Here is a 49,836-nt window from a genome sequence, read left to right as displayed (position 1 = left end):
CTTCGCCTCCTCGGCGCGCAACACCGCCCGCCCCTCCGACACCGGCGCGCCGTAACTGCGAAGCAACGCCTTCGCCTGATACTCATGGATATTCATGGAACTGTCCCGTTTTGCTGCGATCAGGACCGGTATAGACATAAAAGCCTGCCCTCCTTAAACGCTTTTTTGCGGTTTCGGGCCAATTCGGGTGAAATTCGGCGATTTGTGATCACACGGGTAAATCGTGTGATCACAAATGGTATTGCATGATAAATTGTCGGTCCGAAAAGAATCGGGGCTGGACAATATCCAGCCCCGAACCAAGTGTAGCGATTGGCGATCAGGCGAGCGAGCCGTCGATCTCTTTGCAGGCCGCGACGAGGCCCTTGACCGCATCGACCGACTTGTCGAACATCTCCTGCTCGTCCTTGTTGAGCGAGATGTTGACGATGCGTTCGATGCCACCCGCGCCGATCACGGTGGGCACGCCCACATACATGCCCTTCACGCCCAACTCGCCATCGCAATGGGCGGCGCAGGGCAGGACGCGTTTCTGGTCCTTGAGATAGGCCTCTGCCATCTCGATGGCCGAGGTCGCGGGGGCGTAGAAGGCCGAACCGGTCTTGAGCAGGCCGACGATCTCGGCGCCGCCGTCACGGGTGCGCTGCAGGATCGCGTCGAGTTTGTCCTGCGTGGTCCAGCCCATCTTGATGAGATCCGGCAGCGGGATGCCCGCCACGGTGGAATAGCGCACGCAGGGCACCATCGTGTCGCCATGCCCGCCCAGAACGAAGGCGCTGACATCCTTCATGGAGACGTTGAATTCCAGGCTGAGGAAGTGGCGGAAGCGGGCAGAATCCAGCACACCGGCCATGCCGCAGACCTTGTTCGCGGGCAGGCCCGAGAACTTTTGCAGGGCCCAGACCATCGCGTCGAGCGGGTTGGTGATGCAGATCACGAAGGCGTCGGGCGCGTTGGCGGCGATGCCCTCGCCCACGGATTTCATGACCTTGAGGTTGATGCCCAGAAGGTCGTCGCGGCTCATGCCCGGCTTGCGCGGCACACCGGCGGTGACGATGCAGACATCCGCGCCTGCGATATCCTCGTAGGACTGGGTGCCTTTGAGGGCCGCGTCGAAGCCTTCGGAGGGGCCGGATTCCGCAATATCGAGCGCCTTGCCCTCGGGGGTGCCTTCGGCAATGTCGAACAGGATGATATCGCCCAGTTCCTTGAGCGCGGCGAGATGGGCGAGGGTGCCGCCAATCTGTCCGGCGCCGATCAGCGCAATCTTGGGTCTGGCCATTGGATAGTCTCCATCGGTTGAAAAGTTGCGCTTGGGCGTAGTCGGATTTTTGGCTTCATGCAAGGGTGCTGCGCTGCGGCAAATGCGGGCCGGGGGCTGTTGCATGCCGGGGCATGCCGGTAAAGTGCAGAGAATGGATGGATTTAAGGGTGCCGCACATGGGCTGGGACGTGTTTGCAATCGGGGTTCTGGCGGCGCTGTTCGCGGGTGTGTCAAAAGGGGGATTCGGCTCTGGCGCGGCCTTTGCGGGGGCGGCGATTCTGGCGCTGTTCGTGGAGCCGGGCATGGCCTTGGGCATCATGCTGCCGCTCTTGATGCTGATCGACGTGGCGACCTTGCGGCCCTATTGGCGGCAATGGGGGCGCGAGGAGGCGTGGTTCCTGATCCTCGGGGGGCTGCCGGGCGTGGCGTTTGGTGTGGTGTTCTACCGGGTGGCGGACGCGGATCTGTTGCGCCTGCTGATCGGGGCGATCGCGATCGGCTTCGTGCTCTGGCAGGTGTTGGTGCGAAGCGGTGTGATCCGGGGGGCGCGCCGCGCCTTGCCGGGATGGGCCGGGATGCTGGCGGGGATGGTCGCGGGATTTACCAGTTTCGTGAGCCATGCGGGCGGGCCACCCGCCGCCGTCTACCTGCTGTCGCGCGGCATCGACAAGACCCGCTATCAGGCGACCACGGTGATCATGTTCTTCGTGCTGAATATCGCCAAGGCGGTGCCCTATGCGGTGCTGGGCCTGTTCAGCGCGCAGACCCTGCTGATTGATCTGGCGCTGGCGCCCTTTGCGCTACTGGGCGCCTGGATCGGGGTGCGCGCGCACCGGGTGGTGCCGGAGCGGGCGTTTTTCGGTATCACCTATGTGTTGCTGGCGGTTACCGGGGCCAAGCTCATCTTTGATGCGCTGTGATGCGCTCAGGCGTCGCTGTCGGGTTTGGGAAGAGGGGCGGCCATCGCCTCGAACGCCTGACCGCTGGCGATGAGGCAGGTCAGCCCGTCGGGTAACGTTACCGTGATCGTCCAACTGCCGGAGGTTTGCGAGGCGAAAACCTCCATCACTGCGCCCTGGGCACCGAGGCCCATGGAGTGCCGCGTCTCGCCATAGGCGGTTGCCAGCCGGTCCACCACCACCTCGCGCGGGGCGCAATTTTCGGCTTGCGCCTGCGCGCCGCCTCCGATCAGTGCAAGCACGGCAAGCGCCGGGATCAAGCGTCTCAGCATCATCGCATCCTTTCTGAAGCTCTGTCCCTGCCATCCGCGGACAAGCTTGGCAAAGGAGAGGTGAACAACCGGTTAACGCGCCGCGACAGGGGCGGATGCTGCATCGCGGCAGAAAGGGGCTTGAAGTTTTGCGTTCAAAAGTGCCATTCCTGCGCAAGATTGTTGCATGCAGCAGAATACGAGAGAGGGCAGACCCATGGACAGCAACGCGCATCCCTATCGTTCGGTGCTCTATATTCCCGGCTCCAAGGAGCGGGCGCTGGAGAAGGCGCGCGAGTTGCCGACCGATGCGATCATCTTCGATCTGGAGGATGCTGTCGCGCCCGATGTCAAGGCCGAGGCGCGTACCACCCTCGCCGAGGCGCTGCGGCAGGGTGGCTATGGCAAGCGGTTCAAGGTCGTACGGATCAATGCGCTGACCACCGAATGGGGGCTGGAGGATGCCCGCGCCCTGCGCGATGCGGGGGCCGATGCGATCCTGCTGCCAAAGGTCAACACCCCCTCGGATATCGACAATCTGTCGGAAGTGATCGGCACTGATCTGCCGGTGTGGACGATGATGGAGACCCCGGGCTGCGTGTTCAACGCGCGCGAGATCGCGGCGCACCGGCAGGTGACGGGGCTGGTTGCGGGCACCAATGACCTGATCAAGGATCTGGGCTGCCGGGTGCGGGCCGACCGCCTGCCGCTGATGACGGCGCTGCAACGCATCGTGATGGCGGCGCGTGCCGCCCGGATCGTGGCGGTGGACGGGGTCTATAACCGGTTCCGCGATGGTGACGGGCTCAAGGCCGAATGCGAACAGGGGCGTGACCTGGGCTTTGATGGCAAGACGCTGATCCATCCGGCGCAGATCGAGATCGCCAACACCGCCTTTGCCCCGACCAATTCCGAGTTAGAGCTAGCCGAACGGCAGATCGCGGCCTATGAAGAAAGCCGGGCCTCGGGGCAGGGGATTGCGGTGGTCGATGGGCAGATCGTGGAGAATCTGCATGTCGTCGCGGCGCAGCGCACCCTTGCCCGCGCGCAGGCGATACGGGACATGGCAGCGGAGTAGCAACCAATGACGTACCTCATCCTCGGGCTGATCCTCTGGGTCGCGGCGCATCTCTTCAAACGGGTCGCCCCCGAACTGCGGGCGCGTATGGGAAATGCGGGCAAGGGCCTTGTCGCGGTCGGCGTTCTGGCCGGTCTGGTCCTGATGATCTATGGCTACCGGCAGGCGGAGGTCTTCAATGTCTGGTTCCCGCCCGCCTGGGCCGTGCATCTCAACAACCTGATGATGCTGGCCGCCGTGTTCGTCTACGGCATGAGTGCCACCAAGGGGCGGCTGCGCGGCGCGATGCGGCATCCGCAGCTGACTGCCGTGAAGATCTGGGCGGTGGCGCATTTGCTGGTCAATGGCGATCTGGCCTCGCTCGTTCTATTTGGCGGGCTGCTGGCCTGGGCGGTGCTGGAAGTGGTGGTGATCAACCTCTCGGAGGAATGGGACCGCCCGCAGCCGGGCGAGGCCAAGAAGGACGTGATCCTCGTGGTCATCACGGTGGTGATGTTCCTTGTCATCACCCTCATTCACAACTGGCTGGGCGTCTGGCCTTTCCCGGGGTAAGCCTATGAAACTCTATCGTTTTCTCTCTGCCGACGACACGTCGGAGTTTTGTCACAAGGTGACGGCGGCGCTGAATCAGGGTTGGGAGCTCTACGGCGATCCCACCTATGCCTTTGACGGGGCCAATGGCGTGATGCGCTGCGGGCAGGCCGTGGTGAAGGAGAAAGAGGGCGCGTATGCGCCCGGGATGAAGCTGGGAGAGCAGTGACAATGAAGACCAATCCGGGGCGGTTTTTCGAGGATTATACCCTCGGCGAGGTGATCCGCCACGCGGTGCCGCGCAGCGTGTCGGGGGGCGAGCGCGCGCTTTATCATGCGCTTTATCCGGCGCGCCATGCGCTCTATTCCTCGAACGAGTTCGCCCGCGCGAGCGGTCTGCCCGACAGCCCGATCGACGACATGGCGGCGTTTCACATCGTGTTCGGCAAGTCGGTGCCGGATATCTCGCTCAATGCCGTGGCCAATCTGGGCTATGCCGAGGCGCGCTGGCTGCGCCCGGTTTATCCCGGTGACACGCTGCGCAGCCAATCCGAGGTGATCGGGCTCAAGCAGAACTCATCCGGCAAGACCGGGGTGGTCTATGTACGCACCACGGGGTTCAATCAGCATGACCTGCCGGTGATGGAATTCGTGCGGTGGGTGATGGTGCGCAAGAACAACCTCGATGCGCCCGCGCCCGAGGCGGTGGTGCCGCAGACGGCGGCGGTGGTGGACCCGAGCGATCTGGTGATCCCGGCGGGGCTCGATTTCAGCCATTACGATTTCGGTCTGGCCGGCGAGCCGCACCGGGTGGGCGATTACGAGGTGGGCGAACAGATCGACCATGTCGACGGCGTGACCATCGAGGAAGCCGAGCACATGATGGCGACGCGGCTGTGGCAGAACACCTCGAAGACGCATTTCGATGCGACGCCGCGCGCGGACGGCAAGCGGCTGATTTATGGCGGGCACGTCATCTCGATGGCGCGGGCGCTGTCGTTCAATGGCCTCGCCAATGCGCAGATGATCGCCGCGATCAATGCAGGCAGCCACGCCAACCCCTGTTTCGCGGGCGACACCGTGCGCGCGTGGTCAGAGGTGCTGGACCGCGCCGAGGTGGATGCGCCGGGGGTGGGCGCGCTGCGCCTGCGGCTGGTGGCGACCAAGGGCGGCGCGCCCTTCACGCTCAGGGGCGAGGACGGCAAATACCTGCCGGATGTGCTGCTCGATCTGGATTACTGGGTGCTGATGCCGGTCTGAGCGGTCAGAACCGGCGCAGAATTTCCTGCAATTCGGGTTCATCGACCAGCTTTGCGGCCTTTTTCGGGCGGAGCCAGAGGCGCTCGCGTTCCTCGACCTCGGGAAAGCGGTCGGCCAGGTCGCGCTTGCGCACGCGCAGCTTGTAAACCAGCGCGATCAGCGGGCGGCTTGTCCCGTTATCCAGTCGTTTGTCGTAGGAAAACGTGCCCACCAGCTTGGCCTTCCTGGCGGTGCCGCGCACGCCTGCCTCTTCCCAGGCTTCCTGCAATGCGGATTCGGCGGCATTCATCCCGTCGATGGGCCAGCCCTTGGGCACGATCCAGCGACCGGTATCGCGGCTGGTGACCAGCAGCACCTTTTTCCTGCCCTTGACCTTGCGCCAGCACAGCGCCGCCACCTGCATGTCAGGCGGGTAAGGCGGGCGCACCGCGACGGCGGACGCATCAAAGGCAAAGCTGCGGGTCATATCCTGGTCCTGCTCGACCATATTGTTCTAAGGTAACATGTATACTACGCCTTGAATTTCAATGCAAATCATTGTGGTTTTCGCGATTTGGCGCGCAGGGTGGGATCGGCGGCGCGCGGGTCTTCGGGCCAGGGGTGTTTCGGATAGCGCCCGCGCATCTCCTTGCGCACCTCGGCATAGGAACTGTCCCAGAAGCCGGGAATGTCCGTCGTCGTCTGCACCGGCTTGTGCCCGGGCGACAAGAGCGTGACGCGCAGGCGCGTGCCGCCCACGGTGGGATGCGTGGTCTGGCCGAACATCTCTTGCAGGCGCAGGGTGATCTCGGGCGGGTCCGAGGCGTAATCGATCGGGATCTTGCGCCCGAGCGGCGTGGTGAAATGCGCCGGGGTCGCGCGGTCGAGCGCCTGCATCTGCTCCCATGAAAGCTGCGCGCGCAGTGCCTCCAGCATGTCGAAGCGTTTCCAGTCCTGCGCGGTCTTCACCCCCTTGAGCCAGGGCAGGAGCCATGTCTCCACGGTGTCCAGCAGCGCAGGCTCGGACAGGTCGGGCAGATCCGGCATGGTGTCGCGGCAGAGCATCTCGCGCGCCTTGAATCGGCGCGCCGCGTCAGACCAGTTCAGCCCCAGATCGCGCACCCCGTCGAGCATGGCGCGCGCCACGGTCTCGGCCGGGGCATCCTTCCAGTGCCGGTCGTCGAGGGTCAGCGCGCCAAGGCGTTCCTGCCGCCGCATCAGCACGCGCCGCTCGCGCCGGTCCCACAGGCAGACATCCTGCCAGGCGATCTGATCGGCGAACAGCGCGCGGATCTCGGCCTCGCTGATCTGCATCGCCTGCCGGATACGGGCCTCGCGCGGGTCGCCATCGAGGTCTGTCGCCACGATCAGCCGCGCGCCCGCCATCGGGTCGGCCTCGGGCATCACCGCGCCCTTGCCGCCCGAGAGCACGTAGCGCGGTGCCTCGCCCTTGCGGCGCAGCCCGATCCGGTCGGGATAGGCCAGCGCGGCGCATTCGGCATCGCTCAGCGCGGTCTTCGCGGGCTTGGTCTGCCGCGAAAGGCGTTTGGCCTCGGTGCGGATGCGCGCCACCGCGCCGCGACCCGCCGGGTGGGGGTGACGCTCGGCATAGGCGCGCGGATCGCGCAGGGCGGCGAGGCGGAGCGACAGATCGACCGGCGCGCCGCGCCCAAAAGGATCGCGATCCGCCAGCAGCGCCGCCATGGGGGCGGCGTCCGGCCCTGCGACGGTCAGCATATGCGCCAGGCGCGGGTGCAGCGGCAGCGCGGCCAGCGCGCGACCGTGATCGGTGATCAGGCCCCGCGCATCCAGCGCACCCAGCATGTGCAGCAGCGCCTGCGCCTCTGCAAAGCTGCCGGGATTGGGCGGGGTGAGGAAGGGCAGCTCGTCGGGCGCGGCCCCCCAGAGCGCGAGTTCCAGCGCCAGCCCGGCCAGGTCCGCCGCCTCGATCTCGGCGGGCGGAAAGAGCTGGAGCGCGCCGTCTTCCCCCTTGGTCCAGAGCCGGTAGCAAATGCCCTCGGCCACGCGGCCCGCGCGGCCCGCGCGCTGCGTGGCCTCGGCGCGGGTCACAGGCTCGGTCACCAGCCGCGACATGCCGGAACCGGGATCGAACCGCGCGCGCCGCGATCGACCGCCATCGACCACGACGCGAATATCCTCGATCGTCAGCGATGTTTCGGCGATGGCGGTGGCCAGCACGATCTTGCGGCCCTGCGTCACCGGCGCGATGGCGGCGCGCTGCGCGGCAAAGTCCATCGCACCAAAAAGCGGACGGATCTGACAGTCGGGCGGCAAGCGGCCCTTGAGCAAGGCCTCCACCCGCCGGATCTCGCCCTCGCCGGGCAGAAAGACCAGCACGCCGCCCTGTGTTTCGGAAACCGCCTGCGCCACCAGATCGGCGACACCCTCCTCGAATCGCTGCGCCTTGCGGCGGGGCTTGTCGAGCCAGCGGGTCTCGACCGGATAGCTGCGCCCCTCCGAGGTGATCATCGGCACATCGCCCATCAGCCGCGCCACCGGCCCGGCATCGAGCGTGGCCGACATCGCCAGCAGGATCAGGTCCTCGCGCAGCGCGCCGGCCACCTCGAGGCAGAGCGCCAGACCGAGATCGGCATTGAGCGAGCGTTCGTGAAACTCGTCGAAGATCACCGCGCCGATGCCGGGCAGGTCCGGGTCCGATTGGAGCATGCGGGTCAGAATGCCCTCGGTCACCACCTCGATCTGCGTCGCGCGGCCCACCTTCGCCTCGCCCCGGATGCGGTAGCCCACCGTCTCGCCAACGCCCTCGCGCAGGGTCTGCGCCATCCGCTCGGCGGCGGCGCGGGCCGCCAGACGACGCGGCTCCAGCATCAGGATGCGGCCCGTCACCAGACCCGCGCTCAGCATCTCCAGCGGCACCACGGTGGTCTTGCCCGCGCCCGGCGGGGCCTGCAACACCGCACGGCCCCGCCCGCGCAGTGCGTCGATCAGGTCGGGGATCGCGTCATGAATGGGCAGGGTTCGGGTCATCCCCCGCTTATCCGACAGGTACGCGCGATTGGCCAGAGGCCGGTGTCGGGGTTTCTTTACGGCAAAAATACTCAAGAACCATCATCTGCGGCCCGCGTCGCATTCGAGTATTTGGTCCATAAAGAAACCGGGGAGAGCGTGCCCCGGTCTGGACATTCGCGCCCCGGGCAAGGCATGAAGGCGGCATCTCATTCACTTCTCTGGCCGGGCGCATGGATATCACCGAATTGAGCGACAAGATCATCGCGGGCGACCGGCGTGCGCTGGCGCGGGCGATCACCCTGATCGAGAGCGGCCGCGCCGATCACCGCGCGCAGGCCGCCGACCTGATGGAGGCGCTGAAAGACACCGGGCGCGAGGCAATGCGCATCGGGCTTTCCGGCACGCCCGGCGTGGGCAAATCGACCTTCATCGAGAGTTTCGGGATGATGCTGACGGCGCAGGGGCTGCGGGTGGCGGTTTTGGCGGTCGACCCCTCCTCGGCGCGCTCGGGCGGCTCGATTCTCGGCGACAAGACCCGGATGGAACGGCTGAGCCGCGATCCCAATGCCTTTATCCGCCCCTCTCCCAGCCGCAGCCATCTGGGTGGCGTGGCCCGGCGCACCCGCGAGACCGTGGCGCTTTGCGAGGCGGCGGGATTCGACGTGGTGCTGATCGAGACCGTGGGCGTGGGCCAATCCGAGACGGTGGTGGCCGAGATGTCGGATCTTTTCATCCTGCTGCTCGCCCCCGGCGGCGGCGACGAGTTGCAGGGCGTCAAGCGCGGCATCATGGAAATGGCCGATATCATCCTCGTCAACAAGGCTGACGGCGATCTGAAACCGGCGGCGATGCGGACCTGTTCGGATTACGCGGGCGCGCTGCGGTTGCTGCGCAAGCGGGTGCAGGACCCGGAGGGCTTTCCCAAGGCGATGACCGTTTCGGCCTTGCAGGAGGACGGGTTGCAAACGGCCTGGGCCGAGATGCAGGCATTGGTCGACTGGCGCCGCGCCGAGGGGCATTTCGCCGCCCGCCGCGCCGCGCAGGCGCGCTACTGGTTCGGCGAGGAGGTGCGCCAGGCACTGCTCGCCCGGCTGGAGACCGCCGAGGCGCGCGCGGTGATGGAGGACTATGCCGCCCGAGTGGCGCGGGGCGACCTGACGCCAGCGGTTGCGGCGGCGCAGGTGCTGGAGCGGGTCTAGCCCTTGTCCGCGCCCCGGATATAGACCCCTTCGGGCAGGTCGAGCGCTGCACCCAGATCGCGCAGTTGGCTCATCGAGAGGGTGATCTTGTGCACCCGGTCGGTGCGCGGGTCGTATTGCTCGACCGTGACGCATTCCTCGAAGGCGTTGACGATGACGTCCTCGCCCAGGGGGGCGGGCCCCTCGTCGACAAGGGTGATCACGGTGGCGTCGAAATCGTGTTCGATGGAAAACATGCGGCTACCGTAGCCGCTTGGCGGGTCTTTGCAAGGGGGGGACGTGGAGCGCGGTGGAAGGGGCTGTGCCTCGGGCCATTCCCTGTTAGAAGGGACGCATGACACGTTCTTGTGATGACAGGGGTATATGATGCGTTGGATTTCCGTCCTGAGCCTTGTGGTGCTGATTGCTTGCGTGCCCACGGTCGAGCAGGGCCCGGTCACGCGGCCCGCCCCGCAACAGGCCGCGCCGCAGCCACCGTCGACGCCCACGCGCGCCAAGGTGCAGCAGTTCCTGACCGTGGTGCAGCGGGTGGAGCCGGTGGCCGAGCGCGAATGCCGGGCCCGCGCGCCGGGCATGAACTGCGATTTCCGCATCGTGGTGGATGACCGGCCCGGCCAGCCGGTCAACGCCTATCAGACGCTCGACCGCAATGGTCGACCGATTCTCGCGTTCACGCTGCCGATGATCGCCTCGGTGCGCAATGCCGATGAGCTGGCCTTTGTCATGGGGCATGAGGCGGCGCATCACATCGCCGGTCACATCCCGCGCCAGCAGCAGAGCGCGGCGGCGGGTGCGCTGATCCTGGGCGGGCTTGCGGCGCTGACCGGGGCCGGTCAGGGTGTCGTCGATCAGGCGGTGGATATCGGCGCGGGCGTGGGCGCGCGCACGTTCTCGAAGGAATTCGAGCTGGAGGCCGATGCGATGGGCACGGTGATCTCGCATCGCGCGGGCTACAACCCGCTGCGCGGGGTGGAGTTCTTTTCGCAGATCCCCGATCCGGGCAATCGCTTCCTCGGCACCCATCCGCCCAACGCGCAGCGCGTGGCGACGGTGCGGCGGGTGGCGGCCGGGCTCTGACACCCATGCGGCAATTGAAGGCGGTGCTGAGCGACCGTGGCTCGAGCTATGCGGTCTCGGGCGGGGGCGTGCGCGAGCGGGCCGGGGTCGGCGGTTTTCTCAAGACGCTCAAGCGCGACAAGAAATTCGCCCGCGCCACGCATAACAGCTGGGCGGTGATCCTGTCGGACGGCACCCCGCTCAAGGGCGATGATGGCGAGGCCGGGGCGGGGCAGGTGATCCTGCGGATGCTGGAACGCGAGGGGCTGCGCGATCACGTCATCGTTGTCACGCGCTGGTATGGCGGCAAGAAACTGGGCGGCGACCGGTTTCGCCATGTGCAGGACTGCGTGCGCGCCTATCTCGACGCGCTGGCCGTTTGACGCAGATCAAGGCGTGCGGGGCGCGCGACAGGCAGGCTGGGGCGCAGAGCATAGGAGAGATGGCATGCAAAGCACCACCACCCTCAAGCGGCACGCCGATCTGGTGGATCGGATGGCCAATACGCAAGGCATTGACCTTGAAGAGAGAATGATGGCGGGCAAGATCCGGCCCGACGATCTGAGCGATGCGGTTCTGGCCTGTACCGGCTGCGCGAATCCCGGGGCCTGCGAGCATTGGCTGGCCGAGCACGAGACCGCGACGAGCACGCCGGATTACTGCCGCAACGCCGATCTTTTCGGGTGGCTGAAGCTGGGCAAGCACGCCTGAGCGCCGGTTTTTCGGTACGGCGATGCCCCGCCGGGTCACATTCCGGCGGCGAGCGCCGTGGCAATGCCCATGAAGAAGCAGGCGCTCGCCACCGCCACGAAGAGGTGCCAGATCGCATTGGCGAAGCGCAGGTTTTCCCATGCGTAGAACACCACACCGCCTGTATAGAGCAGCCCGCCCGCCAGCAAGAGCCCGAGGCTCTGGCCCGGCAGCACCGCCGAGAGCGGGATGAACAGCGCCACACCGATCCAGCCAAGCGCCACATAGGGCAGCCAGCCGGTTGTCATCTGGCCGGGTTTGGCCCGGATCTTGGTCACCGCGCCGAAGAGGGCCAGCAGCCAGACCAGTGCCAGGATCATATAGCCGAAGGCGGTGCCCAACAGCACGCTGAGCGGGGTGAAGGTGCCCGCGATCTTGACATAGATCGCCGCGTGATCGAGGCGGCGCAGGATCGGGCGCGCGGGGGTATGGGCATAGAGGTGATAGGCCGCCGAGGCCCCCAGCATCATCAGCAGCGCGCCGGAATAGACAATGGTCGAGGCCAGCGTCACCCCGTCCATCCTAAGCGCCCACATGGCGAAGAGCACCGCCACCCCGGTGATCGCGGTGAGAACCCCCGCGATATGCACCGCGCCATCGGCCACCCGTTCGGCCCGGGAATAATTGGGATAGGACATGTCGATCATGGCTCCAGTCTGACGCGAAATTGTTAACGCTTCAACACTATCCGAAAATTCGGGCGGCAATCCGGTGGCATTGTGGCGCATCCCCGCCTATCGCACGGCCCGCTCCAGCGCCGGGTAGCGCAGGGCGAGGGTGACGCCGCGCGCGACAAAGCTGATCAGAAGCGCCAGCCACAGCCCGTGATTGCCGAGCGACGGCACCAGCGCCGCCGCTGCCGCGACATAGACCACGAGGCTGAGCGCCATCATGTTGCGCATGTCGCGCGAGCGGGTCGCGCCGATGAAGACCCCGTCGAGCATATAGGCGGCAAGCCCGAGGATCGGGGCGGCGGCCATGTAGATCAGATAGGTGCGCGCCTCGGCCTGTACCTCGGGCACCTTGGCCATGAGATCAATGATCGCGCCGCCGAATGTGGCGAAGCCGACCGCCAGCGCGATGCAGACCACCAGCCCCCAGAAGCTGGTCATCAGAGCCCCGCGTCGCAACAGCGCCACCGCCCGCGCGCCGTAAGCCTGCCCCACCAGCGCCTCGGCGGCGAAGGCGAACCCGTCGAGCGCGTGCGCCGTGATGTTGAGGAATTGCAAAAGCACCTGATTGGCCGCCAGCGTGACATCGCCGAAATCGGCACCCAGAAACAGGAACGAGATGAAGATGATCTGGAGCATGAGTGAGCGCAGCAGGATATCGGTATTCACCATGGCCATGTTGCGCAGGCGCGCGCGGTCAAAGACGCGCGGCCAGTCGCGCCATGTGGGCACGCCAAAGGCATCGCGGCAGAACCAGAAGCCGAGTGCGAGCCCGCCCCATTCGGCGATCACCGTGGCCTGCGCCACGCCGGTCACGCCCATATCGAGCCACAGCACGAACCACAGGTCGAGCCCGATGTTGACGCCGTTCATCAGCACCTGGATCATCAGCACCGCGCGGGTGCGTTCCTGCGCGATGAGCCAGCCGGTCATGCCGAAGAGCGCGATCATCGCAGGCGCGGACCAGACGCGAATCGCCATGTAATCGCGCGCGAGGGCCTCGACCTCGGCACTGGCGGGCGAGATCTGGAAGGCGGCCCAGAAGATCGGCACTTGCAGGGCGATGACGAACAATCCCCCGGCAAAGCCGATCATCAGCGCGCGGGTGAGCAGGGCCGCGACCTCGCCGGTCTGCCCCGCCCCATGCGCCTGACTGGTGAGCCCCGTGGTGCCCATCCGCAGAAAGCCGAAGATCCAGTAGATCCCGGTCAGGATCACCGCGCCGATGCCGACCGCGCCGATGGGCGCGGCAAGCCCGATCTGCCCCACCACGCCGGTATCCACCGCGCCCAGAATGGGCACGGTCGCGTTGGAAATCACGATCGGCAGGGCGATCCTGAGGACGCGGGCATGGGTGACCGCACGGGCGACGTCACTCATCGCGGCGCGGCATCAGGAAATGGCCGGTGGCCTGCGCGAAGGGGCGCGAGCGGTTGTCCTGCCACGCCTCGACATGCACCGAGGCATAGCGCCGCCCCGAGCGGTTGACCTGCGCGCGCGCATAGGCGTCGCGCGGCAGGCCGGAGCGCAGGTAATCGACGGTGAAATCAATCGTCTTGGGAAGCCGCGGCAGGCGGCCCTCGGTCAGGGTCTCGACATCGGTCTTGCCGCTCTCGATCTCTTCCCACAAGTGGCCCCAGCTGAGCCCGATGATCGAGGTGATTTCCAGAAACGCCGCTGTCGCCCCGCCATGCAGCGCGGGCAGCAGGGGATTGCCGATGAGTTTTTCATCGAACGGCATCACGGCGGTCAGCTCGTCGCCGCGCCGCTCGAACTGCACGCCGAGAAAGCGGATATAGGGCACGCCCTCGACCAGCGCCTTCAATGCGGCGTCGCGGCGTTGCTTGACCACCTGCACGGGTTCGGGACGGGCGCGCGCCATCAGCCGCCCTCCACGGTGAAGGTGCCGGTGGCGGTGGCGACGGGGCGCGCGCTGTCATCGTCCATGGCGCGGGCGCGCACGAAGGCGACAGACCGGGTGATATGGTAGCATTCGGCATGGGCGCGGATGGTCTGGCCGGGTGTGGCGGGGCGCATGTAGTCGATGCGCAGGTCGATGGTGGCGGTGCCGCCGGGGGCCTCGGGGTGGCTCATCGCCGCCGCCCCGCAGCAGGTATCCATCAGCGCCGACACCGCGCCACCGTGAATCACCCCAGTCTCCGGGTCGCCGATCAGGCGCTCGTCGTAGTCCATCTCGATCTCTGCGCGGCCCTCACCCATGCCGATCAGGCGCATCCCGAGCGCGCGGGCATGGGGCAGCGCCTGCATGAATTGCTGGGCGATCCGGTTCTTCTTGTCATCCATGGGCATCCCCGCTGCGATCTTGCGCCCTTTATGGGGTGCAACGGGCCGGGGCTGCAAGAGGGGCGGTTGCGCGGCGCGCGCCTTGGCCCTAACTTGCCCGGGCAGGAGGGCCGGAAGATGGCGGAGAACAGACTGTCCTTCAAGGAGATGTGCGCGAAATACGACGTCACGCCGCGCACGTTGCGGTACTACGAGTATATCGAACTCTTGCAGCCGGAGCGCGAGGGCAGGTCACGCTATTACGGACCCCGCGAATGCGCCCGGATGACGCTGATCCTGCGGGGCCGGAAATTCGGCTTTGCTTTGGAAGATATCCGGCAATGGCTGTTGATCTACGAGCATGAGGGCACCGACGCGCAGATGCGCAGTTGGATCGACCTGGCTGACCGACAGCTTGACGAACTCGCCGAACAGCGCCGCCAGATCGACGAGGCGATGGCCGAGTTGCGCCAGTTGCGCGACCAGACGGCGGCGAATCTCGACTGAAACAACCTGACGCCGGGGCAACAAAATGTCCCTGCAAGGCCGCTTACCTGACCTTATCTTACGTCAACTTAAAAGTGACGTGACGTAGTGGTTACGTAAAGCCTCGAGGCTGTTGTATCCCAAAATGACGGAGCGCAGATAGTCGTCAAATGCTCTGCGACAGAGGCACCACCATGACTGACGACATAATGACAATCCGGCAGATGTGCGAGGCGTTCGACGTCACGCCGCGCACCCTGCGATTCTACGAGGCCAAAGAGCTGCTCTCGCCCATTCGGCAGGGACAGCGGCGCCTCTTTACCCGGCGCGACCGCGCACGGTTGAAACTGATCCTGCGCGGCAAGCGCTTCGGCTTCAGCCTCGAGGAACTGCGCCAGTTGCTTGATCTCTATGACAAGGGGGATCAGCAGCACACCCAGATCGCCAGCGCCTATGAGGTGGCCAAGGCGCGTCTGGCCGAGATGGAAACGCAGCGCAACGAGTTGGAGGCCGCGATCTCCGAGTTGCGCGAACAGATGACATGGGGCGAGCGCATGCTGGCCTCGCTCAAGACCAACCGCGACGCCGCCGAGTGATACCGGCACGGCCATTCTTTTAGGGAGAGAGAACCAGATGCCAAGCTACACCGCACCGACCCGCGACATGCAATTCATCCTGCATGACGTGCTCAAAGTCTCGGAGCAGGACACGCCGGGCTATGCCGAGCTTGACCGCGATTTCACCAGCGCGGTGCTGGAAGAGGCGGGCAAGATTTCCTCTGAGGTGCTGTCGCCGCTGAACCCGGTGGGCGACAGCGAGGGCTGCGTTCTGGAAAACGGCGTGGTGCGCACGCCCACGGGCTTCAAGGCGGCGTTTGATCAGGTGCGCGAGGGCGGCTGGACCGCGCTTGACCTGCCCGAGGAATACGGCGGGCAGAACATGCCCTATGTGCTGGGGACCGCCGTGGGCGAGATGTTCTCGGGCGCCAATCAGGCGTTTACCATGTATCAGGGTCTGACCCATGGCGCGGCCTCGGCGATCCTTGCGCATGGCTCGGACCAGCAGAAAGACACCTATCTGCCCAAGATGTTCTCGTGCGAGTGGACCGGCACCATGAACCTCACGGAGCCGCATTGCGGCACCGATCTGGGCCTGATGCGGACCAAGGCCGAGCCGCAGGGTGATGGCAGCTTCAAGCTGACCGGGCAAAAGATCTTCATCTCGTCGGGCGAGCATGACATGGCCGACAACATCATCCATCTGGTGCTGGCCAAGATCCCCGGCGGGCCCGAGGGGATCAAGGGTGTGTCGCTGTTTATCGTGCCGAAATTCCTGGTGAACGAGGATGGCAGCCTTGGGGCGCGCAACGGCGTGACCTGCGGCAAGATCGAAGAAAAGATGGGCATTCACGGCAATTCCACCTGCGTGATGAACTATGACGGCGCCACGGGCTGGCTCTTGGGCGAAGAGCACAAGGGCATGCGCGCCATGTTCACCATGATGAACGAGGCGCGGATCGGCGTGGGGATGCAGGGTCTGGCACAGGCCGAGGTCGCCTATCAGAACGCGCTCGCCTATGCCAAGGACCGGCTTCAGGGCCGCGCGGTGACCGGCACGGAAAACCCCGACGGCCCCGCCGACCCGCTGATCGTGCATCCCGATATCCGCCGCTCGCTGATGGATCAGAAGTCGTTCATCGAGGGGGCGCGTGCCTTCATGCTCTGGGGCGCAGAACTCATCGACCGCTCGCATCGTGGTGATGACGCCGCCGCCGAAGGTCTGATTTCGCTGATGACGCCCGTCATCAAGGGCTTTCTCACCGACGAAGGCTACGACATGACCGTGCTGGCGCAGCAGGTCTATGGTGGGCATGGCTATATCGAGGAATGGGGCATGTCGCAGTTCACCCGCGACGCTCGTATCGCGATGATCTACGAGGGTGCCAACGGCGTGCAGGCGCTCGATCTGGTGGGGCGCAAGCTGGCGCAGGACTCTGGCCGGCATGTCATGGCTTTCTTCGAGATGGTCAAGACCTTCCTCAAGGAGAACGAGGGCGACGAGGCGCTGAAGAAAGACTTCCTCGACCCGCTCAAGGCCGCGTCGAAAGACCTGCAGGCCTCGGCGATGTTCTTCATGCAGAACGGCATGAAGAACCCCAACGCAGCACTTGCCGGGTCCTATGACTTCATGCACCTTTTCGGCCATGTCTGCCTTGGGCTGATGTGGGCGCGGATGGCCAAGGCGGCGCATGCGGCGCTGGAGGCGGGCACGTCGGATGAGGCATTCTACAAGACCAAGCTGGCGACGGGTCGTTTCTACATGAAACGCCGCCTGCCCGCGACCGCGCTGCATCTCGCGCGCATCGAGAGCGGGGCCGAGCCGGTGATGGAGCTTGACGCCGAGGCTTTTTGAAACAGGGGTGGGGTGGAACCCCACCCTACGGGAGGAGGAAACGATGCCGAAACGCTTTCGCCTGACGCGCCGCTTCAACGCGGCGATGACCGAGGACGGCTATCGCCGTTTGCGCAAATTCAGCCAGGAGGCGGGGCTCGACGAGGGCGAGGCGCTGTCTTTCCTCTTCGAGAATTTCGACAGCGTGATCGACGAGGACACGTTCGCGCATCGGCTGCGCATTTTCAATTCGGAGCTTGAGGCGCGCAAACGCTGACCATTCAGGGACGGGAGGCCCAGCCATGACATGGATGACGGACGAGCACCGGATGCTCGGCGAGATGACCGCCAAATTCATCAATGATGAATGGCGGCCGCATTACGAGCGCTGGCGCAAGGCGGGGATCATGGACCGCGACTGCTGGCTTGAGGCGGGCGAGCTGGGCCTGCTCTGCCCCTCGATCCCCGAGGAATACGGCGGCGCGGGCGGCGATTTCGGGCATGAGGCGGTGATCTGCCTGGAGCAGAGCCGTGCCAATCTCGCAAGCTGGGGCAACCCCATTCATTCCGGCATCGTCGCGCATTACATCCTCGCCTATGGCAGCGAGGAACAGAAACAGATCTGGCTGCCGAAAATGGTCTCGGGCGAGATGGTCGGCGCATTGGCCATGACCGAACCCGCCGCCGGATCGGATGTGCAGGGCATCAAGACCCGCGCGCTGCGCGACGGCAACGCCTATCGCCTGTCCGGGCAGAAGACATTCATCACCAACGGCCAGCACGCCGATCTCATCATCGTCGCCGCCAAGACCGACCCCAAGGAAGGGGCCAAGGGCATCTCGCTTGTCGTGGTCGAGACCGAAGGGGCCACGGGCTTTGCACGCGGGCGCAACCTTGAAAAGGTCGGGCTGCATGCGGGCGACACGTCGGAATTGTTCTTCGACAACGTGGAAATCCCGCCCGAGAACATCCTTGGCGGCGAAGAGGGGCGCGGCTTTTACCAGATGATGGAGCAACTGCCGCAGGAACGGCTGATCATCGCCTGTGGTGCGCAGGGGGCGATGGAGGGCGCGGTCGAGCGTACGATTTCATATGCCAAGGAGCGTCAGGCCTTTGGCGGGCCGATCCTGCAATTCCAGAACACCCGCTTCAAGCTGGCCGAATGCAAGACCAAAACCGCCGTCTGCCGCGCCTTTATGGATGAATGCATTTCCGAGCACATGCGCGGAGAGCTGAGTGTCGAAAAGGCCGCGATGGCGAAATACTGGCTGACCGATGCGCAGGGCGAGGTGCTGGATGAGTGCCTGCAACTGCATGGCGGCTATGGCTACATGCAGGAATACGACATCGCCGAAATGTGGGCCGATGCCCGCGTGCAGCGCATCTATGGCGGCACCAACGAGATCATGAAAGAGCTGATCGCGAGGGCGCTGTGAAGGTCGGGGCGGTGGCGCGTATGGCAAATGCCGGATGCCTCCGGCGGGAGTATTTCGGGCAAGATGAACAGGACAGGTCCACCCTGTCCGATGCGCGGGCCAATTGGCATCAGGCACCGGAACAGGGCTTCACCTTGCGCGGTCATCGGCTCTCCAGCCTGTACCGCGTCTTCGATCAAAGCGCATTAACGTTAATGTACGGTGAATCTCCGCAGGCTTCATCTTGCCGAAAATACTCAAATCCAACACCGCAACCGGGAGCCACGCCATGACGATCAAACTCCACTGCTTCGGCGAGAGCGGCAATGCCTACAAGGCGGCGCTGGCGCTGGAGCTTTCCGGTCTCGACTGGGAGCCGGTCTTTGTCGACTTCTTCGGCGGTGAGACGCGTGGCGACGCGTTTCGTCACCTCAACGTGATGGGCGAGGTGCCGGTGCTGGTGGATGGCGATGTCACCTTGACGCAATCGGGCGTCATGCAGATGTATATTACCGAGACGACAGGCAAATTCGGCGGCGAAACACCGCAAGAGGCGCGCGAGGTGATGCGCTGGATGTTCTGGGACAATCACAAGCTCAGCTCTCAGGCGGGAATGACGCGGTTCCTGATGAACTTCCTGCCCGAGGAGAAGCGCCCGGCGGAGGTGATCGGCTTCATGCAGGGGCGGCTCAAGGCCGCCTATGCCGCGCTCGACGCGCATCTCAAGGGCCGTGACTGGATCGTGGGCCATGCGATCACCAATGCCGATCTGAGTTGCTGCGGCTATCTCTTCTATCCCGAGCCCTTCGGTTTCGACCGCAAGGACTGGGCCAATATCGAACGGTGGCTTTCGAATATCGAGCGCCTGCCCGGCTGGAAACACCCTTATGACCTGATGCCCGGCAGCCCTGCTGACCGCGCGTGAAAAAGGAGACCGAGATGACAGATGCCTATATCTACGACGCCGTGCGCAGCCCGCGTGGCAAGGGCCGCAAGGATGGCGCGCTGCACGAGGTGACCGCAGCGCGGCTCTCGGCGGATATGCTGAACGCGCTGAAGGCGCGCAGCGGGTTTGAGGGTCACGCCGTCGAGGATGTGATCTGGGGCAATGCCACGCAGGTGATGGAACAGGGCGGCTGTCTGGCCCGGACCGCCGTGCTGGCCTCGGATCTCGATGAGCGCATTCCCGGCCTCTCGATCAACCGTTTCTGCGCCAGCGGAATGGAGGCGGTGAACCTGGCCGCCAATCAGGTGCGCGCCGGCGCCGGTGACGGCTATATCGCGGGCGGGGTCGAGATGATGGGCCGGGTCGCCATGGGCAGCGACGGGGCGGCGATTGCCGTCGATCCCAGCATTGCCATGGACAGCTATTTCGTGCCGCAGGGGATTTCGGCGGATATCATCGCCACCGAATACGGGTTCAGCCGCGACGATGCCGACGCGCTCGCCGTGGAATCGCAGCGCCGCGCCGCAGCCGCCTGGGAAGACCGCCGCTTTGACCGCTCGATCATCGAGATCAAGGACCAGAATGGCCTCTCGATCCTCGATCATGACGAATACATGCGCCCCGGCACCGACATGCAATCGCTCGGTGCCTTGAAGCCCAGCTTCAAGGATATGGGCGAGGTGATGCCGGGCTTCGATGCCGTGGCCAAGCTGAAATACCCGCACCTTGAGGCGATCAACCATATCCACCATGCCGGGAACTCCTCGGGTATCGTGGACGGGGCTGCGGGTGTGCTCGTGGGCAGTAAGGCGTTCGGCGAGAAATGGGGCCTGACGCCGCGCGCGCGCATCCGCCAGACCACCAAGATCGGCACCGATCCCACCATCATGCTGACCGGCCCGGTGCCCGCCACCGAAAAGGCGCTGAAAGACAGCGGCATGGCGATCTCGGACATTGACCTCTTCGAGGTGAACGAGGCGTTTTCCGCCGTCGTCCTGCGTTTCATGCAGGCCTTTGACGTCGATCATTCGCGCCTGAACGTCAACGGAGGGGCCATCGCCATGGGCCACCCGCTGGGGGCCTCGGGGGCGATCATCATCGGCACGCTTCTGGATGAGCTGGAGCGCAGCGGCAAGGGGGTTGGTCTTGCCACGCTCTGCGTTGCCTCCGGCATGGGTGCCGCCACCATCATCGAACGCGTGTAAGGGGAGAGAGCGACAATGACCGATTTCACAATGGAAAAAGGCGCCGATGGCGTCGCGATCATCACCTGGGACGTGCCCGGCAAGTCGATGAACGTGATGAACCAACAGGGCTTTCTCGACCTCGAGGCGCTGATCGACGACGCGCTCGCCGATGACGCCGTCAAGGGCGTGATCCTGACCTCGGGCAAGGAGGGGTCTTTCGCCGGGGGCATGGATCTCAATATCATCGCCAAGATGCGCGATGATGCGGGCGACGAGCCTGCCAAGGGGCTCTTCGAGGGCGTGATGGGCATGCACGCCATCCTGCGCAAGATCGAGCGTGCGGGCATGGACGACAAGAACAAGGGCGGCAAGCCGATCGCCGCCGCCCTGCCCGGCACCGCGCTTGGCATCGGGCTGGAAATCCCGCTCGCCTGCCACCGGATCTTTGCCGCCGACAACCCGAAGGCCAAGATCGGCCTGCCCGAAATCATGGTCGGCATCTTTCCCGGCGCGGGCGGCACCACGCGGCTGGTGCGCAAGCTGGGGGCCATGGGGGCCTCGCCGCTCTTGCTCGAAGGCAAGCTGAACGACCCCAAGAAAGCCAAATCCGCCGGGGTGGTGGATGAGGTCGTGCCCGCCGATCAATTGATCGAAAAGGCCCGCGAATGGGTGCTCTCGGGGCCGAATATCGTCAAGCCCTGGGACGAGAAGGGCTACAAGATGCCCGGTGGCGCGCCCTATCACCCGGCGGGCTTCATGACGTTCGTGGGCGCGTCGGCGATGGTCAATGGCAAGACCCAAGGCGCGTTCCCGGCGGCCAAGGCGCTGTTGTCCGCCGTCTACGAGGGGGCGCTCGTGCCGTTTGATACGGCGCTGAAGATCGAGGCGCGCTGGTTCACGAATGTGCTGATGAACCCCTCGTCAAGCGCCATGATCCGCTCGCTCTTTATCAACAAGGAGGCGCTGGAGAAAGGCGCCAACCGTCCCGATGTGCCGGATCAGAAGGTGAAAAAGGTCGGCGTCATGGGCGCGGGCATGATGGGCGCAGGCATTGCGCTCGTCTCGGCCATGGCCGGAATGGAGGTGGTCCTCATCGACCAGAAACAGGAGGCCGCCGACCGCGGCAAATCCTACACCGCCGATTACATGGACAAGGGCATCAAGCGCGGCAAGGGGACGGAAGAGAAGAAGCAGGCTGCGCTCGATCTGATCACCGCCACCACGGATTACAGCGCCTTGAAGGGCTGTGACCTGATCATCGAGGCGGTGTTCGAAGACCCCGCCGTCAAGGCCGAGGCCACCAAGAAGGCACTGGCCGAGGCGGGCGAGGACTGCTTCTTTGCCACCAACACCTCGACCCTGCCGATCACGGAACTCGCCAAGGCCTCCGACAGCCCTGAGAACTTCATCGGCATCCACTTCTTCTCGCCGGTCGAGAAGATGATGCTGGTCGAGATCATCAAGGGCGCAAAGACCGGCCCGCGTGCCGTGGCCAAGGCGCTCGACTACGTACGGCAAATCCGCAAGACGCCCATCGTGGTCAATGACGCGCGCTTCTTTTACTGCAACCGCTGCATCATTCCCTATATTAACGAGGGCATCCGCATGGTGGCCGAGGGCGTGGCGCCTGCGCTGATCGACAACGCGGCGCGGCAGTTGGGTTTCCCCGTGGGGCCGCTGCAACTGGTCGATGAGACCTCGATCGACCTCGGGGCCAAGATCGCGCGGGCGACCAAATCCGCGATGGGCGATGCCTATCCCGACGCCGCCGTCGATGAGGTGATCTTCTGGATGGAAGGCGAGGGGCGGCTGGGGCGCAAGGCCAATGCCGGGTTTTTTGAGTATGACGAGAAGGGCAAGCGTCTTGGATATTGGGAGGGCCTCGCGCAGAAATATCCCCGCGCCGAGGAACAGCCCGACCTGCACGAGGTGCAGCACCGGTTGATGTTCGCGCAGGTGCTGGAAGCGGTACGCGCGCTGGAGGAAGGCGTGCTGGAGGACATTCGTGAGGGGGATGTGGGCGCGATCCTCGCCTGGGGCTTTGCGCCCTGGTCGGGCGGGCCGTTTGCCTGGCTCGACATCATCGGTACGCCCTATGCCGCCGAGCGCTGCGATCAGCTGACCGAGAAATTCGGACCGCGCTTTGCCACGCCTGCGCTGCTGCGCGAGATGGCCGACAAGAACCAGGGCTTCTATGCCCGGTTCGGCCAGCAGTCACAGGCCGCGTAACCGAAGAACCCCGCGTGCTCCAACCGGGCGCGCGGGGTTTCTTTATGGCGAAAATACTCACAATCCCCGCTTGCCTCGATGCGCGCCGGGCAGGGCATCACAGCGGCACGAACCCGGCCTGGCTCGCGCTATACTGTTCCAGCGATCCGCTGCCGATTTCGTGCCAGAGCCCGTGCAGCGTCAATTCGCCCGAGGCCACCGCCGCCTCGACGAAGGGAAAGCTCATCAGGTTTTCCAGCGACACCATCACCGCCTGTTTTTCCAGTGCCTTGAGCTGCGCCGCCTCGTCGCCCATGTCCTTGACCCGCTCGTAGCCGGGCCGCAGGATGTCGAGCCAGCGGCCCACGAAACTGGTCTGCTCCTCGAGTTCCGGCGCATGGCCTGCGCACATCTGCTGGCAGCCCTTGACGCCGCCGCAGGCCGAATGGCCGATGACGATCAGATGCGCGACCTTGAGGGCGGTCACCGCGAATTCCACCGCCGCCGAGGTGCCGTGCTGTGCGCCGTCGGTCACGTAGGGCGGCACGAGGTTGGCGATGTTGCGGTGAATGAAGAACTCGCCTTGGTCCGCGCCGAAGATCGAGGTGACATGAACGCGGCTGTCGCAGCAGGAAATCACCATCGCACGCGGATGCTGGCCCTGCTGCGCGAGGTGCCGATACCATGCCTGATTTTCCGTATAGCTGGTGGCCTTCCATCCGTGGAAGCGGTGCACGAGATAGGTCGGCAGGGGGCGGGCGTAATCCATGGTCTCTCCGGCGCTTGGGGCGGCTCACGGCTGGATAATCGGTATTCACCTCGAATTCGAGCCATAATTTGCGGGCGCGGAAACCATTTGGGAACCGCGCAGATGCCATTCTCTGCCGCGCCGTGGGGGCCAGGGTACGACAAGCGGGTGAGAAGGTGAACAACGTGGAACAACCGACGGTGCTGCAACAGTACGAATGCGTGCGGCTCGATGCCGACCGGCTGGAGGCGCTTTATCTGGAATTGGGCGAAACAAGCGCCGAGGATGTGGTGTGCCGCGCGCTCGAGGAACTGGCGGCGCGGCTGGGTCATGCCGAGCGGTTCTACCGCGAGGGGCGGTTGGGAGAGATGCGCAAGAGCAGCCGCAGCCTGATCGCCATCGCCGATCAGATCGGCATGGCGCTGCTGGCGCGGGTGGCGGGGGACGTGACGGGCTCGATTGACGCGGGTGATTACAACGCGCTCGCCGCCACCTTCGCGCGGCTGTTGCGGATCGGTGACCGCTCGCTCTGCGAGATCTGGGAGGCGCAGGACACGCCGTTTTGAGAGGCGCGATTTGGCGGTTGCAGGCGGCGCAATCGGGGCTAGGCTGGCGGGGATCAACCGCTGGAAAAGGTCCGCCCCTATGAGCCTGACATTCGCCGCCCCCGACACGCCCGCCATCCCGCTGCATGTGGTGGAGGAGGGCGCGCTCGAAGGCTGGCTCGACGCGCAGTCCTCGAAGGTCGCGGCCTGGGTGCGGGCCATGGGCTTTACCGGTGCGCTTGGCCGGGCACTCGCCGTGCCGGACGCGGTGGGTGGCATCGCCTTGGCGCTTGCGGGTTATGGCAGCGCCACCTCGCGCGCCCGGGGCCGGTTTCATCTGGCCGCCGTCGCAGCGGCCCTGCCCGAGGGCACCTACCGGCTGGAGGGGCTGCCCGAAGAGGCGGCAGAGACCGAGGCGTTTGGCTGGCTGCTGTCGCATTACGCCTACGAGCGCTACCGCGAGCAAAGCCCGGCCAAGGCGCGGCTGGTGGCACCCGAGGGCGTCGATGCCGCGCGGCTGGAGGTGATCGCGGCGGGCGAGGCGCTGACCCGTGACCTGATCAACACTCCGGCCAATGATCTTGGCCCCGATGCGCTGGAGGCCGCCTGCCGCGCCATCGCCGATCAGCAGGGCGCGCGCCTTACCTGTACGCGCGGCGCGGATCTGCTGGAGCAGAACTTTCCGCTGATCCACACCGTCGGACGTGCCGCAGCGCAAGCCCCGCGCCTCATTGAGATGACATGGGGCGATAGCGGGCCGAACCTGACGCTTGTCGGCAAGGGTGTCTGTTTCGACACCGGCGGGCTGAACCTCAAGCCCGGGTCGTCGATGGGGCTGATGAAAAAGGATATGGGCGGCGCGGCGACGGTTCTGGGGCTGGCGCATATGATCATGGCGCTCGATCTGCCGCTGCGGCTGCGGGTGCTGATCCCGGCTGTGGAAAACGCGGTCAGCAGCAATGCGTTTCGCCCCGGCGACATCCTGACCGCGCGCAACGGCATGACCGTCGAGGTCAACAACACCGATGCCGAGGGTCGGCTGGTGCTGGCCGACGCGCTGGCCTATGGGGCCGAAGAAAGACCCGATCTGATGATTTCCATGGCCACCCTTACGGGTGCCGCGCGCGTGGCGCTCGGGCCGGATCTCGCGCCCTATTACACCAACGATGCGGGCTTTGCCGCCGCACTTGAGGCCGCCGCCGCGCGCGTCGCCGATCCGGTCTGGCGGCTGCCGTTTCATGACGCTTACGAGGCGATGATCGAGCCGGGGATCGCCGATCTCGACAATGCACCGTCGGGCGGGTTTGCAGGCTCGATCACGGCGGCGCTCTTCCTGCGGCGTTTTTCAGCCGGGCTCAATTACAGCCATTTCGACATTTATGGCTGGACGCCGAGCGCGGCCCCGGCCCGGCCCAAGGGGGGCGTTGGCATGGGCGCGCGCGCGCTGCTCGATGCCCTGCCCGAGGTGCTCGACCTGTGAGCGCCCTATCGCCACGCGACAAGCACTGCTACGTCACCCGCCCGGTGGCAAATCTCCATGGGGTGCCCGGCGGGATGCGCGAACGGCAATTGCGCTATGGCGAGGCTTTTACGGTCGAGTATTGGGAAGATGGCATGGCCTTCGGCACCTCGCCCGATACCGGCCATTCCGGTTGGATCGGAAGGGCCGCACTGGCCCCCGCCCATGCGCGCGACGCCCCCACTCACCGCGTTAACGCGCGCCAGACTCACGCCTACAGTAGGCCCGCTTTCAAATCGTCCGAGCGTATGGCCCTCCCACACCTTTCGAAACTGGCGGTGAGCGGCGAGCAAGGGCGCTTTCTTGAGACCGAGATCGGCTGGGTGCCTGCCGCGCATCTAAGCGCGCGTCTCGCAAGCGATCCGGTTGCGGTGGCCGAACTGTACCTCGGCGCGCCCTATCTCTGGGGCGGAAACAGCATCTGGGGGCTCGATTGTTCGGGGCTTGTACATGCCGCGCTGCTGGCCTGCGGGCAACCCTGCCCCAGCGATAGCAGGCCGCAGGAACGCGCGCTAGGCACCCCGCTCGCGCCCGATGCGTCGCCGCAACGGGGCGACCTCATTTTCTGGAAGGGGCATGTGGCCTGGGTCGCGGACCCCGGCACGCTGCTCCATGCCAATGTGCATCACATGGCGGTGGCCTATGAGCCGCTGCAGGATGCCATTTCCCGCATCGCGGCGCAGGGCGACGGCCCGGTGACCGCCCGCAAACGACTGAAAGGACTGACATGACCTCCGATCCCTTCTTCCATCCGGTCTCGGGCTTCGAGATGCCGCGCTTTGCCGGGGTGCCGACCTTCATGCGGCTGCCTTATGTCCCGAAAGGGCATGCGCGCTATGACGACGTGCAGATCGGCCTTATTGGCGTGCCGTGGGATAGCGGCACCACCAACCGGCCCGGCCCACGCCACGGGCCGCGACAGTTGCGCGACGCCTCGACCATGATTCGCGCGCAGCATCCGACCAGCGGCATGCGCCCGTTCGAGGCGGTGAATTGCGCCGATCTGGGGGATGTGGGGCCCAATCCGGCGGATATCATCGACAGCCTCGCCCGGATCACCGAATTCTACGACGGGGTGACGGGTGCGGGGATCATGCCGCTGACGGCGGGGGGCGATCACCTGACGACCCTGCCGGTGCTGCGGTCGCTGGCGCGGCGCTCAGCCCTGGGCATGATCCATTTCGACAGCCATACCGACCTTTATCATTCGTATTTCGGCGGCACGATGTATACCCACGGCACCCCTTTCCGGCGCGCGGTCGAGGAAGGGCTGCTTGATCCAAAGCGCGTGGTGATGATCGGGTTACGCGGCACGATGTATGACACCGAGGACCGCGATTTCGCCAAGGCCGAGGGTATCCGGCTGATCCTGATCGAGGAATTCCATGCCCGCGGTCCCGAGGACGTTATGGAAGAGGCGCGCGAGATTGCGGGCGAGGGCGACACTTACGTGAGCTACGACATAGACTTTGTCGATCCGACCTTTGCACCCGGCACCGGCACGCCCGAGGTGGGTGGCCCGAACAGCTATCAGGCGTTGCAGGTGGTGCGCGGGCTGGAGGGGGTCCGGATCGTGGGCGCCGATCTGGTCGAGGTCTCGCCGCCCTTCGATGCCTCGGGCAACACCGCGTTTCTGGGCGCGTCGATCATGTTCGAACTGCTCTGCGTGATGGCGGGTCAGGTCGCGCGCGGCTGATCCGTCTCACGCCAGGTCGAGGGTTTCCGGGGCGTCCAGCGGCAGGCGCAGATGCGCCAGCGGTCCGAAATCGCGCAGCTCGCGGATATGCGGGAAGAGCGACAGGAATTTGCGCAGCTGTCCGGCGTCCAGGACGCGATCAAGCCCGGTGCCGGGATGAAAGCCCTCGGCCTGAAGCCCGTTCACGCAGATCACCGCGTGCCGCCGCAGGCACAGGTGATAGAGCGTGACCGGCTGGCGCGGCGTGATGCAAATGGCCCCATGCCCGTCTGCCATCACATGCGGCGGTGTCAGCACGTGATCCGACCCCAGCCGGTCGCGCAGGTGACGCGGGCGGCTGAGCAACCGCGCGCCGGGCCCGGTCATCAGGTCCGAGGCCGGACGATTGATGCCGAAGGCGTCAGCCATGATCCGGGTCAGCTTGCGGGCGGGGCCGGGGGCATCGCCGGCGTGCATCGTCATCGAGCCGATCCAGAGCACGGCCAGCGGCCCGTGGCTCTCGGACAGCACCTTGTCGCCCGGCAACAGATCCTCCACCGCCATCGGCCCGCGCGGCGTGGTGACCAGCGTGCCCCGGACGAAGGCGGAATGCGCCGCCTCGAATGGCGGGGTGGCGGGCGCGTCCTGCTCGGTTTCCTGGATGGCACCGAACCGATCAAGCCAGAGCGCGTGATAGCGACGGGTGTGGTTGGACGGGTGGTGGCGAGCGACGGGTTGCGCGTCGGCAACGCCCTGTGGCGTCAGGCGGGGGATGGTCATGCTGTGGCACCTCAATATGCAAGGCTGTCACAACCGCGTCGGCCCCCACCGACAACGACAGATGGACAATATCTGTTCTTCTGATGGTCACAGTCCTGCAATACGGATGGTGTTGGGTCAAGTTATGGTGCGGATTGTCCGACAGTCGCGAAAAATCCCGGCGCATTGCGTGGTTTGTCCACGAGTCGCGGGTGATCCCGCCACAATTCGGATCAGGGCCGCGAATCGTCCGGGCTGTTGCAGGTCACCAGCGGCTGAGCGCGTCTTCGTCCTCGTCCCGCGCGGCGACCCAGTCCGCGCCCGCGTCTGTCACTTCCTTTTTCCAGAAGGGCGCGCGGGACTTGAGGAAGTCCATCAGGAACTCGGCGGCCTGAAAGGCATCCGAGCGGTGGCGCGACGCGGTGGCGACCATCATGATCATCTCGTCGGGGGCAAGGCGGCCGTGGCGGTGCAGGATCAGCGCATCGCCGATCTGCCAGCGGCGTGCAGCCTCGTCGGCGATGGCGCGCAGGGCCTTTTCGGTCATGCCGGGGTAATGCTCGATCTCCATCGCATCGAGATCGCCGCCCAGGTCGCGGACGATGCCGGTGAAGGTCACGACCGCGCCCATGCCGGTCTGGCGCGCGGCAAAGGCATTGGCCTCGGCCCCGAGATCGAAGGGCGCTTGCTGCACGCGGATATCCATCGTCTCAGCCTCCGGTCACCCGCCTGTCATCGGCGGAAAGAATGCCACTTCGCGCGCGCCGACGAGCGGCGCGTCGAAATCCCGCAACTCCTGATCGACGGCGACGCGCAGCGCCGTGAGGTCGGAGAAGGCGGCGGCATAGCGATCCTCGCGCGCGCGCAGTTCTTCGACGAGATCCATCACCGTTGCGGGGGCGCTGTCCACCCGGTCCTTGGGGTGGCCGATGCGTTCGCGCACCCATGCGAAATAAAGCACATCCATCAGTGGTCATCCTTCAGATGCGGCGTGGCCTTGCGCAGATAGTCCACGCCCGTGATCAGTGTCAGCCCGGCGGCCAGCCACAACAGCCAGATACCGACATGCCCGGCCCAGACCATGCCGTGATATTTCCACCACAGGCCGTGCAGGTCCTCGGTGCGCCCGGCCAGAATGTCCCTCACGATCTGCGCATCCATGCCGAAGATCGACATGCCGAAATAATGCTCGAACACCCCTTGGGCAAAGAGCACCGCGATGGCGATCATCTGCGCCGTGGTCTTCCACTTGGCCAGTTTGGTGACCTTGAGCGTGCCCGCCGTATCGCCAAGATATTCACGCAGGCCCGAGACGAAAACCTCTCGGAAAAGAATAACCGTGGCAGGCAGCACCAGCCAGGGCGACATCGAGGAATAGCCGACGATCACCATCAGCGCGATCACTACCATCGCCTTGTCGGCGATGGGATCGAGCATGGTGCCGATCCGGGTCACCTGTTTCCAGCTGCGCGCGAGATAGCCGTCGAACCAGTCGGTGATCGCGGCACTGACAAACAGAATGAGCGCGAACCAGTCGGCATAGGGTCGGGTGAAATAAAGGAACATCACCGCCACCGCCGGGGCCGCCAGCAGGCGCAGCATGGTCAGGATATTTGGCAAGGTCCATGTCATGGCACGGTTCTAACCTGTCGCGTTGCCAAGGGAAAGCGCAGTCGGCATCTAAAAGTCGCTGAGGCGACGGGTGGTTTCGGGGTCCATGAAGCCCGCGACGGTGGCCTCGGTCTCAAGATCCATGGCGCGGCGAAGGTCGGGCGTGGCGGTGGCATTGAGCACCCGCTTCATCGCGCGCGCCGAGAGCGGCGGGAGTTGGGCCAAGCGGCGGGCGGTGGCGTGGGCGGTGTCGAGCAGGTCGGCATCGGGTGCGGTTCTCCACGCCAGCCCCATCTGATGCAGCGTCGCGGCCTCGTAGCGGTCGCCAAAGGTGAGCATCTCGCGGGTGCGTGTCAGCCCGACGAGCGCGGGCAAGAGCGCCGTCACCCCGCCGGTCACGAAGAGGTTGAGCGAGACCTCGGGGAAAAAGCCGCGCGCGCTGTCGGCCCAGATCGGGAAATCGCAGTTGATCGCCCATTCAAAGCCGCCACCCACGGCCCAGCCGTTGATCGCGCCGACCACCGGCTTCGGCCCCAGCGTGATCGCAAGGGTGGCGCGTTGGATCGCCAGAACCAGATCGCGCGCCTCCTCCTCCGAGGCGGGGTGGACATGGTCCTGCCGGTCGTCGCCTGCGCAGAACGCCTTGCCTGCGCCGGTCAGCACGATGGCGCGGGTCTCGGGGTCGGCATTGGCGTCGTCGAAGGCGCGCGCCACGTCGTCGATCAGCGCCCGGTTCATCGCGTTGAGCCGCGCGGGACGGTTGAGGGTGATGCGGCGCACGGCACCGTCGTGCAGCTCGCTCAGCACGGTGTCATAGGTGAAATCGGTCATGGATATGTCCTTTGCACGCGGCGGGTCTTGCCCTCGGTCAGCGGGAAGGTGCCGTGTGGCACCAGTGTCACGCGCGCGGTCGCGCCGAGGTCTTGCTTGATCGCCTGCGCAATCTCCTCGGCCTGCCCCGGCGTGGCGGTGTGCCCCTTGGCCAGTTCCGCTGTGACCGGCAGGCTGTCATGGGGCGGGGGCGTGTCGAGCGGGATGCGGTAATCGCCGGAGAGCGCCTCGAACCGGTTGAGGATGGCAGCGACCATGGTCGGAAAGAGGTTCAGGCCGCGCACCACCACCATGTCGTCCGAGCGCCCCACGACGCGAAATCGAAATCCCGTGCGCCCGCAGGTGCAGGGGGCGGTCTCGTCCACGGTGATGATGTCGCCGCTGCGAAAGCGTACCAGCGGTTGACAGTCGCGCACCAGATGGGTGAGCACCAATTCGCCGGTCTGGCCTGCCATGAGGGGCAGGAGCGCGCCGGTCTCGGGCTCGATCAGTTCGGGCCAGAGCACGTCGGCTGCCATGAAATGCAGGCGCGTGTCATGCTCGCATTGCGCCGCGAAATTGCAAAAGACGTCCGAGACCCCGTAATTGGCATTGCGCGGCTCCATTCCCCAGACATCGCGCAGGCGGGCGCGGAAGGCCGGATCGTCCAGCCCCGCCTCGCCGCCGAACAGCCCCAGTTTCAGTCCGAGGTCGCGGGGGGTGAGATTTGGGAAACGCTCCGCGATGACACGCTCCAGCACCGCCGGGTAGGAGGGCGTGCAGGAGATCGCGGTGATCCCAACCTCGCGGATGGTGCGCACCAGCAGATCGGTCGCGCCCACGCCAAACGGCACCACCAGCGCGCCGGTGGCCTGTAGTGTCATGTGATCGGTGAGGCCGCCCATCCACATCTGGTAATTCAGGCAATGCACCACCGTGTGATCCGGGGTCAGCCCGGCGGCGGATTGGCAACGCCCGCCCACCGCCTCGGTCACCGCGCAGTCGCGCAGCGAAAGCGCGAGGTTCATCGCCTGCCCGGTGGTGCCCGAGGTACGGTGCAGGCGCACCGCGGCGCGGCGCGGGGCGGCCATGTAATGCCCGAAGGGCGGATGATCGGCCTGTGCCACGCGAAGCTGCGCCTTGTCCGACAGGGGCAGGGCGGGCAGGTCAGCGAGATCGGCGGGCGGGGGCGCGCCTTGCCAAAGGTCACGGTAAAAGGCCGAGTTGCGGGCGACGTAATCGCCCTGCACAGCCCAGGCGGCGGCCTGATGGGCACGCAGCCGGTCTTGGCTGGCAAATTCGGCTTGGTCGAGCAGGCTCATGGCTGCAATCCCCGTTCCCAGAGGGTGGTGAGCGTGGAGATCACTGCCGCGCGGTCGGTCGAGACCGCAACCAGCCCCGGCTCGGCGGAAAGGTGGAGGCTGGAGAGGTAGTGATCGGTCATGCCGCCAAGCGCATAGGCGCGGCGGGTGAGTTCGGCCTCGGGCAGCGGGTCGTGCCCGTTGCGGGCGTGGCGACGGCGGGTGGCCCTGACCACGGTGGCGATCCAGTCGCGGTTGAGCCGGTGAAAGGCGGCGCGCGCCGCCGGGAAGGCGCCGAGATGGTGGATCAGGCATTTCATCAGCCCGCGATTGGACTCGAAGAGATGCACATAGGCTTGCGTTGCGGCGCGCATCGGGGCGTCGGGCTGACGGCGGCCTGCGTCGATCATCCGGGTTTGCAGGAAGCTGGCGAAGCCTTGCAGCAGGTCGTCGAGCAGCTGTGCCTGATCGGGGAAGTAGAGATAGAAGGTGCCATTGGCGATGCCTGCCTCGCGGCAGATGGCGGCGATGGTCAGGTCCTGCGGCGCGCTTTGGTCCAGCAGGTGACAGGCGGCGATGCGGACGGCCTGCGCGGTGCGCTGGCCTTTGGGCAGGCCCTCGGCCTCGGCGGCGAGGGATTGCGGATAGCTCAGGGTGTCGTGCGGCGCGGGGCGGGGCTGTGGGGCAGGGGGCATGGGCGACTCAATATGAAACTGAATTCATGTTCAGTTTAAACGCACGGGCGTGTCAAGCGGTTCGATGGCAAGTGTCCGGGATCCCCGCTTTCGCGGGGATGACGATGGGGCGAAAGCCGACTCAGCCGCGCTCGTGGAAGAAATCGTAGAGTTTCTGGGCGAGCGCGTCCGACACGCCCTCCACCGCCTTGAGATCGGCGAGGTTGGCGCGGCTGACGGCCTTGGCACTGCCGAAATGTGCGAGCAGCGCGCGCTTGCGGGCGGCACCGACGCCGGGCACCTCGTCGAGCGGGGTGGCGGAGATCGCCTTGGTCCGTTTGGCGCGATGCGTGCCGATGGCGAAGCGGTGCGCCTCGTCGCGCAGGCGCTGGATGAAATAGAGCACCGGATCGCCCCGGCGCAGCGCCATCGGGCGCTTGCCGGTGCGGTGGAATTCCTCCTTGCCGTGGTCGCGGTCCACCCCCTTGGCGACGCCGACCATCGGGATATCAGCGACGCCCATCTCGCGCATGATCCCCGCCACCGCGCTGACCTGTCCCGCGCCGCCGTCGATCAGCAAAAGGTCGGGCCATTGGCCGTGGCTGCGGTCGGGGTCTTCTTTCAGAAGGCGTTTGAAGCGGCGGGTCAGCACCTCTTTCATCATGCCGAAATCGTCGCCGGGGGTCAGGTCGTCGCCCTTGATGTTGAACTTGCGATAGTGGTTCTTCATCATCCCTTCGGGCCCCGCCACGATCATCGCGCCGACAGCGTTGGTGCCCTGGATGTGGCTGTTGTCATAGACCTCGATCCGTTGCGGGGGGCTGGGCAGATGGAACGCCTCGGCCAAGCCTTTGAGCAGTTTGCCCTGGGTCGCGCTCTCGGCCATCTTGCGCGCGAGGCTCTCGCGGGCGTTGCGCAGGGCGGCGTCGATCAGTTCGGCCTTTTCGCCGCGCAGGGGCACGGTGAGCGTCACCTTGCGACCGAGCTTTCCGGTCAGGGCTTGGCTCATCAGGTCGGGGTTTTCGAGGTCATGTGACAGAATCAGCGCGCGGGGCGGTTCCTTGCTGTCGTAGAATTGCCCGATGAAAGCCTCGAGCACCTCGGGTTCCTCGACATCGGGGCCGACGCGGGGATAGAAGTCGCGGTTGCCCCAGTTCTGCCCGGCGCGGATGAAGAACACCTGCACGCAGGCCTGCCCGTTTTCCAGGTGCAGGGCAATGATGTCGGCCTCATCGACGGTGCGCGGGTTGATGCCCTGCGCGGTCTGCACCTGCGTCAACGCCTTGATCCGGTCGCGCAGGGCGGCGGCGCGTTCGTATTCCATGGCCTCGGCGGCCTCTGACATCTCAGTGGCCAGCTTCTCCTGTATCTCGGTCGAGCGGCCCGAGAGGTAGCGTTCGGCGTCGCGCACCTGTGTGGCATATTCGGCCCTGGAGATTTTGCCGACGCAAGGCGCGGTGCAGCGCTTGATCTGGTATTGCAGGCAGGGGCGGGTGCGGCTTTCGAACATGGTGTCGTTGCAGTTGCGCAACTGAAAGACGCGCTGCAACTGCGCCAGCGTGCGGTTGACCGCGCCGGCGCTCGCGAAGGGGCCGTAATAGCTGCCCTTCTCGCGCTTGGCGCCGCGATGCTTCTTGATCATCGGATAGTCATGCGACGTCACGAGGATGTTGGGAAAGCTCTTGTCGTCGCGCAAGAGCACGTTGTAGCGCGGCTTGAGCTGTTTGATCAGGTTCTGTTCGAGCAGCAGCGCCTCGGTTTCGGTCGACGTGGTCAGGAACATCATCGACGCTGTTTCGGAGATCATCCGTGCGATGCGCCCGGTATGCCCGGTGGGGCGGGCATAGTTCGACACCCGCGCCCGCAGATTGCGCGCCTTGCCCACATAAAGTACCCGCGCCTGCGCATCGAGCATGCGGTAAACCCCCGGCGAGGCATCCAGCGTGCGCAGGTAGCCGCGGATCACATCGTGGCCGGTGGCAGGGGGGGATTGCGGGTCAGTGTCGGGCATAGTCACTCAGATATGATTCTCGTGCCGTGCTGCAATGATACGGGGCCAAGAGCAAGGGGGAAGCTGTCCACGATTCCTGTGGATAACTCTGCCGATAAGTTTTCCTGAACTGGAAATTTTCGTTGAATTCGGCAGGCTTCGTTGTGTTGCCCATAAATTAGGCATAAATTCAAGCTATTGATTTTGTTTAATAAAAAAGCCAACCCATGAGCAGGTGTTTGAAAACATTAGCGTTTTTATGACGCTATCGTGACAGCAATATGACCGGTGCAAAACTTCTCTGGGAAGGTCCCGTTTCCTACTCGACCCCGAGCACATCGGGCGTCTGCCAACCCAGATGCTGGCCGCCATCGACGCAGATCAATTGCCCGGTCACGCCGGGGGCATTGAGCAGATAGGCAAGCGCACCGGTGATGTCCGACGCATTGGCCCCGCGTCGCAGGATCGTCGCCTGTCGCTGGTTGGCGAAATGCGTGTCGCTCTGGCGGTGGCCCTGCAAGGTGGGGCCCGGACCGATCGCATTGACCCTCAGCCGCGGCGCGAGGGCCTGTGCCGCCGTCTGGGTAAATGCCCAGAGGCCCATCTTGGCGATGGTGTAAGTCATGAACTCGGGCGTCAGCTTGCGCACGCGCTGGTCGATCATGTTGACGACAAGGCCCTGCGCCAGCGGTTCGCCATTCTCGTCGGTGATCGGGTCGGGGATCTGCCGCGCCAGCTCCTGCGTCAGCACGAAGGGCGCGCGCAGGTTGCTTTCGATATGCCGGTCCCAGCCTTGGCGGGTCGCGCTGTCGATCGTGTCATATTCAAAGATCGAAGCGTTGTTGATCAGCGTGGTGACCGCCCCGCCGAGCGCCTCTGCGGCGCGGGCGATCAGCGGTGTGACTTGCGCCTCGTCGAGCAGATCGGCCTGAAGGGTGACCGCCTGCCGCCCGAGCGCGCGAACCTCTGCCGCGACATCCTCGGCGGCCTGCGTCGAGGTGGCAAAGTGGATCGCCACATCCTGCCCCTGCCGCGCCAGTTCCAGCGCCATCGCGCGGCCCAGCCGCTTGCCTGCCCCGGTCACCAGCCCTCGTGTCATGCCCTGCCCCTGCTCACGTCAACACGATTGCAACATAGCCCACATAGGCCGAGGTCAACAGGATACCCCAGAGCCTGCCGATATCCCGTCCGAGGAACACGAACGGGATGAGGATGAGCGAGGCCGCCAGCATCACCCAGAGATCGAATGTGAGAAATTCGGCATTGACCGGCACCTCGCCGATCAGGGCCGTGATCCCGATGATCGCGAGCAGGTTGAACATGTTCGAGCCGATGACGTTGCCAAGCGCCACATCCGCCTGCTTGCGCAGCGCCGCCATCACCGTGGTCGCCAGTTCCGGCAGCGAGGTGCCGAGCGCGACCAGCGTCAGCCCGATCGCCGCCTCGCTGATGCCATAGCGCAGCGCGAGGATGGAGGCATTGTCGACGAGGATATCTGCGCCAAGCGGCAGGCCGACGAGGCCCAGCACCAGAAAGGTGACGATCTGCCACCACGGCATGTCGGGGTCGGCGCCTTCGACATCCTCTATGAAATCCACCTCGGACAATGCCTTGATCGCCGCATCGCGCCGATGGCTGAGCGCATCGCGCAGAGCGTCGCCCAGCATCAGCCCCAGTGCCGCCAGCAGGATCAGCCCCGCGATCCAGTCGAAGGATCCGCGAAAGGCGAGGGCTATGAACAGCACGCTCGCGCCCAGCATTTGCAGATAGGACTTGCCGCATTGGCAGCCGCTTGTGTGCAGCACCGACAGGATCGCCGGAATGCCCAGCACCAAGAGCACGTTGGCGGTGTTCGAGCCCACGACGTTGCCAAGCGCCAGCCCCGCCTTGTCGTTCAGAACCGCGTTCACCGAAATAAGCAGTTCCGGCGCTGAGGTGCCGAAGGCCACCACGGTGAGGCTGACGATCAGCGCCGGGATGCCCAGCCGCAAGCTGAGATTGACCGCGCCCTTCACGAGGGCATCGCCGGCCAGCAGCAGGATCACGAGGCCAAGCGCCACCATGAGCCATGGCATCATGACTTGCGTCCCTTTTCACAGGAGCACGGCCCCTTGCCGATGCGGTAGCGCCCGCATTTGCGGCACTTGGCCGCCGCCAGCCGCTTTTGACCTGGAAAGCGCAACTTGCCGAACATTGCCAGCACGCCCATGGCCACGAGGAAGAGAACGACGATCTTCACCACCATGTCAGAGCCCGAACCGGGCATAGCTGGCCCGTTCCTCGACCGCCGCCAGCGCATCCTGTGCGAGCGTCGCGCCAAAACGCGACAGCAGCCCGCGCTTGCGGCCGTATTTGGCAAAGCGCACCTTGTCACCGTAGAGCTCTTTCATCTTGGGCACCAAGTGCCCGACGCCATCGGCAAGGCCCAACTCGACGCTGCGCTGCCCGAGCCAGAACTCCCCGGTGAAGATATCCGGGTCATCGGCCAGCCTGGCACCGCGCCGGGCCTTTACATGGGCGATGAAGGCCTCGTGGATTTGCCCCAGCAGCGATTTCAGCCGGGCCACGTCCTCGGGCTTTTCCGGCAGGAACGGGTCAAGCGTGCTCTTGGACTTGCCGGCGGTATAGACGCGCCGTTCGATCCCCTGCCGCGACAGGAATACCTGCGCGCCGAACCCCGCCGAGATCACCCCGATGGAGCCGAGAATCGAGCTGTCATCGACCCAGATATCGTCAGCCGCGACCGCCAGCCAGTAGCCGCCCGAGGCCGCCACGTCCTCGACGAAGGCATGCACGGGGATTTCCTTTTCCGCCGCCAGCCTGCGGATGCGCGCGGCGATGAGCGAGCTTTGCACCGGCGAGCCGCCGGGCGAGTTGATCACCAGCGCCACCGCCTTGGGCTTGCCCCGCGAAAACGCCTTTTCGATCATCGGGCCAAGCGTCTCGTCGCTGATTTGCGCGCGGCCTCCCGCGCCGATGACGCCCTGCAGACGAATGACCGCCACTGTGGGGTGACGGTTGAGAAAGGGGATCAGATGCTTCATGAGCCCCGATGTAGAGTGCGGGACCGCGACAAACAAGGCGCATGGATCAACTGACTTGGTCGCGCGCGAAAAAGGTCACGTGACGGGCTCAGGACTTGATCCGGTAGCCGGTCTTGAAGATCCACCAGACCACCCCGAGGCAGAGCGCGAAGAACAGCCCGATGGCGGCAAGGCTCAGGCCCACGCTCACATCCGCTACGCCGAAGAACGACCAGCGAAAGCCCGAGATGAGATAGACCACCGGGTTGAACAGCGTCACCGTCTGCCAGCCTTCGGGCAGCATCGAGACCGAGTAAAACGCCCCGCCGAGGAACACCAGCGGCGTGATCACCAAGAGCGGGATCAGCTGCAATTGCTGGAAATTTTCCGACCAGATGCCGATGATGAAGCCGAACAGCGCGAAACTGACGCAGATCATCACCAGAAAGACCAGCATCATCACCGGGTGCTGAATGTCGAGATCGACAAAGAACCCGGCGGTGATCAGGATCACCCCGCCGATGAGTAGCGATTTTGTCGCCGCCGCCCCGACATAGCCCAGAACGATTTCGAAAAAGTTGATGGGGGCCGAGAGCAGCTCGAAGATCGTGCCGATGAACTTCGGAAAGTAGATGCCGAACGAGGCGTTGGAGATGGCCTGCGTCATGACGCTCAGCATGATCAGCCCCGGCACGATGAAGGCCCCGTAGCTGACGCCCTCGACCTCTTCGATGCGGCTGCCGATGGCGGCGCCGAAGACCACGAAATAGAGCGTGGTGGAAATTACCGGGGACAGGAGAGATTCGAAGATCGTGCGGAAAAACCGCTTCATTTCATAGACATATATGGCCTTGATGGCGTGCAGGTTCATGCCGCATCCTCCCGTACGAGGCCCACGAAAATCTCCTCCAGACTGCTTTGGCGGGTCTCGATATCGCGCACGTTCAGCCCTTCCTCTGCCAGCGCCTGCAACAGCCGAGTGATGCCCGTACGCTCGCCGCTGGTGTCGTAGTGATAGAGCAGCGCATGCCCGTCATGGGCCAGTTCCAGCGCGTATTGCGCAAGCGTGTCAGGCACCGCCTCGACCGGCTGCACAAGGTCGATTTGCAGCGTCTTGCGGCCCATCCGGCGCATGAGACCCGCCTTGTTCTCGACCAGCAGGATCTCGCCGCGGTTGATGACGGCGATGCGGTCGGCCATGGCCTCGGCCTCTTCCAGGTAATGCGTGGTCAGGATGATGGTGACGCCGCTTTCCTTCAGCCCGCGCACCACCTCCCACATGTCGCGCCGCAACTCCACATCGACGCCTGCCGTCGGCTCGTCGAGGAACAGCACGCGCGGCTCGTGGCAGAGCGCCTTGGCAATGAGAACGCGGCGTTTCATGCCGCCCGACAATTCTCGGATGCGATTGTTGCGCTTGTCCCAGAGCGAGAGTTGCCGCAGCACCCGCTCGACCAGCGCATCATCGCGCGACTTGCCGAAGAGCCCGCGGGAGAACTGCACGGTGTTGATCACCTTCTCGAACGGCTCCAGCGCGATTTCCTGCGGTACGAGGCCGATCATCGCACGCGCGGCGCGGTAGCCGGTGACGATGTCATGCCCGCCGACACGCGCCTGCCCGGCGGTCGGCGTGGTGATGCCGCAGAGCGCCGAAATCAGCGTTGTCTTGCCCGCGCCATTGGGGCCGAGAAGCGCGAGAATCTCACCCTCCTCGATGTCGAGCGAGACGTCGCGGAGCGCCTGAAAGCCGTCCTTGTAGGTCTTGCTCAGCCGGTCCACGGTGACGATCGCGTTCATCTGCCCATTCCTTCTGCTCAGGCGCGAACCTAGAGGTTTGGGCCCTGAGTGCAATGTTCGTTCCCGCAGACCGTTCTGTGCAGGGCGATCATAGCGCGGTCGTGAACAGTGTGTTTTTTGGGAATTTCTTAAACCTTTGATGCGAGCGTGCTAGAGGAGACGCTTGGGGGCGTCCGACCCGTGATAGGTGAAGAGGCTTGAAAATGATACGACAGATGATCGCGATGACCCTACTGGCGCTTGGTCTGACGGGGTCACCCGCCCTGGCGCAGGGGCAAGAGCAGACCCGCATTCTGGTGATGGGCGATTCGCTGCTGGCGATGCACAAACTGACCGGGCGCGCGGTGTCGGCGACGCTGCGACGCATGACCGGGGCGCAGGTGACAGATCGCGCCATCGGCGGGGCGCGGTATTTCTACCGGCTGCCGATCAGCGGGGCCATCGGGCTCAACATCCGCAAGCAGTATCAGCGCGACAACTGGGATTGGGTCGTGCTCAGCGGTGGCGGCAACGATCTGTGGCTTGGCTGCGGCTGCAATAGGTGCGACCGGCGGATGGAGCGGATGATTTCGCGCGACGGGCGGCGCGGGGTAATCCCCGGCCTTATGTCCCGGCTGCGCCAGGACGGCGCGCGGGTGATCTATGTCGGCTATCTGCGCACACCGGGCGTGAATTCCCCGATCGAACATTGCGCCGATGAAGGCGACGAGTTCGACCGCCGCATGGCGCGCCTCGCCGCGCTCGACCGCGGCCTGCATTTCGTGCCCCTGGCCGACATGGTGCCGCATGGTGACCTGAGCTATCACGCCATCGACCGCATCCACCCCTCGGTCAAGGCCAGCCGCGAGATCGGTGCGCGGGTCGCGCAGATCATCGCGGCAGAGGCGCCGCAGTTCGTGTCGCGCAATCGCGCGTCGATGGAGTAACGGCGAACCGTCGGGTATCGGGCGCGGCGGTTCCAAAGCCGGTGCCGCGCCCTGCAAGGCGAGGCCGCGTCCTAGCTGATCAGCCGCTTCAGCCAGCCCTTCTTCTCGGCCTCCGGTTCGGGGTCGTCCTCTGACGGGCCCTCGATCACCTCCTCCAGCCGGGTGAAGAACTGGTCGGCCATCCGCTTGGCAAAGCCATCGACGATGCGGCTGCCCAATTGCGCCAGCTTGCCGCCAACATTGGCCTCGACATCGTAACTCAGCCGGGTGCCGCCCTCGATCTCCTCGAGCCGGACATCGGCCGATCCCTTGGCATAGCCCGCAGCCCCGCCCTTGCCTTCGCCGGTCAGCGTCAGGCGTTCCAGTTCAACCATGTTCGACAGGGTCACGCCACCCTTGAACGTGGCCTTCACCGGGCCGACCTTCTGCGTTACCGTGGCCTCGAAGCCGTCCTCCGGCGTGCCGGTGACCTCCTGCGCGCCCGGCACGCATTCCTTGAGCACCTCGGGGCTGAGCAGCGCCGCCCAGACGGTGGCGCGGTCGGCCTTGATCTCACGGGTGTCGCTCATCTTCATCTGGCTGGTTCCTCCCTGTTCCTCGGGCCGAGCCTAACCCAGCCCCGCGGTCCCGCCAAGCGGTCAGAAAGTCGGAGACGCTCACATCCTTGGCATGGGCCGCGCGCCCGGCCATACTCTGCGCCACGAACCGGGGAGGGGTTGGATGCTGACAGGGCTGCGCGTGGTGGAATTCGAGGGGCTGGGGCCTGCGCCCTTCGCCGCGATGATGCTGGCCGAGATGGGGGCGGAGGTCGTGGTGGTACACCGCCCCGGGCCGCCCAATCCGGTGGCAGGCGCGTGCAATCCGCTCGACCGGGGCAAGCGGTCGATCGTGCTCGATCTTAAGGATCCCGCTGACATTGCCGTTGCGCGGGCATTGGTCACCCGCGCCGATGCGTTGATCGAGGGCTTTCGCCCCGGGGTGATGGAACGGCTGGGGCTGGGGCCGCAGGAGATCCGCGCCGCCAATCCGCGCCTCGTCTACGGGCGCATGACCGGCTGGGGTCAGAACGGGCCGCGCAGCCCGCAGGCGGGCCACGATCTCAATTATATCGCCACCTCCGGCGCGCTCTGGTATGCGGGCGCGCCGGGCACGCCGCCGCAGTCGCCGCCCACCCTGCTCGGCGATGTCGGCGGCGGCGCGCTCTATCTCGTGGCCGGGATTCTGGCGGGGCTGGTGCAGGCGGCCCGGACCGGGCAGGGCACGGTGGTGGATGCCGCCATCGTCGACGGCTCGGCGCATATGATGGCGCTCTTGATGTCGATGATGCCCTCGGGCAACCTGGGCATGACGCGCGGACAGAGCCTGCTCGATGGTCCGCATTGGAGCCGCACCTATGCCTGCGCCTGTGGCGGCTGGCTGTCGGTCCAGTGTCTGGAGCCGCAATTCTACGCCATCTTCCTTGCCTGTCTCGGACTCTCCGACGACCCGCGCTTCGCGGCGCAGCAGGAGCGCACGCAATGGCCCGCCCAGACCGAGGCGCTGGGTGCCATTTTCGCCGCTCGGCCTTTGGCGCATTGGGCCGAGGTTTTTGCCGGAACCGATGCCTGCGTGGCCCCGGTGCTGCGCCCCGACGCGGCGGCCCGCGATCCGCATATGGCGGCGCGCGCGGTCTGGCAAGCTGGGGACGGGGGGCTCTTTCCGTCTCCCGCCCCGCGTTTCGAGGGGCGCGTGTCCCGCGTGACACCGCCGCCCGCGCGCGGCGCGCAGGGCGATGCGATCAGGGCCGAGCTTGGGTTGTGACGTCGTGCGGCGCGGATTTATCCAACGGACCGCTGCCATCCTGCCAGCGGCGATGCACCCAGAACCACTGATCCGGGCGCGCGCGGACCTGCCGCGCCAATCGGTCGTTGACCTCTTGCGTCATGCTCATCGGATCACCGGGTGCTATCGGGTCTTCAACGAGGATCTCGAAATCGAGACCGGTCTCGCTCCTGATGCCCCAGACCGGCACCAGCGGCGCGTCGAATTTCAGTGCCAGCTTCGCCGCTGTCAGCGGCGTGAGCGCCGGCTTGCCGAGAAAATCGAGCGGCACGCCATCCTGCGCCCGCACGTCGGTCAGGATCAAGACCGCCCCGCCGCGACCGAGATGGGCCAGCATCTGCCGCATGCCGCGCCGCCCCTGCTCGAAGATCGGCTCGCTGAGCGCGGCCATCGCGGCGACATAGCGCCGGTTGAACCAGCGATTGTGCATCGGTCGGTAGAACGCACCGAGGTCAAACCCCTGCGCGATCATCGCGAGCCGCGCGGCGTTGAAGCTGCCCAGATGCCCGGTCACGAAGACCACCGGCCGCGCATCGGCGCGCGCCCGGCCGAGCGCCGCGAGACCCGGCCCGCCTACCTGCGCGGCCCGCACGCGGGCCCTGAACCCGCCCGGCGCGTAGAGTTCCGCCAGGTTTCGCCCGGCGCCTTCCGGCACGCCCCGGATCAGGCGTCGCCGCTCGGGCTCAGGCAGATCGGGCCATATATGGGCAAGATTGTCGCGCACACGCCGGTTATACCCCGCGAGCGGCGCGACGAGCCGTGCCGTCAGCCAGCCGGTGACCGCGATGCGCCAGCGATAGGGCAGGGGGCGGGCCAGCGCGACCGGGGCAAAGAGCGCCATGCCGAGCGCCATGTCGCCCAGGGGTTGGCTGCGGGACGGGCGAGTCATGGCGGCACCGGCAGGTCGCGGCCAGCCGGCGCGCTCAAGGCTGGCGCGGCAGCCCGGTGCCGATCATCGAATCGCGGGTCACGAGCGCTGCCAGCTCCGCCTCGGTCATGCCGTCGGTGCCCGCAGGGCGCGCGGGCAGCACGATGTAGCGCATGTCGGCGGTGCTGTCATGCACGCGCACCGTCACATGATCGGGCAGGTCGAGGCCGAACTCGCGCAAGACGCTGCGTGGCTCGCGCACGGCGCGGCTGCGATAGGCGCGGGTCTTGTACCAGTCGGGCGGCAGGCCCAGCAGGTTGCGCGGGTAGCACGAGCAGAGCGTGCAGACGATGAGGTTATGGGTGTCTTGGGTGTTCTCCACCGCGATCAGGTGGAGCGGGCCGATATCGAACCCCATCTCGCGGCTCGCCTCCGAGGCATCCTCGAGCAGTCGCGCCTTGAACCCCGGATCGGACCAGGCGCGGGCCACCACCGCCGCGCCATTGGCCGGGCTGCGGGCATCCATCGCCTCGATCTGCGCGGCGATCTCGGCGGGGGTGAGGTGGCCCTTTTCCACAAGGAGTTCGCGCACCGCGATTTCCATCCGCTGCCAATAGCTGAGCGGGGCGTCGTCATCCGCGCGGTAGGGATGGCCAGAGGGGCTCATGCCCTCGTGGTGGACATGGTCGTGGTGGTCATGGGGCATGGGCATCGAGCCTTTCCAGCCAGTGGCCATAAAGTTCGGCATCCAGCGTGTCGTCGGGGGCCTCGGCCCGGTCGCCCCAGACCTCGGCCATGGTAAATCGTACGCGGTAAAGCGGCTTTTCCTCTGCGGGCAGGCCATAGGCCAGCTTTTCGGGATTTGCGAAGGCCCCGAGGGGCCGCTCGATCACGCCCTCCTTGCCGCGCAGATACCAAGGCGCGCGGACATGGCCGGGCGGCGTGAGCGGCTTGACGCGCACCCGCTCAGCCATCGCGCTGCGCCTCGCCATAGGTGGGGCCGCGCCGGGCCACCTCGTCCATCCGGGCGGCCAACTCCTCCAGCGAATAGGCCCCGGCCTCGATCAGGTTCTGGTTCACGGCGGCGATCCAGCGTTCGTAATAAGAGTATTTTTCGAAAGCGTCCTCGCCCATGTCCTCGAGCGCGCGGCGCAGCCCGTCGACGGTGAACAGCCGTTTTTGCCCGCAGAGCACCATCAGCGCATCGACGCGCTTTTCCCAAAGCGCGAAGTCATGCCCGTCCATCGGCACAGGCCCTGCGTCCTGCCCGCCCATGTCGTGCCAGCGGCGTCCATCCCAATCACTCATGCGGCACAGCCTAGGCATGGCCCGGCATGCTGTCCAGCCCTAGCCTTGCGCGTCCTCCTCCTCATCGTCGTCGGGGCGGCGCAGGGTGATTTCGCCCGCGGCCTCGAGCCGGCGGATGGCGTTCACCACCTCGGTCATCGCCGCTTCACCGTCGCGGGGACGCACGCGGCCCGTCTCCTGCATCTCCTCGCGGATCGCCTCGGCCATGCGCTTGCCCATGTTGGACAGGATGAACTCCGCCACGGGGGCCAGATCGCCGACCTGCGCCCCGGCAAGCGCAGTCACCAGAACCGGCTGATCGACCTCGCGAGTGATCCGGGGGATGTCGTTGGGCAATAGCCGTTCGGGGATATGCACGAAGGTGAAGATCGCGCGCCGCACAAGTGCCGCGAAATCCTGATCGGTTTCCTCCAGCCCCTCGAGAACCGTGTCGCGGGTCGCCGAGGCCGAGTAATTGAGGATCGCGCCGACACGTTCCACCGCCCCCTCGGCAAAGGCGCTCTCGGGGATGTCATGCAACTGGGCCGCAAGCGCAAGGCCGATCCGGTCGACGGCCGCGGGGCTGACCCCGCCGATCCGGGAAATTGCGTAGGTGATGCGTCGGGCCAGCGGGCCGGGCAGGTGGCCCAACAGATCGGCGGCGCGCTCGACATCGAGCTTGGACAGCACGACTGCCGCCACCTCCTCGCTCTCGCCCTCAAGGATCGGCACGAGCAGATCCGTTCCGGTCTTGCGAATCAAGTCCCAGGGATCGCCGTACTGGCGCACGCCGGCTTCCTTGCGGAGGCGCATCGCGGTTTGCGGGCTGATCCGGCCATCCAGCGCCGAGAGCGCCCCGGCCATGCCGCGCGGAAAGGTCAGGCCCATGCCTTCCAACTCCTGCGCGAATTCGGCGACCACGTCGGCCAGGGTGCCGCGATCGACATAGCGCATCGAGCCCATCTGCGTGGTCAGCCGCGCCTGCAAGCCGTCCGGCAGGTCGGTCAGCGGCACATCGGTGCCCTCGTTCAGCAGAAACCGCACGATGATCGCCGCCTTCTGCGCGCGGGTCAGATGCGCCGCTGCGCCGCGCCGTAGCGGGGGCTCGATCCGTGCCAGTGGTGCGCCCATGCCTTGATCCCCGTTGCCCTGTCCGGCCTCGATTTTAGAGCGCAAGGCGTGAAAAAAACCTGAACGCGGGCCGGGTTTCTTATTGGCTGAAATACTCCGGGGGGTTTGGGGGGCAGCGCCCCCCATCACTATATCAAGCGTGGCGCAGCCACACCGCTTCAAGATGCCCGGTCAGTCCTTGTTTTCGGCGAGGAACTTTTCCGCGTCGAGCGCCGCCATGCAGCCCATCCCGGCGCTGGTGACCGCCTGCCGGTAGACATGATCCGTGAGGTCGCCCGCCGCAAAAAGCCCCGGCACCGAGGTCCGGGTGCTGCCCGGCTCGACTTTGACATAATCGCCGTGATGCATCTCGACCTTGCCCTTCACCAGCTCGCTCGCGGGGGCGTGGCCGATGGCGATGAACACGCCCTTGCAGGGGATTTCGGTGATCTCACCGGTCTCGACATGGCGCACGCGCACGCCCTCGACGCCCTTGGGATTGTCGTCACCGAAGACCTCGTCAAGCGTGTGGAACCAAAGCGGTTCGATCTTGGGGTTTTTCATCAGCCGGTCTTGCAGGATCTTCTCGGCCCGCAATTCGTCGCGGCGATGGATCAGCGTCACCTTGGAGGCGAAATTGGTCAGGAAGAGCGCCTCCTCGACGGCGGTGTTGCCGCCGCCGATCACGACGATTTCCTGCCCGCGATAGAAGAACCCGTCACAGGTGGCGCAGGCCGAGACGCCAAATCCCTTGAACGCCTCCTCAGAGGGCAAGCCCAGCCATTTCGCGCGCGCGCCGGTGGCGAGGATCACCGCATCGGCCGTATAGGTCGCGCCGCTGTCGCCCTTGGCCACGAAGGGGCGGCTTTCCGTGTCCAACTCGGTGATGATGTCGCCGACGATGGCACAGCCCATGGCCTTGGCATGCGCCTCCATCCGGACCATCAGGTCGGGGCCCTGCACCTCGGTGTCGCCGGGCCAGTTCTCCACCTCGGTGGTGGTGGTGAGCTGCCCGCCCGGCTCGATCCCCTGCACGAGGATCGGCTCCAGCATGGCGCGGGCGGCATAGACCCCGGCGGTATAGCCGGCAGGGCCCGATCCGATGATCAGGCATTTGGTGTGGGTGGTCTGGGACATGGGGCTCTCTTCCTGATGATCCGCGAATTCGGAGCAGAGATATAGCGGCGCCCGGGCCGGGATGTAACCCCGCGCAAAGCGGCATTGCGCCGCCCTGGATCGCGAAATGGTGAAATGATCTTGCGCGTACGTGAAACAATATTGCGTGCGCCCGCAGTGGTGATATAACATCTGCGAATATCAGGGAGAGCAAGACCATGGCGGCATCCCGCCTCGATGAGATCGATCGCAAGATACTTGCGGAATTGCAGGCCGATGGCCGGATGACCAATGTCGAACTGGCGCGTCGCGTCGGGATCTCGGCCCCGCCCTGCCTGCGCCGGGTGCGCACGCTCGAGGAACAGGGCTTCATCCGCGGCTATCACGCCGATGTGGACCCGCGCGAATTGGGCTTTGAGGTGCAGGTCTTTGCCATGGTCGGGCTGCAGAGCCAGGCCGAGGCGGATCTGTCGGCTTTTGAGTCTCGCTGCCGGGCTTGGCCCTTGGTGCGCGAATGTCACATGCTCAATGGCGAGGTGGATTTCATCCTCAAATGCGTGGCACCGGATCTGTCGACCTTTCAACGCTTCCTGACCGAGGAACTGACCGCCGCCGACAACGTGGCCAGCGTCAAGACCTCGCTGGTCATTCGCGGGGCCAAGGACGAGCCCGGCGTGCCCTTCGACATTCTCGAGGCGCGGCTGAGCCAGTCCGCGTGAGGTCGGCTCAGTCGACCGCGCGGATCAGCTTGCGCTCCAGCACGCGCAGCACGGTGCGCAGGTCATGGCCGCGTTTCAGGATGCGGCCATCCAGGCCGATCACCGCGTATTGCCCCTGTTTGTCGCGCAGCTTGGGGCGTTTCTCGACCCGGTAGAGCGGGTGTTCGGCGGTGCGGCGGAAGATCGAGAAGACCGCCACCTCGCGCAGGCAGGAAATGCCGTAATCGCGCCATTCCCCCGCCGCCACCATGCGCCCGTAAAGCGACAGGATCACGCCCAGTTCGTCGCGCTGGAATGCCACCTGTTCGGGTTGGGGCTGATTGCCGGGAAAGGGGCCGAGGGGATACAGGCTCATGTCCCCAGACTTGCGTCAAATCCTGCGCGAATCAAGTGATTTCATACGCCTCACGCAAACCGCCCCTGACAGAACCAGCCGCCCGAGACCTGGCCGCCATGCGCCTGAAAGAGCCAGAGCCGCTCGCCGCGGGTGGTGAGCACCTGCCAGTAATCGCGCAGCCCGCTGCGCCAGTCGGGATCGTCGAACCACCATTCCGGGGCGATGCGCTCGGGGCCGGTGGCGGCGGTGACGTGATGCGCGCGCCCGCGCCAGTGGAAGGCGGCGCAGGGGCGGGCGGGTTCCAGCACGCGCAGGGCTTCGGGCCGCCAGATCAGCAGCGGGCGAGGATGTTCGGGCGTGGGCCAGGGGCCGGGGGCGGGCTCGGACCAGGCGGCGGCGAGGGTGGCGGCGGTTTTCTCGGGGATGCGGCTTTCGGCGGGGTGGCGGCGGGTGATCGCGTCGAGACCGATGCGCCCGCCCAGCCGGGTGATGAGATCATCAAGTGCCGCCTGCGCGCTGTGCAAGGCCTCGGGGTCGTGTTCGGGGCTGCGCAGCTGGCGGGCGGCGACGGGTTCGGTCACCCGTGCCTCGAGCCGCATCACGTCGATGCCGAAGCCCGCGTCGAGCCGGTCAAGCTGGCCCGCCATCAGCGGCAGGATGGTGTCAGCTGAGTGGCTCGGGCGGGCGAGGCGCAGGTCGAGCACCTGCAGGCTGCCATCGCTGCGGAACGCCTCAAGCCGCAGGTGGCGCGCGCCTTGTGCCTGCTCGCGCAGCCGGGCGCAGAGCCGGTCGGTCAGCCGCGCGAGCCCGGCACGGATATCCTCGGTCAGGCCGATCGGGTCGGGCAGGCTCAGCCGCGTGGCGAACTGTGGTGGCGGGGCGGCGGGCGAGAGCGGTTCGGGCACCAGCCCGAGCGCCTGATCGAGCCGCTGCATGAGATGCGGGCCGAAGCGCCGCCCCAGCCCGGCGCGGGGCTGGCCGATCAGGTCGCCGATACGGCGCAACCCGAGGCGACCGAGATCGTGGAGCGTGGCCTCGGGCAGGCGCAGGGCCGCGATAGGCAGGGGGGCGAGTGCGCCGTGGACCTGTCCCGGCGGTGCGATCTGCGCGGTGTTGGCGATATGGGGGCGGGTGCGGGCCCAGGGGCGCCGCCTGGCCGCGCGCGAGCGGGTGGCGCGGGCCTCTTGCTGGATGGCGTCGCCGGAGCGGCCCGGTGCCGTGCCCTGCCCGGCAAAGCGCGCCAGCGCCCAGGCCGCGCCGAGCGTGTCGGCGAGCCCGCAGCGGGTGGTCAGACCAAAGGCCGTGGCCTCGTCTGTCAGGCTGTCCACGAGCGCCGCCTCGCCGCCGAAGAGATGGGCACAGCCGGTGATATCGAGGCGCAGCCCGTCGCTGCCGTCGACGCCGACCAGCGGCGAGAAGCGATCCGCCCAGCGGGCCAGCGCGCGCAGGAAGGCGGATTCGGCGGCGCGGTGCTGGGTTTGTGTGGCCAGATCGGGGCAGAGGGCCAGCGCCTCGCGCAGGGGCTGGTCTTGGGTCAGCCCTGCCGCCTCGGCCTCGGGCGAGAGCGAGGAGAGCACCTGCCGCTGGCCGTCATCGGCGACCACGGCAAAGGGCCGCGCGCCCGCATCGCCCCGGCGACGCAGGAGACGTTCGGCCCCGAGCCGGGGAAACCAGACAGAGAGAATGCGGCGGGCAGGCATGGCAGCACATGTTCATGATTTGTTCTAAATTAGAACGGCGGCTATGTGGAGTCGAGTCCTGCCCTGAGCCCGGCCCTGAATTCGGTCCCGATGTCAGCCGCACCAGAGGCGCAGGATCGTGCCCGTGTCGTCGATATCCACATTCAGGCGCTCGGGGCGGTGGTCCATTGTCCTCATCGCACCGGGCGGCAGAATGCGGGTTGGTGCGCTGATCGTCTCGTCCTCGAGCGCGGCTTGCGGCTGGCCGACAAGGTGCTGGAGGGCCTCTGCGCCGCAGTTCTCCGTCTTGTCAGGTGGTGAGGTTTCGGCCGTTTTGCAGGCGGCGAGCGCCATCGCTCCGACCATGAAGACAACAACAAGACGCATATCCAGCCCCTCCGGTTTGGCCTCTGTCCGAGACAATGGCATTCGTCGGCCTCGCGCAAGCAGGTGTCGCACATTGTGTTGAAACCTTGCGGCATTTCGCCCAAAATCAGGATAAATCAAACGAGAGGACAGATCATGCGCACACGTGCTGCCGTGGCCCTGGAGGCCGGGAAACCGCTGGAGATCATGGAGGTTGAGCTGGACGGCCCGAAGGCGGGTGAGGTTCTGG

General features: G+C 65.8%; 58 protein-coding genes. 24 read left to right on the top strand and 34 right to left on the bottom strand.

Going from position 1 to position 49,836, the window contains the following annotated elements:
• Positions 1-319: 319 nt before the first annotated feature.
• Complete coding sequence (gene mdh / locus ACSSV4_RS19785) at positions 320-1,282, bottom strand: malate dehydrogenase (protein ID WP_454276826.1); 963 nt, start codon at positions 1,280-1,282, stop codon at positions 320-322.
• Positions 1,283-1,440: 158 nt separating this feature from the next.
• Between mdh and ACSSV4_RS19780 the strand changes: the two genes are divergently transcribed.
• Positions 1,441-2,184 carry a sulfite exporter TauE/SafE family protein gene (locus ACSSV4_RS19780; protein WP_454276825.1) on the top strand — a complete coding sequence of 248 codons (744 nt, stop codon included), beginning with the start codon at positions 1,441-1,443 and terminating at the stop codon, positions 2,182-2,184.
• A gap of 5 nt (positions 2,185-2,189) precedes the next feature.
• Here the strand turns inward: ACSSV4_RS19780 and ACSSV4_RS19775 are convergent, their stop codons facing one another.
• Positions 2,190-2,495, bottom strand: a complete 306-nt coding sequence (locus ACSSV4_RS19775; protein ID WP_454276824.1) for a hypothetical protein — start codon at positions 2,493-2,495, stop codon at positions 2,190-2,192.
• A 196-nt stretch (positions 2,496-2,691) separates the two neighbouring features.
• Between ACSSV4_RS19775 and ACSSV4_RS19770 the strand changes: the two genes are divergently transcribed.
• Genes ACSSV4_RS19770 through ACSSV4_RS19755 form a run of 4 tightly spaced genes read left to right on the top strand, consistent with a single transcriptional unit; the run spans position 2,692 to position 5,343 of the window.
• On the top strand, positions 2,692-3,552 hold the full coding sequence (locus ACSSV4_RS19770) for an HpcH/HpaI aldolase/citrate lyase family protein (RefSeq protein WP_454276823.1): 861 nt from the start codon (positions 2,692-2,694) through the stop codon (positions 3,550-3,552).
• Between the two features lie 6 nt (positions 3,553-3,558).
• Positions 3,559-4,104, top strand: a complete 546-nt coding sequence (locus tag ACSSV4_RS19765) for an NnrU family protein (protein ID WP_454276822.1) — start codon at positions 3,559-3,561, stop codon at positions 4,102-4,104.
• A 4-nt stretch (positions 4,105-4,108) separates the two neighbouring features.
• Positions 4,109-4,312: a DUF1737 domain-containing protein gene (locus tag ACSSV4_RS19760; protein ID WP_454276821.1), complete on the top strand. Its 204-nt coding sequence runs from the start codon at positions 4,109-4,111 to the stop codon at positions 4,310-4,312.
• A 2-nt stretch (positions 4,313-4,314) separates the two neighbouring features.
• Positions 4,315-5,343: a MaoC family dehydratase gene (locus tag ACSSV4_RS19755; protein ID WP_454276820.1), complete on the top strand. Its 1,029-nt coding sequence runs from the start codon at positions 4,315-4,317 to the stop codon at positions 5,341-5,343.
• A gap of 4 nt (positions 5,344-5,347) precedes the next feature.
• Here ACSSV4_RS19755 and ACSSV4_RS19750 read toward each other — a convergent pair whose 3' ends face one another.
• Both ACSSV4_RS19750 and hrpB read right to left on the bottom strand, forming a co-directional pair.
• Complete coding sequence (locus ACSSV4_RS19750; RefSeq protein WP_454276819.1) at positions 5,348-5,809, bottom strand: NUDIX hydrolase; 462 nt, start codon at positions 5,807-5,809, stop codon at positions 5,348-5,350.
• 68 nt (positions 5,810-5,877) lie between these two features.
• The gene (gene hrpB / locus ACSSV4_RS19745) at positions 5,878-8,331 is read right to left on the bottom strand and encodes an ATP-dependent helicase HrpB (RefSeq protein ID WP_454276818.1); all 2,454 of its coding nucleotides are present in this window, start codon (positions 8,329-8,331) and stop codon (positions 5,878-5,880) included.
• 212 nt (positions 8,332-8,543) lie between these two features.
• Here hrpB and meaB point away from each other — a divergent pair, with 212 nt between their 5' ends.
• Positions 8,544-9,512 (top strand): methylmalonyl Co-A mutase-associated GTPase MeaB, encoded by a 969-nt coding sequence (gene meaB / locus ACSSV4_RS19740; RefSeq protein ID WP_454276817.1) that lies wholly within the window; start codon positions 8,544-8,546, stop codon positions 9,510-9,512.
• Here meaB and ACSSV4_RS19735 read toward each other — a convergent pair.
• Positions 9,509-9,748, bottom strand: a complete 240-nt coding sequence (locus tag ACSSV4_RS19735; protein ID WP_454276816.1) for a hypothetical protein — start codon at positions 9,746-9,748, stop codon at positions 9,509-9,511. The two genes, meaB and ACSSV4_RS19735, sit on opposite strands and share 4 nt — an antisense overlap.
• Before the next feature lie 130 nt (positions 9,749-9,878).
• On the opposite strand from ACSSV4_RS19735, the gene ACSSV4_RS19730 reads away from it, so the two are divergent.
• The 3 genes from ACSSV4_RS19730 (at position 9,879) to ACSSV4_RS19720 (ending at position 11,279) form a co-directional block, all read left to right on the top strand.
• Complete coding sequence (locus ACSSV4_RS19730) at positions 9,879-10,589, top strand: M48 family metallopeptidase (protein ID WP_454276815.1); 711 nt, start codon at positions 9,879-9,881, stop codon at positions 10,587-10,589.
• Between the two features lie 5 nt (positions 10,590-10,594).
• A complete protein-coding gene (locus ACSSV4_RS19725; protein WP_454276814.1) occupies positions 10,595-10,951 on the top strand; it encodes a YigZ family protein in 357 nt (118 codons plus the stop codon).
• A 64-nt stretch (positions 10,952-11,015) separates the two neighbouring features.
• Complete coding sequence (locus tag ACSSV4_RS19720) at positions 11,016-11,279, top strand: DUF6455 family protein (protein ID WP_454276813.1); 264 nt, start codon at positions 11,016-11,018, stop codon at positions 11,277-11,279.
• Between the two features lie 35 nt (positions 11,280-11,314).
• On the opposite strand, the gene trhA is transcribed toward ACSSV4_RS19720, so the two are convergent.
• From trhA to ACSSV4_RS19700, 4 genes are all read right to left on the bottom strand, one after another.
• Positions 11,315-11,965, bottom strand: coding sequence for a PAQR family membrane homeostasis protein TrhA (gene trhA, locus ACSSV4_RS19715; RefSeq protein ID WP_454276812.1), 651 nt, complete (start codon positions 11,963-11,965; stop codon positions 11,315-11,317).
• Between the two features lie 87 nt (positions 11,966-12,052).
• Positions 12,053-13,369 carry an MATE family efflux transporter gene (locus ACSSV4_RS19710; protein ID WP_454276811.1) on the bottom strand — a complete coding sequence of 439 codons (1,317 nt, stop codon included), beginning with the start codon at positions 13,367-13,369 and terminating at the stop codon, positions 12,053-12,055.
• The gene (locus ACSSV4_RS19705) at positions 13,362-13,871 is read right to left on the bottom strand and encodes a PaaI family thioesterase (RefSeq protein WP_074785480.1); all 510 of its coding nucleotides are present in this window, start codon (positions 13,869-13,871) and stop codon (positions 13,362-13,364) included. The genes ACSSV4_RS19710 and ACSSV4_RS19705 overlap by 8 nt, the downstream gene beginning before the upstream one ends.
• Entirely contained in the window at positions 13,871-14,293 is a 423-nt protein-coding gene (locus ACSSV4_RS19700) for a PaaI family thioesterase (RefSeq protein ID WP_454276810.1), read from the bottom strand. Before ACSSV4_RS19700 ends, ACSSV4_RS19705 begins: the two co-directional genes overlap by 1 nt.
• A 117-nt stretch (positions 14,294-14,410) precedes the next feature.
• On the opposite strand from ACSSV4_RS19700, the gene ACSSV4_RS19695 reads away from it, so the two are divergent.
• The 8 genes from ACSSV4_RS19695 to ACSSV4_RS19660 all read left to right on the top strand — a co-directional run bounded on the left by ACSSV4_RS19695 (position 14,411) and on the right by ACSSV4_RS19660 (position 22,926).
• Positions 14,411-14,779 (top strand): MerR family transcriptional regulator, encoded by a 369-nt coding sequence (locus ACSSV4_RS19695; RefSeq protein WP_454276809.1) that lies wholly within the window; start codon positions 14,411-14,413, stop codon positions 14,777-14,779.
• Between the two features lie 173 nt (positions 14,780-14,952).
• Positions 14,953-15,354 carry a MerR family transcriptional regulator gene (locus tag ACSSV4_RS19690; protein ID WP_454276808.1) on the top strand — a complete coding sequence of 134 codons (402 nt, stop codon included), beginning with the start codon at positions 14,953-14,955 and terminating at the stop codon, positions 15,352-15,354.
• A 37-nt stretch (positions 15,355-15,391) separates the two neighbouring features.
• The gene (locus ACSSV4_RS19685) at positions 15,392-17,170 is read left to right on the top strand and encodes an acyl-CoA dehydrogenase C-terminal domain-containing protein (protein ID WP_454276807.1); all 1,779 of its coding nucleotides are present in this window, start codon (positions 15,392-15,394) and stop codon (positions 17,168-17,170) included.
• 43 nt (positions 17,171-17,213) lie between these two features.
• On the top strand, positions 17,214-17,426 hold the full coding sequence (locus tag ACSSV4_RS19680; protein ID WP_080456257.1) for a hypothetical protein: 213 nt from the start codon (positions 17,214-17,216) through the stop codon (positions 17,424-17,426).
• A 25-nt stretch (positions 17,427-17,451) separates the two neighbouring features.
• On the top strand, positions 17,452-18,585 hold the full coding sequence (locus ACSSV4_RS19675; protein ID WP_454276806.1) for an acyl-CoA dehydrogenase family protein: 1,134 nt from the start codon (positions 17,452-17,454) through the stop codon (positions 18,583-18,585).
• Positions 18,586-18,853: 268 nt separating this feature from the next.
• Positions 18,854-19,489, top strand: a complete 636-nt coding sequence (locus tag ACSSV4_RS19670) for a glutathione S-transferase family protein (RefSeq protein WP_454276805.1) — start codon at positions 18,854-18,856, stop codon at positions 19,487-19,489.
• Positions 19,490-19,503: 14 nt separating this feature from the next.
• Positions 19,504-20,715: an acetyl-CoA C-acetyltransferase gene (locus ACSSV4_RS19665; RefSeq protein WP_454276804.1), complete on the top strand. Its 1,212-nt coding sequence runs from the start codon at positions 19,504-19,506 to the stop codon at positions 20,713-20,715.
• 15 nt (positions 20,716-20,730) lie between these two features.
• Positions 20,731-22,926, top strand: a complete 2,196-nt coding sequence (locus ACSSV4_RS19660; protein WP_454276803.1) for a 3-hydroxyacyl-CoA dehydrogenase NAD-binding domain-containing protein — start codon at positions 20,731-20,733, stop codon at positions 22,924-22,926.
• 97 nt (positions 22,927-23,023) lie between these two features.
• Here the strand turns inward: ACSSV4_RS19660 and ACSSV4_RS19655 are convergent, their stop codons facing one another.
• Positions 23,024-23,674: a carbonic anhydrase gene (locus tag ACSSV4_RS19655; RefSeq protein ID WP_454276802.1), complete on the bottom strand. Its 651-nt coding sequence runs from the start codon at positions 23,672-23,674 to the stop codon at positions 23,024-23,026.
• A 164-nt stretch (positions 23,675-23,838) separates the two neighbouring features.
• Between ACSSV4_RS19655 and ACSSV4_RS19650 the strand changes: the two genes are divergently transcribed.
• The 4 genes from ACSSV4_RS19650 to speB all read left to right on the top strand — a co-directional run bounded on the left by ACSSV4_RS19650 (position 23,839) and on the right by speB (position 27,413).
• A complete protein-coding gene (locus tag ACSSV4_RS19650) occupies positions 23,839-24,219 on the top strand; it encodes a hypothetical protein (protein ID WP_454276801.1) in 381 nt (126 codons plus the stop codon).
• Positions 24,220-24,298: 79 nt separating this feature from the next.
• Complete coding sequence (locus ACSSV4_RS19645; protein ID WP_454276800.1) at positions 24,299-25,678, top strand: leucyl aminopeptidase family protein; 1,380 nt, start codon at positions 24,299-24,301, stop codon at positions 25,676-25,678.
• A complete protein-coding gene (locus ACSSV4_RS19640) occupies positions 25,675-26,448 on the top strand; it encodes a C40 family peptidase (RefSeq protein ID WP_454276799.1) in 774 nt (257 codons plus the stop codon). Before ACSSV4_RS19645 ends, ACSSV4_RS19640 begins: the two co-directional genes overlap by 4 nt.
• Positions 26,445-27,413, top strand: coding sequence for an agmatinase (gene speB, locus ACSSV4_RS19635; RefSeq protein WP_454276798.1), 969 nt, complete (start codon positions 26,445-26,447; stop codon positions 27,411-27,413). Before ACSSV4_RS19640 ends, speB begins: the two co-directional genes overlap by 4 nt.
• A 6-nt stretch (positions 27,414-27,419) precedes the next feature.
• On the opposite strand, the gene ACSSV4_RS19630 is transcribed toward speB, so the two are convergent.
• The 14 genes from ACSSV4_RS19630 to ACSSV4_RS19565 form a co-directional block, all read right to left on the bottom strand.
• Entirely contained in the window at positions 27,420-28,172 is a 753-nt protein-coding gene (locus ACSSV4_RS19630; RefSeq protein WP_454276797.1) for a Hint domain-containing protein, read from the bottom strand.
• A 244-nt stretch (positions 28,173-28,416) separates the two neighbouring features.
• Positions 28,417-28,857 carry a molybdenum cofactor biosynthesis protein MoaE gene (locus ACSSV4_RS19625; protein ID WP_454276796.1) on the bottom strand — a complete coding sequence of 147 codons (441 nt, stop codon included), beginning with the start codon at positions 28,855-28,857 and terminating at the stop codon, positions 28,417-28,419.
• Positions 28,858-28,872: 15 nt separating this feature from the next.
• Positions 28,873-29,118 carry a molybdopterin converting factor subunit 1 gene (moaD, locus tag ACSSV4_RS19620; RefSeq protein WP_454276795.1) on the bottom strand — a complete coding sequence of 82 codons (246 nt, stop codon included), beginning with the start codon at positions 29,116-29,118 and terminating at the stop codon, positions 28,873-28,875.
• The gene (gene pgsA / locus ACSSV4_RS19615) at positions 29,118-29,783 is read right to left on the bottom strand and encodes a CDP-diacylglycerol--glycerol-3-phosphate 3-phosphatidyltransferase (RefSeq protein WP_454276794.1); all 666 of its coding nucleotides are present in this window, start codon (positions 29,781-29,783) and stop codon (positions 29,118-29,120) included. The genes moaD and pgsA overlap by 1 nt, the downstream gene beginning before the upstream one ends.
• Before the next feature lie 48 nt (positions 29,784-29,831).
• A complete protein-coding gene (locus ACSSV4_RS19610; protein ID WP_454276793.1) occupies positions 29,832-30,593 on the bottom strand; it encodes an enoyl-CoA hydratase/isomerase family protein in 762 nt (253 codons plus the stop codon).
• The gene (locus ACSSV4_RS19605; protein WP_454276792.1) at positions 30,590-31,894 is read right to left on the bottom strand and encodes a phenylacetate--CoA ligase family protein; all 1,305 of its coding nucleotides are present in this window, start codon (positions 31,892-31,894) and stop codon (positions 30,590-30,592) included. The genes ACSSV4_RS19610 and ACSSV4_RS19605 overlap by 4 nt, the downstream gene beginning before the upstream one ends.
• Positions 31,891-32,568, bottom strand: coding sequence for a TetR/AcrR family transcriptional regulator (locus tag ACSSV4_RS19600; protein ID WP_454276791.1), 678 nt, complete (start codon positions 32,566-32,568; stop codon positions 31,891-31,893). The genes ACSSV4_RS19605 and ACSSV4_RS19600 overlap by 4 nt, the downstream gene beginning before the upstream one ends.
• Positions 32,569-32,689: 121 nt before the next feature.
• Positions 32,690-34,558: an excinuclease ABC subunit UvrC gene (gene uvrC / locus ACSSV4_RS19595; protein ID WP_454276790.1), complete on the bottom strand. Its 1,869-nt coding sequence runs from the start codon at positions 34,556-34,558 to the stop codon at positions 32,690-32,692.
• A gap of 298 nt (positions 34,559-34,856) precedes the next feature.
• Positions 34,857-35,636 carry an SDR family oxidoreductase gene (locus tag ACSSV4_RS19590; RefSeq protein WP_454276789.1) on the bottom strand — a complete coding sequence of 260 codons (780 nt, stop codon included), beginning with the start codon at positions 35,634-35,636 and terminating at the stop codon, positions 34,857-34,859.
• Positions 35,637-35,649: 13 nt separating this feature from the next.
• Positions 35,650-36,615, bottom strand: coding sequence for a calcium/sodium antiporter (locus tag ACSSV4_RS19585; protein ID WP_454276788.1), 966 nt, complete (start codon positions 36,613-36,615; stop codon positions 35,650-35,652).
• The gene (locus ACSSV4_RS19580; protein WP_454276787.1) at positions 36,612-36,803 is read right to left on the bottom strand and encodes a hypothetical protein; all 192 of its coding nucleotides are present in this window, start codon (positions 36,801-36,803) and stop codon (positions 36,612-36,614) included. Before ACSSV4_RS19580 ends, ACSSV4_RS19585 begins: the two co-directional genes overlap by 4 nt.
• Positions 36,784-37,581, bottom strand: coding sequence for a S49 family peptidase (locus tag ACSSV4_RS19575; RefSeq protein ID WP_454276786.1), 798 nt, complete (start codon positions 37,579-37,581; stop codon positions 36,784-36,786). The genes ACSSV4_RS19580 and ACSSV4_RS19575 overlap by 20 nt, the downstream gene beginning before the upstream one ends.
• A gap of 88 nt (positions 37,582-37,669) precedes the next feature.
• Positions 37,670-38,431, bottom strand: a complete 762-nt coding sequence (locus ACSSV4_RS19570; RefSeq protein ID WP_454276785.1) for an ABC transporter permease — start codon at positions 38,429-38,431, stop codon at positions 37,670-37,672.
• Complete coding sequence (locus ACSSV4_RS19565) at positions 38,428-39,357, bottom strand: ABC transporter ATP-binding protein (RefSeq protein WP_454276784.1); 930 nt, start codon at positions 39,355-39,357, stop codon at positions 38,428-38,430. The genes ACSSV4_RS19570 and ACSSV4_RS19565 overlap by 4 nt, the downstream gene beginning before the upstream one ends.
• 203 nt (positions 39,358-39,560) lie before the next feature.
• Between ACSSV4_RS19565 and ACSSV4_RS19560 the strand changes: the two genes are divergently transcribed.
• On the top strand, positions 39,561-40,283 hold the full coding sequence (locus tag ACSSV4_RS19560; protein WP_454276783.1) for an SGNH/GDSL hydrolase family protein: 723 nt from the start codon (positions 39,561-39,563) through the stop codon (positions 40,281-40,283).
• Positions 40,284-40,354: 71 nt separating this feature from the next.
• Here ACSSV4_RS19560 and ACSSV4_RS19555 read toward each other — a convergent pair whose 3' ends face one another.
• Positions 40,355-40,858, bottom strand: a complete 504-nt coding sequence (locus ACSSV4_RS19555) for a CoxG family protein (protein ID WP_454276782.1) — start codon at positions 40,856-40,858, stop codon at positions 40,355-40,357.
• 145 nt (positions 40,859-41,003) lie between these two features.
• Between ACSSV4_RS19555 and ACSSV4_RS19550 the strand changes: the two genes are divergently transcribed.
• Positions 41,004-42,083, top strand: a complete 1,080-nt coding sequence (locus tag ACSSV4_RS19550; RefSeq protein ID WP_454276781.1) for a CaiB/BaiF CoA transferase family protein — start codon at positions 41,004-41,006, stop codon at positions 42,081-42,083.
• Here the strand turns inward: ACSSV4_RS19550 and ACSSV4_RS19545 are convergent.
• The 6 genes from ACSSV4_RS19545 to trxB form a co-directional block, all read right to left on the bottom strand.
• Complete coding sequence (locus ACSSV4_RS19545; RefSeq protein ID WP_454276780.1) at positions 42,061-42,993, bottom strand: lysophospholipid acyltransferase family protein; 933 nt, start codon at positions 42,991-42,993, stop codon at positions 42,061-42,063. The two genes, ACSSV4_RS19550 and ACSSV4_RS19545, sit on opposite strands and share 23 nt — an antisense overlap.
• A 34-nt stretch (positions 42,994-43,027) precedes the next feature.
• Positions 43,028-43,678: a nitrile hydratase subunit alpha gene (gene nthA / locus ACSSV4_RS19540; protein WP_454276779.1), complete on the bottom strand. Its 651-nt coding sequence runs from the start codon at positions 43,676-43,678 to the stop codon at positions 43,028-43,030.
• Entirely contained in the window at positions 43,668-43,946 is a 279-nt protein-coding gene (locus tag ACSSV4_RS19535; protein WP_454276778.1) for an SH3-like domain-containing protein, read from the bottom strand. Before ACSSV4_RS19535 ends, nthA begins: the two co-directional genes overlap by 11 nt.
• Entirely contained in the window at positions 43,939-44,280 is a 342-nt protein-coding gene (locus ACSSV4_RS19530; protein ID WP_454276777.1) for a ScnB-like protein, read from the bottom strand. Before ACSSV4_RS19530 ends, ACSSV4_RS19535 begins: the two co-directional genes overlap by 8 nt.
• A 39-nt stretch (positions 44,281-44,319) precedes the next feature.
• Positions 44,320-45,390: a flagellar motor switch protein FliG gene (locus ACSSV4_RS19525; RefSeq protein WP_454276776.1), complete on the bottom strand. Its 1,071-nt coding sequence runs from the start codon at positions 45,388-45,390 to the stop codon at positions 44,320-44,322.
• Between the two features lie 171 nt (positions 45,391-45,561).
• Positions 45,562-46,506, bottom strand: a complete 945-nt coding sequence (trxB, locus tag ACSSV4_RS19520) for a thioredoxin-disulfide reductase (protein WP_454276775.1) — start codon at positions 46,504-46,506, stop codon at positions 45,562-45,564.
• Between the two features lie 197 nt (positions 46,507-46,703).
• On the opposite strand from trxB, the gene ACSSV4_RS19515 reads away from it, so the two are divergent.
• On the top strand, positions 46,704-47,204 hold the full coding sequence (locus ACSSV4_RS19515) for an Lrp/AsnC family transcriptional regulator (protein WP_454276774.1): 501 nt from the start codon (positions 46,704-46,706) through the stop codon (positions 47,202-47,204).
• 7 nt (positions 47,205-47,211) lie between these two features.
• Here ACSSV4_RS19515 and ACSSV4_RS19510 read toward each other — a convergent pair whose 3' ends face one another.
• From ACSSV4_RS19510 to ACSSV4_RS19500, 3 genes are all read right to left on the bottom strand, one after another.
• Positions 47,212-47,559, bottom strand: a complete 348-nt coding sequence (locus ACSSV4_RS19510; RefSeq protein WP_454276773.1) for a DUF2794 domain-containing protein — start codon at positions 47,557-47,559, stop codon at positions 47,212-47,214.
• A gap of 50 nt (positions 47,560-47,609) precedes the next feature.
• Positions 47,610-49,241: a Y-family DNA polymerase gene (locus ACSSV4_RS19505; RefSeq protein ID WP_454276772.1), complete on the bottom strand. Its 1,632-nt coding sequence runs from the start codon at positions 49,239-49,241 to the stop codon at positions 47,610-47,612.
• Between the two features lie 93 nt (positions 49,242-49,334).
• Positions 49,335-49,607 (bottom strand): I78 family peptidase inhibitor, encoded by a 273-nt coding sequence (locus ACSSV4_RS19500; RefSeq protein WP_454276771.1) that lies wholly within the window; start codon positions 49,605-49,607, stop codon positions 49,335-49,337.
• Positions 49,608-49,836: the final 229 nt, after the last annotated feature.

It is taken from the genome of Roseovarius sp. MBR-154 (assembly GCF_053628595.1).
This window is presented reverse-complemented; position numbering and strand designations above follow the sequence as displayed.

Coding starts and splice junctions, on each gene's coding strand:
- mdh (WP_454276826.1), bottom strand. CDS start 1,282: ATGGCCAGACCCAAGATTGCGCTGATCGGCGCCGGACAGATTGGCGGC.
- ACSSV4_RS19780 (WP_454276825.1), top strand. CDS start 1,441: ATGGGCTGGGACGTGTTTGCAATCGGGGTTCTGGCGGCGCTGTTCGCG.
- ACSSV4_RS19775 (WP_454276824.1), bottom strand. CDS start 2,495: ATGCTGAGACGCTTGATCCCGGCGCTTGCCGTGCTTGCACTGATCGGA.
- ACSSV4_RS19770 (WP_454276823.1), top strand. CDS start 2,692: ATGGACAGCAACGCGCATCCCTATCGTTCGGTGCTCTATATTCCCGGC.
- ACSSV4_RS19765 (WP_454276822.1), top strand. CDS start 3,559: ATGACGTACCTCATCCTCGGGCTGATCCTCTGGGTCGCGGCGCATCTC.
- ACSSV4_RS19760 (WP_454276821.1), top strand. CDS start 4,109: ATGAAACTCTATCGTTTTCTCTCTGCCGACGACACGTCGGAGTTTTGT.
- ACSSV4_RS19755 (WP_454276820.1), top strand. CDS start 4,315: ATGAAGACCAATCCGGGGCGGTTTTTCGAGGATTATACCCTCGGCGAG.
- ACSSV4_RS19750 (WP_454276819.1), bottom strand. CDS start 5,809: ATGACCCGCAGCTTTGCCTTTGATGCGTCCGCCGTCGCGGTGCGCCCG.
- hrpB (WP_454276818.1), bottom strand. CDS start 8,331: ATGACCCGAACCCTGCCCATTCATGACGCGATCCCCGACCTGATCGAC.
- meaB (WP_454276817.1), top strand. CDS start 8,544: ATGGATATCACCGAATTGAGCGACAAGATCATCGCGGGCGACCGGCGT.
- ACSSV4_RS19735 (WP_454276816.1), bottom strand. CDS start 9,748: ATGTTTTCCATCGAACACGATTTCGACGCCACCGTGATCACCCTTGTC.
- ACSSV4_RS19730 (WP_454276815.1), top strand. CDS start 9,879: ATGCGTTGGATTTCCGTCCTGAGCCTTGTGGTGCTGATTGCTTGCGTG.
- ACSSV4_RS19725 (WP_454276814.1), top strand. CDS start 10,595: ATGCGGCAATTGAAGGCGGTGCTGAGCGACCGTGGCTCGAGCTATGCG.
- ACSSV4_RS19720 (WP_454276813.1), top strand. CDS start 11,016: ATGCAAAGCACCACCACCCTCAAGCGGCACGCCGATCTGGTGGATCGG.
- trhA (WP_454276812.1), bottom strand. CDS start 11,965: ATGATCGACATGTCCTATCCCAATTATTCCCGGGCCGAACGGGTGGCC.
- ACSSV4_RS19710 (WP_454276811.1), bottom strand. CDS start 13,369: ATGAGTGACGTCGCCCGTGCGGTCACCCATGCCCGCGTCCTCAGGATC.
- ACSSV4_RS19705 (WP_074785480.1), bottom strand. CDS start 13,871: ATGGCGCGCGCCCGTCCCGAACCCGTGCAGGTGGTCAAGCAACGCCGC.
- ACSSV4_RS19700 (WP_454276810.1), bottom strand. CDS start 14,293: ATGGATGACAAGAAGAACCGGATCGCCCAGCAATTCATGCAGGCGCTG.
- ACSSV4_RS19695 (WP_454276809.1), top strand. CDS start 14,411: ATGGCGGAGAACAGACTGTCCTTCAAGGAGATGTGCGCGAAATACGAC.
- ACSSV4_RS19690 (WP_454276808.1), top strand. CDS start 14,953: ATGACTGACGACATAATGACAATCCGGCAGATGTGCGAGGCGTTCGAC.
- ACSSV4_RS19685 (WP_454276807.1), top strand. CDS start 15,392: ATGCCAAGCTACACCGCACCGACCCGCGACATGCAATTCATCCTGCAT.
- ACSSV4_RS19680 (WP_080456257.1), top strand. CDS start 17,214: ATGCCGAAACGCTTTCGCCTGACGCGCCGCTTCAACGCGGCGATGACC.
- ACSSV4_RS19675 (WP_454276806.1), top strand. CDS start 17,452: ATGACATGGATGACGGACGAGCACCGGATGCTCGGCGAGATGACCGCC.
- ACSSV4_RS19670 (WP_454276805.1), top strand. CDS start 18,854: ATGACGATCAAACTCCACTGCTTCGGCGAGAGCGGCAATGCCTACAAG.
- ACSSV4_RS19665 (WP_454276804.1), top strand. CDS start 19,504: ATGACAGATGCCTATATCTACGACGCCGTGCGCAGCCCGCGTGGCAAG.
- ACSSV4_RS19660 (WP_454276803.1), top strand. CDS start 20,731: ATGACCGATTTCACAATGGAAAAAGGCGCCGATGGCGTCGCGATCATC.
- ACSSV4_RS19655 (WP_454276802.1), bottom strand. CDS start 23,674: ATGGATTACGCCCGCCCCCTGCCGACCTATCTCGTGCACCGCTTCCAC.
- ACSSV4_RS19645 (WP_454276800.1), top strand. CDS start 24,299: ATGAGCCTGACATTCGCCGCCCCCGACACGCCCGCCATCCCGCTGCAT.
- speB (WP_454276798.1), top strand. CDS start 26,445: ATGACCTCCGATCCCTTCTTCCATCCGGTCTCGGGCTTCGAGATGCCG.
- ACSSV4_RS19630 (WP_454276797.1), bottom strand. CDS start 28,172: ATGACCATCCCCCGCCTGACGCCACAGGGCGTTGCCGACGCGCAACCC.
- ACSSV4_RS19625 (WP_454276796.1), bottom strand. CDS start 28,857: ATGGATATCCGCGTGCAGCAAGCGCCCTTCGATCTCGGGGCCGAGGCC.
- moaD (WP_454276795.1), bottom strand. CDS start 29,118: ATGGATGTGCTTTATTTCGCATGGGTGCGCGAACGCATCGGCCACCCC.
- pgsA (WP_454276794.1), bottom strand. CDS start 29,783: ATGACATGGACCTTGCCAAATATCCTGACCATGCTGCGCCTGCTGGCG.
- ACSSV4_RS19610 (WP_454276793.1), bottom strand. CDS start 30,593: ATGACCGATTTCACCTATGACACCGTGCTGAGCGAGCTGCACGACGGT.
- ACSSV4_RS19605 (WP_454276792.1), bottom strand. CDS start 31,894: ATGAGCCTGCTCGACCAAGCCGAATTTGCCAGCCAAGACCGGCTGCGT.
- ACSSV4_RS19600 (WP_454276791.1), bottom strand. CDS start 32,568: ATGCCCCCTGCCCCACAGCCCCGCCCCGCGCCGCACGACACCCTGAGC.
- uvrC (WP_454276790.1), bottom strand. CDS start 34,558: ATGCCCGACACTGACCCGCAATCCCCCCCTGCCACCGGCCACGATGTG.
- ACSSV4_RS19590 (WP_454276789.1), bottom strand. CDS start 35,636: ATGACACGAGGGCTGGTGACCGGGGCAGGCAAGCGGCTGGGCCGCGCG.
- ACSSV4_RS19585 (WP_454276788.1), bottom strand. CDS start 36,615: ATGATGCCATGGCTCATGGTGGCGCTTGGCCTCGTGATCCTGCTGCTG.
- ACSSV4_RS19580 (WP_454276787.1), bottom strand. CDS start 36,803: ATGCCCGGTTCGGGCTCTGACATGGTGGTGAAGATCGTCGTTCTCTTC.
- ACSSV4_RS19575 (WP_454276786.1), bottom strand. CDS start 37,581: ATGAAGCATCTGATCCCCTTTCTCAACCGTCACCCCACAGTGGCGGTC.
- ACSSV4_RS19570 (WP_454276785.1), bottom strand. CDS start 38,431: ATGAACCTGCACGCCATCAAGGCCATATATGTCTATGAAATGAAGCGG.
- ACSSV4_RS19565 (WP_454276784.1), bottom strand. CDS start 39,357: ATGAACGCGATCGTCACCGTGGACCGGCTGAGCAAGACCTACAAGGAC.
- ACSSV4_RS19560 (WP_454276783.1), top strand. CDS start 39,561: ATGATACGACAGATGATCGCGATGACCCTACTGGCGCTTGGTCTGACG.
- ACSSV4_RS19555 (WP_454276782.1), bottom strand. CDS start 40,858: ATGAAGATGAGCGACACCCGTGAGATCAAGGCCGACCGCGCCACCGTC.
- ACSSV4_RS19550 (WP_454276781.1), top strand. CDS start 41,004: ATGCTGACAGGGCTGCGCGTGGTGGAATTCGAGGGGCTGGGGCCTGCG.
- ACSSV4_RS19545 (WP_454276780.1), bottom strand. CDS start 42,993: ATGACTCGCCCGTCCCGCAGCCAACCCCTGGGCGACATGGCGCTCGGC.
- nthA (WP_454276779.1), bottom strand. CDS start 43,678: ATGCCCCATGACCACCACGACCATGTCCACCACGAGGGCATGAGCCCC.
- ACSSV4_RS19535 (WP_454276778.1), bottom strand. CDS start 43,946: ATGGCTGAGCGGGTGCGCGTCAAGCCGCTCACGCCGCCCGGCCATGTC.
- ACSSV4_RS19530 (WP_454276777.1), bottom strand. CDS start 44,280: ATGAGTGATTGGGATGGACGCCGCTGGCACGACATGGGCGGGCAGGAC.
- ACSSV4_RS19525 (WP_454276776.1), bottom strand. CDS start 45,390: ATGGGCGCACCACTGGCACGGATCGAGCCCCCGCTACGGCGCGGCGCA.
- trxB (WP_454276775.1), bottom strand. CDS start 46,506: ATGTCCCAGACCACCCACACCAAATGCCTGATCATCGGATCGGGCCCT.
- ACSSV4_RS19515 (WP_454276774.1), top strand. CDS start 46,704: ATGGCGGCATCCCGCCTCGATGAGATCGATCGCAAGATACTTGCGGAA.
- ACSSV4_RS19510 (WP_454276773.1), bottom strand. CDS start 47,559: ATGAGCCTGTATCCCCTCGGCCCCTTTCCCGGCAATCAGCCCCAACCC.
- ACSSV4_RS19505 (WP_454276772.1), bottom strand. CDS start 49,241: ATGCCTGCCCGCCGCATTCTCTCTGTCTGGTTTCCCCGGCTCGGGGCC.
- ACSSV4_RS19500 (WP_454276771.1), bottom strand. CDS start 49,607: ATGCGTCTTGTTGTTGTCTTCATGGTCGGAGCGATGGCGCTCGCCGCC.